This window comes from Flectobacillus major DSM 103, from assembly GCF_000427405.1.
GTDB lineage: Bacteria > Bacteroidota > Bacteroidia > Cytophagales > Spirosomataceae > Flectobacillus > Flectobacillus major.
Genome location: NZ_ATXY01000003.1, coordinates 57672 through 115342 on the forward strand (window position 1 = coordinate 57672; position 57671 = coordinate 115342).

The following is a 57671-nucleotide window of genomic DNA, read 5'->3' on the forward strand; positions in this document are numbered from 1 at the left end:
CGAAACAGATAAAATAACAGTAATTAATAGTGTATTTAAAACCTCATTCCAAAGTCCGTAGCGATTGCCTAATGTACCTAAGTCATAAACTTTTTGTTGAAAAAATTGATAATAAACCTTTCCAATTTGCCCAAACAATGATTCTTTATTCACTGCCTTAATGACAGAAATCCCTGTGATTGCATCCACAAAATGGCTTTCCGTACTAGCATATTGACTCATTACGTCTTTTTGATGTTTGATGATTCCATCATTGTATTTCCATATCAAAAAGCCAAATAATGGCAAACTCAACAAAGACAGCAAACCAACCGTTATGGAATAATTGAAAATGTAAACTGCTGAAACTAATAGAACCAATACATCTATCACAACATTGCCTGTGAGATAACTAATAACGTGTTGGATTCGGCGGGTATCGTTGAGTCTTGCGACGATTTCACCCGTTTTGCGAGTATCAAAAAATGACTTGGGAAGACGTAAGAGTTTATCATAAAAATCATCCATCAAACGATTATTAAAATCTCTACTTTGACGAAGTAAAAAGAAACCTCTCAAATAACTCAACCCTGCCCTTGCCAATAATAAAATACACAATAAGCCCATCCCTAACCATAAACGTTGGATTTGGTGTTTGGGTAGAATTTCATCTAATAATTTCTGACTAAAGATAGCAGTAGTCATACCCAAAGCTGCTAAAACAATCCCTAAGACTACGGCAATTGAAAGCATAGGAGCATCTTCTCGTAATAAATCTTTGAACCATACAATTTTTTTATGATTATTTTGGGGGACTTTCTCAAAGGATTCTGTAGGATTCAAAATCAAAACTGCCCTTGTTTTCCAACGATATAATAATTCTTCTTCGCTCCATGTTTCAATGCCTCTGGCTGGGTCGCCAATAATAAAATCCCCATTGGCTAATGCCTCAAAGCAAACCACATAATGTTCTAATTTTTCATCAATTACAACGTGCAGAATACAAGGAAAAGTCGCTTCTTTTTTGAAAACCCCAAGGTCATCTACTTCAAATGCCTCTGCTTGAAAATTCAGACTATTGGCTGATTGTTGTAGACCTAAAAGGCTTGTCCCTTGAATACTCGTACCACTTGATTCACGCAAGCGTTCAAGGCTACTTTCGCCTCCGTGATAGTGAATAATGGATAAAAGACAAGCTACGCCACAATCGGATTCGTCTTGTTGAAGCACAAATCTTTTGATTATATAAGATGAGTTTGTAGAAAAATTATTTTTCATAAATTTAGGCAAAAAGAAGGGTAAAATCCACACCAATAAGAAAGATGAGAACCTGAATTAACTTTTATATAATTTATCGCTTTTGTTTAGTTTTGACATATTTCAAGAGTGCTTCCACTTTTGTTTCACCTTTAAATTCCTTTTGTAATGTATATTCATGGTCATAAATAAAAATATGAGGTATTGAAATTGAGCCAAATACTTGGGTTACTTTTTCAGCTTCGAGATATGCTAAATATGAGTGGGGATGTGTTTCTAAGGCATATTTTTTACCAAATGTTTTGATTGAGGAACTATCCGCAAAAGAAATCCACCATAAATTTACACCCACAAATTCTTTTTGTTTTTCCGTAATAGTTTTTGCTTCATATTGGCAATGCTGACATTCTGGGTGGAAGAAAAGTACAATCGTTGAAAACTCATTTATGCTTGGTTTTTCTCCTATCCATTGAAAAGTTGAAGGCGAAGGTTGGCGTTTTATTTGCTCTACAAATTCATTTTTAGCCTTAATTTTTTGATAAGATTGATAGCCAAAATAAGTCATTATTGACAAAATGGATAATATCAGACCAAATAATAATAGTTTTTTCATAAGGTAGAAATTCATTCTATGGTATATGTATTTAAAAAAAACGTACTTAAATATTCCCCCTCGGGGCGATCAAACGTTTCTGTTAGGGGGCTATATTTATGCTCAGAAATGTTATGAATACTACCCAAAGCAAAAGCCCAGTACCATAACTAGAAGCCACCACTTCCATACTTTTATTGAGAGAAATATTAAGGAGTTTTTTGAGCCAGTAAGCCAACAATACCCAGTAAATCAATTCAAAAACGTTGAATAATTGAAGTGGATATATTTGCCAAGTAGACAGACTTTTGACATCAAATAATTGTAAAGCTGAAAGAGGAAAAAAATATTGTAAATCGTTTAAAGTATAGTGCGTTTGGATAAATAAAAACCAAAATAGTTTAATAACAGGAACAACCAAAAAAGGAATTTCTGCCAGCATGACTGCTTTAAATAGTATTGAAAAACCTACTTTACGGTCAAAGAAAAAGAAGCCTGTTTGTAAAATAAGGGTAACAAGTGTAAATTTAATTAAATAAATAAAAGCCAGACATAAGTATGATATCCATGCCCATTTATGAGACTGTTCAATAATATTTTCAATTTTTTCAATAGTTAACTGTTCAGATAAAGAGTTATAATAGAGTGTATTAGAAAGTAAAAAAAAATTTATCGCAAATGTTAACATCCATGAATAAATAATTAAACCAATGTATATATATCTATTTTTAAGAGTACGTAAATAAATCATTGAATATCGGGGAGTTATATTTTTTTTGAGTACTGCAAATAAATTTTTCATATACACATATAATTCATTTTTTTATATTTCCATTTAATAGTTGTATTAAGGTATAAAATGAAGGTATTACTGAAATCAATATAAATACAATAACAAATTCTTTTGGAAATTTCAAGAAGCCCATGATTGTTAGTATGAGTATAATAGAGAATATCAATGCTATGATGTTTAAAATTTTGAGTAACATGGTATGACAGTATTTATGTGAATTGTTTTAAATTGATTTTGAAAACATTGAAAAAGAAAAAAGAATGAACAAAAGTATTTGAGTGTTTTTTTAATATATATCAACGTAAGACACATTGCTTTTTTTTAAGCTCCGAAATAACATGTTTAGTTTAATTCTGAGTTTCATAAGTTTATGCTGAGATTATACAGAAAGTCGAAATATTTTTCGCTTAAATATTTTATTCTAAATATATTTACTTAGAATCCTATATTATCAAATTTTATACTTCAGCGTAAAAATTAAATGATTTTGGGAAAATTATTTAATTTAATCTCCTATACAACCTCAGCATAGTAAAATTATCCGCAAACATAGACTGCGGCACCGCAAGCTGCGACAGCCCGCAAGCCAGGGATTATAACCGCTGGAGTCCAGCCAACTGCAATTGTAGCACCAACGGCTGCACCGCATCCAAGACCAGCAAAAAAGCACCCCCATCCCCCACCATTGATTCTTTCAAGATTTTCTATTTTTTTCATGATTTTCAATTGTTATATTATTTACAAAAATACGCACCAGCTAAACCGACAGTTCCAACAACTCCTCCCAAAGCCCAACCTATTGGATTCCAAGAATTTGCCAGAATAATACCTGCAGAACCCACAACCATTCCCATTACTAAACTGCACCTATCACTTCCTCCATGTAAATGCTCAATGTTCAATGTCTCTAATTTTTTCATAATTACTATTTTTTAAGAATAGCCTTGCAATATCACAAGGTATCGTAAACTTACAGGATGCTACTGAACTAAAAGTTCAGTGGAGAAAAAATCTTCTAAAAAACTTTCATTACTATATTTCTCATATAATACTTCACTGAATATTTGTGTTTTCTGTTGATAAATGGGGTTGTTTAATAACTCATTAATCGTGTTCTCAATGGCTTTCTTACTATCCTTTAGCTTTGCCTTTATACCCAAACCATGATAAACTACTCGTGCAGTATTGCCATTCTGATCCCATTTATTATTAAGTGGTACAAGCAACATTGGTACGCCAGCGTAGGCACTTTCCAAAACAGAATTTAAACCTCCATGCGTTATAAAAACATTCACTTCTTTTAATAAGCCTCTTTGTGGTACGGTTTCTAAAATTTTTATATGTTTTGAGGCTGTTTTGAGGTTGTTTTTTAATTCTTTCCCAACGGATAATATCAAATAACAATTGTTATCTTTTTCAAAAATAGAGCATAATTTCTCGAAAAAATGTGCTGATTTACCCTTCGTATGTACATTATGTAAAGTACCTAATGATGCGTAAATAATCTTTTTATTTTGGCTTTTAGCGTTGTTTACAAAATTTTGTAAATTATCAGGAAGTATTTGTTTTTGGGTGTCGGTCATTAAGCCTAAATAGTGCTGATTAGTATTTTTTGGTTTGCCCAAAAATTCTATTTCCTGAGGTGCTAAAACCCATTCTTCAATACTTTGAAACCCTACATGAAATACTTTATCATCAATGATAGCATATTTTTTTAAAATATGATTCTGCTTGAATTTTCGTTTGATAAGTAATGAATTACTCAACCCTAAAAAACGAATCAAATCAAAGCTTTGTGATAAGGCACGTTTTATCTTCATTTTTTGCCATGCTATCTTTACTTTATTGGCATTATCAGGCAAAATAAAAGTATTCAAAGGTGGTGTAAAACCGTCATTATAAGGCGAAAGCATAGTTTGGACAAAAACTAATTTAATGACACTTTGTCTAATGAGTGATTCTATTAGAATAAAGTCTGTGCTATAAAAAGAATCAACCAAAATTAGGTCAGGCTGATATTTGTTTAACCATTTCTCATAATCTTTCTTGCGTTCATTATAACTCAAATCTTGAAATCTATCCAATAGACTTTCCAAATAGGGGCTACTGGTATTTTCATATTGCATATCCTCTAAACCAAGCCCAAAAGGTTTACTTTGAGATAATACTAACTCAAAGCCATTTTTGATGATGACCTCTCTAAATTCAGGCGTTGAGGCAAAAACACAGCGATAGCCTAATTTCTGTAAGCATTGGGCTAATTTTATAGTTGGGTTTAAATGCCCCCACGCAGGGAGCATACTGAAAAATGCCGTTTTCATTGATTCGATTTTCCTGCAAAAACGAAACTCTCACTGAATTAAAAGTTCAGTGAAAAAAAATTTCTAAAATAAATTACCGAGGATGTTCTACCACCATTCAAATTAGCGGTTTCTTGTTTGGAGAGTTTACGGAAGCCTATTTCAAAAGATCCCTCTTCGGTATAAACATAACTTCGGGTATATGGGCAGTAGTCAATAGGGAGGTGCAAATCATTGACTAATTCATCACGGAATTTATACCATGCTCGTTCAGTGATACCCAATTTTTGGGCAAGCTCTTTAGGAGTTCCTGTAGCTTTTTGTTTGATAAGTTTATCTAAGTAATTTAGGCGTTGACAAATTTTCCAAAGCATGTTATTAAAGTTGTAGTTAATTATAAAATTGTAATAGGGTATTATTCAAAAAGTACGCATAGATATTTATATAAATATATAAAGTTTTTTATTTAATTTATCACAGACCACATAAGAAATAATTATTTCATGTAATGGGCATTTTAATTTATCAAAAGTCATTTTTATACACATATCTCCCTATCACTTTTAGCCTTTCTCACTATCAAATTTGTTGTGTATAGTCCAATATTTATTAAAGTAAATTGATTTAAGCTTTGTAAATACAACCTTAATACCCTAATTTGTTGTATTCTACAAAATACCCATCGAGGTATACCTCAATCTCTGAATTGTAGTTCAAGTAACTACCTATCTAATTCCTAGTATAAGAAAAACGAACCCTTATTTTATGCAAAGTTTATTTATCGAATACGTATATCTCATTTTGATCATTTTGGCATTGGTGATGCTAGCCAACAAACTACGCATAGCATATCCTATTGTTTTGGTGTTGGGAGGGCTGGTTCTCAGTTTGGTTAATCGGTTTGCCAATATTACGATTGACCCCGAATTAGTTTTTTTTATTTTTCTACCTCCTTTGCTCTACGAAGCTGCGTGGCAGGTTTCATGGAAAGAATTTTGGAAATGGCGACGAGCTATCACAAGCTTTGCTTTTCCTGTAGTTATTATTACATCATGTGTTATAGCACTGGTAGCACAAGCCATTATTCCCGATTTTACGTTGGCTCTTGGTTTTTTGCTTGGAGGTATTATTTCGCCACCCGATGCGGTATCGGCAACCACTATTATGCGTCAGGTAAAAGTACCCAAATCGCTAGTAAGTATTGCCGAAGGCGAAAGCCTACTCAACGATGCCTCATCATTGATAGTTTTTCGCTTTGCACTGGCGGCCATTATTACAGGACAATTTCATATTCAGGAAGCAGCCAATAGCTTTTTTGGGGTAATTGTTATGGGTATATTGATTGGCTTGGTGGTGGGCTTAATTTTTTATGCTATTCATAGATGGATGCCTACCACGCCTAGTATAGAGGTAGTCCTTACTTTTGTGACACCTTATTGCATGTATAATGTGGCCGAACATTTTCACTTTTCGGGTGTATTGGCAGTAGTGAGTGGTGGGCTTTTTTTATCGAGCAAACGCCAAATAATGCTTACTTATATTAGTCGGGTTCAGAGTGTAAATGTTTGGACCAATTTTGTGTTTGTACTCAACGGCTTGGTTTTCTTGCTTATAGGGCTTCAGTTACCTGCGGTAGTGCAGCAGTTTGGCAGTATTAGTTTAGAACAAGCCATTGGATACAGCTTGATTATTTCCTTGGTTCTTATTATTACCCGACTGGTGTGTTCTTTGGGAGCATCACTTTTTACCCGTTTTATGAGTAGATTTATTACTGTAGCCGACCCCAACCCTGGTTGGAAACTCCCATTGATACATGGTTGGGCAGGTATGCGTGGCGTAGTGTCGCTAGCTTCAGCTCTTTCTATTCCGCTATTTGTGCAAGAAGGTCAGGCTTTTCCAAGTCGCAATATTATTCTTTTTATCACCTTTGTTGTTATTCTTGTCACCTTGGTTTTTCAGGGGCTAACGCTTCCTTTGCTTATCAAGAAATTAAAGCTGATCGATAAAGCCGTACCCGAACAAGAGCAGGAGGTAAGTATTCAGCACAAAATGGCCAATAACTCGCTACAATTTTTGGAGAAAAAATATGGAAAAAATTGTCTCCAAAATAGCCATGTCAGAAATTTATACGAAAGATTAACCATCGAGTTAGGTGTTTTGAGCCAAGCTATTGAAACCAAAGATACTTACGACGGCCTAGCACTAAAAAAGAATCAACTTATATACCTTGAACTCTTAGAACAACAGCGAACTTTACTCAACAAAATCAATCACCTCGATGAGTTTGACGAGGATTTAATCAGAAAATACCAAACTTTAATAGATATTGAAGAATTTAAAATCAGAGAAAAATACATTATAGTATCATAAACGCTAAAACCAATATTATGTCAGAATAAAACAATGCCTAGAATCTGTTTTTTTGAACATACATTAATATCCTCAATACGTTTTTTCTTATTAGCTGGTGAATAAATTCGCTAGCTAATAAGAAAAAAGCTCCTAAATGTATTTCCTCAAAAATCAATTTTCAGAACACAATAAATAATCTGTTTTACCAATAGTTGACACCCAAAACACTTTTATTCAATTCTTATTTTTCGGTGTAAAAGTCTACTGCGTCAACACTTTTAATGATAGCAACGCCTAGTTTTATATGTTTTTGATGCTCAGGCGAAGCACCGTATTGAGCCAACTCTTTTTCAGACACAAAACTGGATACATACACATGCTTAATCTCTTTGTTATGTTGATTGATAGGCACAACTCCCCATTCATAGCCTTTTACTTCTTTTCTTTTGAGGGCTAAGTTTTTGAAAGATTGGTCAACTTCTTTGATTTCTTTCAAAGTTGCTCCCTGTTTGAAAGTTATCGTAACTATGTGTTTCAATATTTTTGGAGCATCAGACTGGGCTTTAAGACAAAAGACACTACTAACGAGCATAATTGTAATAGCCCAAAGGGTTATTTTCTTTTTCATAAGATTGGTAAAGGAAAAGGTTATAAACTTCTAAAGTTACTTTTTATCCAATCAAGATAACTGGGTTTTTAAACTTTTGTACTAACTAATCAATAAGTTGTGTAAATAGTCTTTAAAATCTGATAATTATTCAAGCTTGATTCCTTATTCATTACTTTTAAGGATACAATGACCAATCACTCACTCCAACAAAACAGCTATTCACGCTACAAATTATACGCTTCACGCTAGTAAGTATATCCAATAGCCCAAACCCAAAGTTATAAAGGTGTTTAGAAATCAACAAAAAACCTTTAATGCTTATGAAATCTCTTAAAAAAACAGGATTCGCCTTCTTTTGTTTTGTTGCTCTTGGTCTTGTTGCTTGCAGCAACGACGACGAAAACAACACTGTTATGACCAAAGACGTAACAGATGTTGCCATTGCAGATCCGCAATTTAGTACGTTAGTGTCGGCTCTAACTAAGGCCAACTTAGTAAGTGCTTTGAAAGCAAGTGGGCCTTTCACCGTTTTTGCTCCTAGTAATGCTGCTTTTGCCAAGGCTAATATTACGAGTTTGGATGGAATCAGCAATGATGACCTAACCAAAATTCTTACCAACCACGTAGTTTCGGGTAAGGTGATGGCGGCCGATGTAACATCGGGCAGAGTGGCTACTCTCAATACCGATAGTCCCATTTATATTTCTAAAAATACCGATGGGGTATTTATCAATGGTACTGTTAAAGTAGTACAAACCGATGTAACGGCATCTAATGGTGTTGTTCATGTAATTGATAACGTGATTGTACCACCTACCAAAAACCTGGTAACTATTGCCGCAGAAAACAGTAATTTCTCGGAGTTGGTTAGTCTTGTTACAGCAGCCGACCCAGCAGTAGCAACGGCTTTGTCGCAGGCTTCAGCCAATGGCCTTACGGTATTTGCCCCAACCAACGCTGCTTTTACTGAACTTTACAAAACTGTACCAAAAGCAACCTTGCTAAGCCCTGCCAACCGTACTTTATTGACCAACGTTTTGTTATATCATGTTGTACCTGGAAGGGTATTTTCTACAGATTTACCCAATGTAAGTGGCGAGGTAGCTACAGCCAATGCCAGTGCAAAACTTACGTTTAACTTAGTGGGTGGTGCCAAAGTGAATGGTACTTCGAGTGGTGCATCTAATATCACTTCTGCTAATATATTAGCTACCAATGGTGTAATACATGTAATTGACAAAGTATTACTTCCTTAGAATAACATTCATAAAGAGCCTCCATCATGGTTGATGGGGGCTTTGTTATTTTCAAAAACACCAAAGTAAGATTTGTAACGAGTTCTCTCTTTCTTTTTAGTGATTTTGATTGAATAGCAAAGTGAGCTTTTTTATTTATAGCTCTTTGTCTCAAACACAAACCTCTACGTCCCAACGAATACAACTTACAACCTCATACCTCAATTTCCAGTTCGAGCAAAGCATAGTTGAGTGTCTTTCCGTGTGGGTCTATAGCTAAGGAGGTTGTTACGCCACCGCCCAAAGCTTCTTCACAAACAAAAAGTAAGGATGAAATATTGGGTAATTCATAACGAATGATATTGCCTTTGATGATACTTTTTAAATGCTCTTTTACTTTTTGGACTGTTACTTGTGCTACCAAACTTGGAAAATCTTCTTCTTTGAAGGGAATCAAAGACAACATCAAGGTATTGCCTTTATCGCCAGCACGACTGTGGGCGATATGGTATAATTTAGTTTTCATGATTCAAAGATTGAGAAAGAGGGATTAATACTATTGCGACTCATCAGGATAGATTGTATGCCAATGATTTCGTTGACGGATTTTCTGACACCACCACCGCCCGATGGCCCATTGGTATAGAGTGCTTCTACTTCTTCGCCGATGAGTGCCGCTGTTTCTGGTAAATTGGCCATTCCTGCAACTCTCAAACGAATTTCATAAGCGGTAGAATCGTTCTGATTGATGCCAGCATGAGCCGAACTATGACCGATATAATCAATTCTAAGAGCATCTTGGAATACTTCTGCTAAACGTAAACGGATTATTTCGCCTGCCATTTTTGCTCTTTCCATCGCAAATGCTCCTGCGTACAAAATTTCTCCTTCGCCCATAAATCCAGCCTGATAGCCAACACTAACTTTTAATTTTTCGGGTTTTGATGAGCCACTACCGCCACTTACTTGTACACAATTTGGGGCAATTTGCTTGAGTGAAACGGTGGTAAAATCTGCTGAAACATCAGGAGTAAGATAGGCAAAAGGATTGAGTACTTCATAGAGAAGTTGCTCTTTGACGGTGGCAAGGCTGATGATTCCGCCAGTGTTTTCTACTTTACTGATAACTGCTGTTCCGTCTTGAGATACATCTACCAACGGATGCCCCAAAATGGCTAAGTCAGGTACTATTTTATTGACTCCGTCAGCAAAATAACCGCCCGTTACTTGTCCTGCACATTCCATCAAATGTCCAATTACCGTAGCTTTTCCGATGAGGTCGGTTTCATCATACGACCAACCAAATTCATACATCAGCGGAGCAACTACCAGCGAAGGGTCTGCTACTCGTCCTGTAATAATAATATCAGGACCAGAAGCAATGGCTGGCAGAATACTGTCTGCCCCAAGATACGCATTGGCAGAGATGATTTTGCCAAAACTGCTTAATGGTTTGCCTGATTCTAAGGTAATTTCATTGCCTGTAATTAGTGAAAGCACATCGTCGCCAACAACAGCGGCCACCTTGATACTAATATTATTCTTTGCTGCAATTTCAGTGATTTTTTTTGCCGCCGCCAAAGGATTAGCCGCCCCCATATTACTCAGTACTTTTATACCTTTTTCTTTAATAATGGGTAAAAGTATTTCCATTCGCCTTTCTAGCAGTGGGTCATAGCCTTTAGAAGCATCCACCATTTTTCTTTTCTGAGCCAATGCAATTGTTCTTTCAGCCAAGCATTCCAGCACCAAATAATCTATTTCCCCATCCTGTGCCAGTATTTTGGCAGGTTCGAGGCGGTCGCCCGAAAAACCTGCTCCTGCTCCAATTCTTATTTTTTTCAATTCTTTCATAATAAATGAATCGCACCAGTAATGATGGCTGTCAAGGTCATTAAAAAAGTAGTCATAAAAGCCCACTTAAAAGTAAATTTCTGGTGGTCGGATAATTCAACTCCTGAAAGCCCAACCAGTACAAAAGTGGAAGCCGTGAGCGGACTTAAAGGGAAACCCACCGTCATTTGTCCTAAAATGGCTGCTCTTCCTACTTCAATCGGATTGATTCCGTAGTGGATAGCAGCTTCTTTTAACACAGGTAAAACACCGAAATAATAGGCGTCTGGCGTAAAGACAAAACTCAGGGGCATACTTGTTACACCAACCAAAGCAGGAAGGTAAGTGGCGTGTTCGGCAGGAATAAGGGTTACCAATGCCTGAGCCATAGCGTCAATCATTTTAGTGCCTGTCAGGATTCCCGAAAAAACACCTGCGGCAAAAATCATTACCGATACAAAAAACACATTGGCGGCGTGTTCTTGTAATCGGCTTTTTTGCTCAGTTTGAGAAGGGTAATTAATAAGCATTGCCACAGAAAATCCAATGATAAACAAAGCCGATGGCGGCAATAAAGCCATAATCAAACAGCCTATCAAGGAGATGGTCAGCAGGGCATTTACTAAAATGAGTTTGGGTCTTCTTGTCAGTTTTTGGGCTTTCGTCAATTCGTCGGCGTGTTTATAATCAAATGCAATGATTCCCAGCCTTTTACGTTCTTTTTTACCTAACCACCACGATACTCCCAACACCCAAATAATACCTACAATCATAGAAGGAAGTACAGGAACAAGTAAGCCAGAAGCATCCGTTTGCATGACTTGTAAGGCTCTTGCCATCGTACCAGACCACGGCACTAAGTGCATAACGCCTGCACTCAAAGCTACAATACAGGGCAGAATAAGCCGATTGATGCCCAATTTTTTATAAATTGGCAATAAAGCGGAAATAGTAATCATAAAAGTAGCTGTGCCGTCGCCGTCCAAATGGACAATCATGGTGAGCAGTGCCGTTCCCATTGTAATTTTCAGTGGGTCGCCTTTGGCCAAGTGAATGATTCCAGCAATGACGGGGTCAAAAAGACCTGCATCAATCATTAATGCAAAGTACAAAACCGCAAAAATCAACAGAATCCCCGTTGGAGCTACTTGTTTGATACCTGTTACAATCATTTCGCCAATTGCCTGTGGTTCAAAACCGCCAATGATGGCAAAAAATACTGGAATGATAATGAGCGATAACAATACTGATAATTTTCTTGAAATCACCAATACAAGGAACAGGAGTATGGTTAAAAACCCTAATAATGCCAGCATTTTATGTTATGGTTTTTTAGCTTGAAGTACTTTCTGGAAGAATAAAAAGTGATAGGGCAAAGCATTTTCCCAATAAGGCCAATCATGTTTTCCGGGTCTTTCGGTATAATCATGGGGTGTTCCGTTTGCCATTAAGAGTTTGTGCATTTCACGGTTGGGTTCAATCAGGAAATCATCTACGCCACAATCAAAAATCAAATGAAGTTTGGCTGCTTTGATTTGCTCCGTCATTGTAATCAGATTAAATCCTGGATAAAAAGGCCCTGATTCTTCCCGTTCACCAATCATTTTTTTAAAATTCTCTATGCGAATTTTGGCAAAATCCGCAGGAACTTTCCACGTACTTGGGTTGATATTCATTACGCCACTCATGCTTCCAGCAGCACAGTATAAGTCGGGATGTTTGGTAGCAATATACACAGCCCCATGTCCACCCATCGACAAGCCCGTAATTACTCGCCCTTCTCTGGTTTTGATGCTTCGGTAGTCTTTATCTACTTTTTCTCTTACTTCTTTAGAAATAAAAGTTTCGTATTGGCTTTCTTTTAGCAAAGGGCTATCAAAATAATAACTTGAAGGTCCGCCGTCGGGCATTACGATAATGACATCAAATAAATCGGACATTCTCGCCACAAGCGATTTATCGGGCGTGAGTTCTGTCCAGTTTTTATAATTTCCGCTTCCGCCGTGCAGTAAATACACGACGGGGTAATTTTTTTGCGAATGTTGATAGCCTTGTGGCGTAATCACCACTACTTTCAGCGTTTTATTCATCGCCAAGCTTTGTATCGCCAAAGTATCTGTGGTGGCAGCTTGAGCTTTTTGCCCAAATACTAAACCGACCAAGACACATAAAATAAAGGCACAGTTTTTCATGGTAAGATATTTTAATACTTGCCCGAATTGACAGATTTAAGGACTTTAGAAAAATACAGCAGGTGGTAGTAAAGAGAGTTTTCCCAATATGGCCAAGCATGACCGCCTGGTCTTTCTGAATAATCGTGAGGAGTATTGTTGAACACTAATCTGCGATGAAGTTCACGATTTGGTTCAATCAAAAAATCATCTGTTCCGCAGTCAAAAATAAGACTCACGCCATTGGTTTTCATTTTATCGGCCATCGCAACTACCGAATAGGCTTCATAGCCTTTTGGATCGGCATTGTACGAACCAATGATAGCGTCAAAAGCTTTTCTGAGGTTTTCTGTGGCTTCTTTAGGTAATTTCCAACCTTGTAAATCGGGGTTAAGTGCGCCACTCATACTTCCAGCAGCCACAAAAAGCTCAGGATATTTTCCTGATAAATACAAAGCCCCATAACCGCCCATCGAAAGCCCCGTAATTACTCGCCCATTTTTAGAAGCGATTGTTCGATAAGTTTTATCTATTTTGGTAATTACATCTTTTACAATGTAAGATTCAAACTGACTATTTTTATCAACAGGGCTATCAATATAATAACTAAATACTTCACCTTCGGGCATCACAATCACTAAATTATACTGGTCGGCTAGGTTTTGGATAAGGTTTTTGTCTGGAGCTTTGGCAAGCCAATCATTAAAATGTCCGATACCTCCATGCAATAAATAAAGCACTGGAAATGATTTTTGGCTGTTTTCATAAGACTTTGGCAGTGTAACGGCAGCTTTGTAAGTCTTATTCATTTTTGTTGAGGCGATTTCAAGCGTGTCGGTTTTAGCAAATACGCCCAATGAAATCATTTGGAAAAGAATTAAATAGACAAGACAGTTTTTTTTCATTTTTTTAAGGTTAATTATTTATATTTTTATGTTCTGAATTTTGCCAATACTTTCTTAGCAAAGTATTGTCCTTGTTATTCTCTTGAATTTGAGTGGTTAAATTGCAAGCAATTTGTACCGTCAACCAATTCATCTATGAATAAGTGGCTTTACTTCAAATGTATGAAAGGCAAGAAACTTATCATTAGTTTTGGCTGAATGAATACATTCCAGAAATCTAATCTTCATTTCTGGAAATATTTAATTATCTATTATTCAATAAATTACACAAAATACTGAGTATTGTAAATACTCATCCGACGAAATGGAATTAAAATCTGGTAAAGAAGAAATAGCTTATTTATTAGGGAAAGTCATTGAAAAATTTGAAACAGAAAGTGGTCAGAAAGTAGTGCGTAATTCAAACCGAAAAAATTATGAAGAAGTAGCCAAAGCTTTAAGTGAAATAAGTAACCAACTTCCCTTTACTTCAGCGGAGCTTCGCCACGAGGATTATGCTCCTGAAAAAACTCATCGACCATCAGAGTATCCTTTTCGCAAGTATGACATTACAGGTAATCAAATCAAAGATGCTTTTTATAATCAGATTGTTACCAATCCGAGACCGTTTTTGGTAGATTCGGCGTACATTTATCTCTTTGGTATGGGGCGTAAAGGTTTTGCTGAAAACCCTACCGACCCCGAATTGATTGACGACGAAGAAAATACTGCTACAACATCAGGCATTCAAAAAGCGGATAAAACCAGCGTTTGGGGGTGTATAAGTGATTTACCTCTTTTTGTAAAAGGCTTATTGCTATTTTTAATAGTGGGGTTTTCTACGAGTAGTTATTTTTGGCTAACAGAAAAGAAAAAACTTGAAACCCTGAAAGAAGATTTGAGTATTGTGCCGTACGTACCCTCAAAAGCAGAGATTGATAGTTTGGAAGGTATTTGGCTTTGTTATACGGGTTCTCCGCAAGCCCGTAGTTTTGACCCCGACCGATACCACATGGTAGTATCCAATATCATGAATGTCAGCTATAAAGATGGCTATTTTACATTTATTCGTTACGGCTCAAATTTTAATCACAAAGGTTTTATGCAATTTGAGTCACCTTGGTTGGTATCTGTTCACTCTCGGGTAAAGAATGCTCCTGAAAATCCATCACCCAAACATTCTTTATTAAAGTTTGAAAAAGGCAAAAGCTTTGCAAGCGTAATATCGGCTTCTTGGAATTTTGATATAGGCGAGCGAAATAAAATTATCGGTATTCGAGAAATATATATCAAATTAGGCAAAAAAGTGACCGTGAAAGAAGTAATCAATGAACCCGAAAATGCACTTTGTCGCTGTAAAATCATTAAATTAATTGAGCCAGATGGGCATATTCGTTCATTCCAATTGAAAAATGAAAACCTTGAAATGCTTCCATACGAGGGAATAAAAGGACTTTTAGACGAAAATAGTATTTTGTTAAAAGATCCAGAGAAGGGTGTTGTTTTATCAGAAGACTCGCTCAAGAGTAATAACCAATCAAAGAAATAATACTTCAAGGGTAATTTGCCATTCGCTATTTCATTTTACATTGATGGGAGCTTTAGTATTTTCAAAACACTAAGGCATCATTTTTAGTTATTTATTTATCTCTTTCCTTTTTTAGTGATTAACTGATTGAATAGCAAAGTATATTTTTCATAAACCTTATCTAATTACTGAGCTTTTTTGTTTGTAGCCCTTTGCTATAGTCAAAAAGCATTTGTTGGATAATAAAAAACCTACTATTCTGAAAATACACCCTTGATTATTAATAAGTTAATCAAAAAACACACTAATTGTTTCTTGATATATGCAAAGCCTTTATGCTCATTCATATCGCTTTTTATGGATAACCATTCTGGGGGTGTATTCGTTTGTAAATACATTACTCACCGAAACCCTGACATATTACCCCATTCCACTTAGTAGCCCTACCTTACTGGTATTGTTCCTTGTACTGATTGCTGGCATTTGGGAAGGTAGTCGCATATTATATCATTATTTGTCACTTCGGTTTTATAACAAATTATGGCACAAGCTTGCAGTGGGGTTTGTGGGGAGTATTCTACTTACGGCTACTTTAACAATAGCCATAAGCTTTTCTTATGCCTATGTTTCTGACACATGGCAAAGCCCGACATTTATTTTGTTACTCAAACTATTTTTAATGTTTGCCTTTCGGATAAACCTATTTCTGAACATCCTCAATATCATTTATCTCTATGTTCACGAACTCGAAAAAATTGCCTTAGAAGCCGAACAGCTTCGCCAAATTGGTGTACAAGCCCAATTACAGGCTATTCGTAACCAAATTAACCCGCATTTTTTATTCAATAATTTAAGTGTTTTAAGTTCGCTAATTAGCTATGATACAACGAGTTCGTTACAGTTTGTCAAACAATTTTCAAACGTTTATCGGTATGTTCTTAAAAACCACGACAAAGAATTGATTAGTATTTCGGAAGAACTCGGTTTTACGCAATCCTATTTATTTTTATTACAAAAACGTTTTCCAGAAGGAATACAAGTAGAACTTCATGTCGATGAAGGATATTTGAATTGGCAAATAGTACCTATGGCCTTACAAATGCTTCTCGAAAATACAATTAAGCACAACATTGTGTCTGTCGAAAAACCCCTAACAATTCGGCTGTATACCGATAACCCGTATTTAATACTTTCAAACAACTTACAGCCCAAAGCTGTTTATACTTCAGAATCAACTCATACAGGCTTATCCAATATTGTTCAGCGATACGCCTATTTGAGTTCTATTGATGTACAAATCATCAAAACCGACAATGAGTTTATTGTAAAAATACCCATGTTAAAACTACCCTCCGAAACATCACTATGAAAGTTCTAATAATTGAAGATGAATACCATTCTGCTCAAAGAGCCAAAAGCTTGCTCTTTGAATATGACCAAAACATTACCGTATTAGATACGGTTGATTCGGTTGAAAAAGCTACCCTTTGGCTCAGTAAAAACCAAGAGCCAGATTTATTGTTGGTCGACATCCATCTATCTGATGGGTCGAGCTTTGAAATATTCAAGAAAAATGTGGTAAAAAACCCCGTTATTTTTACTACAGCCTACGACCAATACGCTATTCAAGCCTTTAAAATCAATAGTATTGATTATTTATTAAAACCCTTAGATTTTGACGAACTAAGCCAGGCTTTGAATAAATATCACCAATTACACTATGACCGCAAGGCACTCGATACAACTGATATTCAGCGGATTATTCAGAGTATAGAGGCAAGTAACAAAAAGTATAAATCCAGATTTTTGGTCAGATACGGCGATTCACTTCAGTACAAAACAATAGATGAAATCGCCTACTTTTTTGCTGATGATAAAATCGTATATCTGGTATGTCATGATGGCAAAAAGTACATTATTGATTATACCCTAGAACAACTCGAACAACATGTACAACCTGAGTTTTTCTTTCGCCTCAACCGCAAAATTATTACCAAAATAGACGCTATCGCCAAAGTAAAAACATCTCCCAACGGGCGACTGTTCATCCAATTAAAGCCCGCCTTTGAATCAGAAACGTATGTTTCAAAAGAACGTAGTGTGGAGTTCAAAACATGGCTTGATCAATAAAAAATAATCATGAAATATATTCAAATCGCCCTCTACCTTTCATTGATGTTGATGCTTGGTATACGCCAGTCGTTGGCACAACACCAAATAAACTTACAAAACGGAAGCAAAATACTTGGTAAAATAACCCATTACGATACCAAGTCGATTTCACTCCAAACCGTCGATCATTCTGTTTGGGTATTTCCAAGTACCGAAATACTATCAATTGATACACTAGCCTTGCCCAATCTACGGTATAAATCAAAAGGCTTTGTCAATTATACTGAGCTTGGCCCACTTGCCATGAGCAACCGAGCCTCGAATGGCGTTACAACATCGGCCTTTTCTTTCCAAACTACCAACGGGTACCGATTTAGTCCTTTATGGTATTTGGGGCTAGGAGTAGGGGCCGATTTGTATGCTGTACAAACATTTGTCCCTATTTTACTTAGCTTACGAGGTGATTTGTACACAAAGACCTCTAAAATTCCCTATTATTTTGTAGAAGGCGGCTATAGTATCAACGCCACTTCTAACGATGTACCAACTATCAAATACCAAGGAGGGGCTACTTTTGCCGCAGGTTTGGGCATAAAACTTTTATTTCAAGAAAATACCAGTTTCTTGCTGGGAATAGGATACCGTTACCAACAATCTTCGATAACAGATAAAGGGCTAAAATCTTACGAAAATTTTGATAGACTTAGCATTAGGGTTGGATTTAGTTTTTGAATCAGCTAGCTATTTTCTATAATCTTAAAAATCTTGATACAACCCTTACAATCAATATTTTATGGCTATCTGGAATAGCTACCAAGGCAACCAATATCATGCTTTGGGCAATTATAGCTCTACAAATACTGGAATGCCAAAGCTCGCTATTATTCTTACGATTATAATGAATCCCATTTTGTTGTTCCTGCTGGCTATGATTGAGTGTAGAGTTTGTGGGGCTATCGCCTATCAAATTAGGACTAAAAATACACCTTTTGCCTATCCAATTATGACACATAATATCTGACAGAAAACTTTCTTTAAGAAAAAATAAATACTAGTTTAGAAGCCTCAACATTAACCTGACAAACTGCCTTTTTTACTAATTATTGCAATACTCTATAGGCCATGAACAATCGCCTATAGAGTTATTTATCTTAACCAATAACAGAACTATGAAGCTAAGAGTTACTTTTTTTGTATTGACGATAGCAATACTTTTTGCTTTTACTCCAGAAAAAAAACAATGGGTTGCTCTCGGCGACTCTATCACTTACCTAAACGACCACCCCGACCAGACAGGTAATCGTATTACGACAGGCTATATGACGCTGGTAACGCAACAACGCCCCGACCTGAGTTTTGTTAATCAAGGACATAATGGCTGGACAGCCTGCCAAATTGCTGAAAAAATAACCACTTTAGGAATCGTAAAAGCTGACATCTACACCGTTTTTTTGGGTACAAACGACTGGTGGCAAGGAAAACCCATCGGAACAATTGAAGATTATGACAATAATACTGGTTACAAAACTTTCTATGGTTCATTTCGTATTATTTTAGATTATCTCAAAACACTCAACCCCGAGGCTCAGGTAGTATTGATTACTCCTATGCAACGAGTGGATTTTGTATATTTTAGCAATTTCAAAAATAATGCTTATGGCTCGTACAAAGCCAAAAATGGGCAAATGCTAGAGCAATTTGCAGAAGCTATAAAGGAAATTGCTAAAAAAGAAAAACGCCAAATCCTTGATTTATACCACGAAAAAAAATTGAGCCACAAAACACTCGTACATTTTAAACGTGTCAAAGATTTCCAAACAGGCGAATACAAAGACTACCCTTATCCAGCCTTTATTGATATTCCTTTCAGTACCGAACAAGACCAAAACCCTTATCCTGTTGAAGCTATGGCGATGACCTACGACGGCCTACATCCATCCGACAAAGGGTATCAATTGATTGCCAAAAAGCTATTGAAAATACTGAGATGAGTAGTAACAATACAATAATTACTATACACTAAAGTGTGCTGTACAATTAGCACACTTTAGTGTATAGTAATTATAGCATAAATCCCAATTTTCAAAACATGAAGAAAAGTTGTATCCTCGCCCATTTAATCTTTATTATTACCCTAAGTCATTGGGGAATTTCCCAAAATATTACTCCATTAAAGGACTGGTTGGTAAAACCAATTTCAGAAAAATCTTCTATTAAAATAACTGACAATCAGGTAGTTTTATACAATGGACTTCTGAGAAGAAGTTTTTTTATTGGTGAAAATATAGGCTGTTACGACTACTTCAATCATGCTAGTCAGCAACAACTTATTCGTTCTATCAAGCCAGAAGGTAGCGTTAAAATAAATGGTAAAAGCTATCATATTGGCGGATTGAATGGACAAACTGAAAATGCGTATCTTAAACCCGAGTGGCTTAAAAACTTAAAAAAAGGAAATAACGATTTCGTTTATCAATCTGCCGAAATAAAACCTATCGAACCTTTTATCAATTGGAAGGCTTCAACTTGGACAGCCAACCGCCAGCAACCAACAGGCAAGCGACTTATTTTGAATTTTATTGCCCAAGATAACAATTTGGCGGGTATCAAAATCCAAGTAAATTATGAACTCTACGACGGTATTCCACTGATAATCAAATGGGTTGAAGTAATCAATAATAGTGCATCAACAATTATCGTAGATGGTTTAGTAAATGAAATATTGGGGCTTGTGGAAGAAGAAAGTGCTGTTGTGGGTAAGGTTTCTGAAATGAAAGTACAACATGGTATTTATCTGGAAACCAACTACGCTTTCAATAATGCCATGCGTTACGATATTAGCGACCAAACCACTCATTGGTTGGCAGATAGCACTTATACTTCTCAGGTAAATTATAATTACGATACGCCTTGTTTGGTAGAAATATATCCCGAAAAAGTTGCTAATATCAAAATAACGAAAGGCAGTTCTTTGAAATCTGTACGCACGCATGAACTCCTGATGGATTCGTATGATAGGCAAAGAAGGGGCTTGATGATTCGGAAAATGTATCGAACAATTGCTCCGTGGACTACCCAAAATCCTATATTTATGCACTTGGTCAGTAAAAATGACGAACAAGTATTAAAATGTATTGAACAATGTGCCGCAACGGGCTATGAAGCTTTGATTCTGAGTTTTGGTAGTCACCTCAACATGGAAGATATGAGCGAAGAAAACCTCAATAGATGGAAAAAAATAGCAGAAAAGGCTCATAGCAAAGGCATACAAATAGGAGGATACTCATTGTTTAGCAGTAGACGAATTGATGATGAAAACGACGTAGTTGACCCCGTAACAGGCAAAACGGGACACGCTTTTTTCGGAAATGCTCCATGTTTTGGGAGTAAATGGGGCTTGGCATATCGAGACAAAATCAAGCGTTTTTTTGAAGAAACTCATTTTGATATTTGGGAAAACGATGGCCCATATCCCGGCGATGTTTGTGCTTCTACAACACATCCTGGGCATGAAGGTTTGGCAGATTCGCAATGGAAACAAATGAATATCCAAAAGGAATTGTATCATTGGCTCAACGAACGTGGGGTTTATATCAATGCTCCTGATTGGTACTTTTTGGATGGCACACACAAAATTGCATTGGGTTATCGTGAAGTAAATTTCTCTTTGAGCCGTTCGCAACAAAGAATCCTAAATCGTCAGAATATCCATGATGGGACACAAGAAAAAACGGCTTCGATGAGCTGGGGATTTGTACCACTTACCCAATATCAAGGCGGTGGTGCTGATGCTATCCTAGAACCACTTAGCGAGCATTTGCCTGATTACGAGCAATTAATGATGATTTATTATGGTGCAGGTGTTCAAGCTTGTTATCGTGGGCCACAATTGTATGATACCGATATTACAAAAGCGGTAGTTCAAAAAAGTATTAGTTGGTACAAAAAATATCGGGATATTCTGAATGCCGATATGATTCAGTTGAGGCGTGCCGATGGCCGAGATTGGGATGGGCTTTTACATGTAGCTCCACATTTAGCTCAAAAGGGCTTGGCTATGTTATACAACCCCACTGCCGAAACCATCGAAAGAACCATTACTCTGCCTTTATACTACACAGGACTCAGCAAACAAGCTCGTGTTCGAGAAAAAGAGGGTGTTGCCAAAACATATACACTCAATCGTGATTACAGCATACAAGTAAAGGTCAAAATTCCAGCCGAGGGCTATACTTGGTTGGTGATAGAGTAAAAACGATGAGTTATACCTAAAAAGGAGACAAAACCCAATTGAGCAAGTTTATCACACCTGTCTTTCTTGGGTTTGCCTCCTTTCATGAATATTGCAATAACTTATTTTATCTTCTCAAACTGCTCGATGGCGACATACAATACACCTGCCTCGCCTCGAAATGTACCCGAACCACGTGGTTTATTATCTACCGAATACCATTCATAAAATCCTTTGTTATCAATTACTCGTTTCAACATGGGTTGTACTTGTTCATAAGCTTCTTGTACAAAACCATATTTGATTAGCTGCTGAATCATTCGTCCGCCAAACCATGTCCAATCACCGCCGTTTTGATAGCTATATTCAGGATTCATAATTTTGTTGATGAAAAATCCCGCAGGATAGGGTGGATACAATGTAAGTCCAATAGAAGGAGCTCCAGCTTGTTTTACCCTGCTAATCATTTCATTCAATGAAGTTTTAATTTCGGCTTTACTAAGTAAACCTGCTTCTATAGCAATGGCTGTTCCTCCGAAATAGTAAATATTGTTTTCATTAAAATCAGCAGGAAAGGGCGAGCCATTCAAATAAATATGCGGAATGAATTTTTGTGCTTTGCTGTCCCAAAGGTACTTTCTGCAATTTTGAGCAATACCATCTTTAATTTTTTTCCACTGAGCAGCCTTAGCAGGATTCAACTTAATCATGTTGTTGAGTGCAATTACAAACATGGCATTGTCATAAATATCAATGGCATAATGGGTATTATTGTCCAAATCTACGCCCCATCCAGCTTCGGGCTGTACGTCGCCCCAATCGGCGGTAGTTGCTCCAATAATGAGTCCGTATTTTTTATTAAATCTTTTTTTCAAAAGAAAATCCATCGACCATTCCAATCGCTGTAAAACGGTTTTGTTGCCAATTTTTTCTTGTAAAATAGACTTATCTCCTGTGAGTTGAATGTACTTATAAACGGCTTGAACCAGCGAGGTTTCTTGGTCGGTTTCAACTGAGTTTTTATGACCAGCATAGCGAGGTTCTAATTTTGAATATGAAAAATCTGTTTCACCTTTAGCAATTTTTTCAGCAGGCGTAAAACCGTCGATAATATTACCATCGTCGCCTTGCATTCTAAAGAAAACTAAAAGGTTTTCTTTCAATACCTCTTTGTCATAAACCGCTGCTGCGAGTTCGATAAAGGTATTGTAATCACGAATCCATACTTCACGATAACCGTCGCCAGCGTTAAATCCTGTTTTCATAACTGCCAAAGCCTTGGCCTTTACTTCAGGGAAATATTCATTTTTCTTGATTTGAGTCAGTAAAGCAGATGAGGTGTGTTGTGCAAAAACAGACAACACACAGAGCTGTAAGAATACTATAAAAAGGAGCTTTTTCATAAAATATATGATAAAAATTTGAAAATTGGATGAGTTTAAAAAACAGAATATTCAAGCACCCCACCTTTGGTAATTTCTTCAAACAACAAGGAAGGGTGTTTTAAAAGCTTTCCATTGTACTTTACTTGTTTGATATAAATTTTATCAGGCTGATGGTTTTTTGTTACGATACTAAAGGTTTTGCCTTGATAATACTGTTGATTGAGTCGAATAGTAATTTTTTCAAAAAGTGGTGTAGAAAGCTGCATTGTAGGTTTTTCGGCTGCTCCACCTTGTACATCAAACAAGCCCATAGCACCCAATACGTACCACGCACCCAACTGCCCTTGGTCTTCGTCCTGACCATATCCGTAGCCATGAACGCCCTCGTTGCCATAAAATTCGTTACAAATGGCTCGTACCCATTTCTGAGTAAGTTCGGGTTTATGAGTATAATTAAATAACCAAGGAATATGCAAACAAGGCTGATTACCATGATTATAAAGTCCTTGCAAACCTGCAAAAGCATCGATGGTTTGTCCGCCTCCGAAAATTGATTTTTGAGAAATACTAAAAATACTATCTAATCTACTAGCAAATAGATACTTACCTACTTTAGATACCAACGCATCTGGTTGATGAGGCACATAAAAAGTATATTGCCAAGCGTTTCCTTCCTGAAACCCACGCCAAGGCTGACTAGGATTGAAATTATCAATAAACTTTCCATTTTTCAGTTTAGGACGTACCAACTTGGCTTTTGGATCAAATATATTTTCCCATCCTCTCGACAAATCCATGAGCTGTTGGTAATCTTGCTTTTTACCCAATGCCTTTGCCCATTGTGCCACGGCATAAGCACTAAAAGAATACTCAAGCGTATGAGAACCCGAAAAACTAGGTTCACGATTGAGGGAATCAACGTCGATATGGTCAACATAGCCATATTTTACAAATCGCTCAACATCGTCTTTTCCTGCCCCCAAAGGTCTATTTTGATACGACAGCTCATTTTTGAGACTTGCGGCATATCCTTTTTCTATGTCAAAATCTCGAATACCATACATATAAGCTCCCGCAATGATTAACCCCACAAAGTTTGTACCTACTCCCGACACGTATTTACTCGAAGCAATACCATCACCAAGCCAACCTGCATCTGCATAAACCAAAAGTTGACTTTTGATATAATCAGCATAATATTCAGGGTACGCTAATGCCCACAATTGGGTCAAGTTCCAGAAAGCTCCCCAAATGGCATCGGTATTGTAATGCTGATGCTGTGGTTTACCTTGAGCATCTAGGGCTATTTGTCCAATACTACCATCATTTTTAGGATATGCCCCATTGACATCGCTTGCTAAACCCCTTCCTAAAAGAGCGTGATAAAGACCTGTATAGAATTTTTGTCGGTCTTTTGCCAAACCTCCTTCAATGTTGATTCTACCTAAGTAATCATTCCAAACTAAGGAAGCTTGTTGATGAGCTTGGTCAAAATCAAGGTTTTGGGCTTCTTCATGGAGGTTCAGGCGAGCATTTTCGATAGAAGTATAGGATAGGCCTGCTTTAATCGTGACAGCTTCTTGGTCATTGGTCGAAAATCGCAAGTATAAGCCTGCCCCAAGACCCTCTATTGAAGTTTTATTTGGAAAAATCTCATTTCCTCTAAATACCCCGACGGTTGTGGGCTTTTTGCTCAATACTGCCGAAAAGTACATTCTGGCATCGGCACCACGCTGATATTTTTGGATATATTCGGGTAAAGTAACTACGTACCCTTCTATACGCCCATCTTCTGTCATATACACTTTGGCTTCTTTTATACGCCCACTTTCGCCTTGTCGGTTGCCTATGTCGAATAAAATATTGGCGGCATCAGTCGCAGGAAATGTATATCGATGAAAAGCAACTCGTTTGGTAGCGGTTACCTCAGCTTTTACCTTATAATCTTTTAATAAAACACTGTAATAACCCGGTTTTGCAATTTCAGTGCTACGCTCAAAAGTTGACCGATAGCCTGCCAAACTATTCGTAGCTATGGCTGGCGTAGTAATCAGTTTGCCTGTAGTGGGCATAAAAACAATGCCACCTAACTGAAACTCATGGAAATTGGGAAATCCTTCGATAGAATTATCTCGATAATCGTAGCCCGTAGCTTCCCAGCCGTCTTTGTTACCCAAATGCCCATTGGTTGAAGGGCCTGGTTTGGCCATTCCGAAAGGTAAAGCCCCAGGAGCAAAGTGAAACCAGCGACAATGTGCTGTACCAATACGAGGTTCTACTTCGTCGATAGGGGAAGTTTGTGCCAATGACGAATGAAGATATAAAAGAGCTGTTAGTAAAATGCCTATTTTTTTCATGATTACTACTAAAATTTAGTCGTTTGCCAGTATTTTTCTATTTCTTCTAAAGTCTTGCCTTTGGTTTCTGGAATACGTTTGATACTTAGCCATAAAGCTGGCAAACACATTCCTGCAAAAATCCAAAAAGTAACTGATGGACCTAATGCTTCACTTTTTAACATGATTGGCGTGAGCTGTCCCACAAAAAAATTCCCTATCCATAAAGACAATGTGGCTAATGAAACCGCCTCTGCACGAATATTTGTGGGAAAAATTTCGCTAATAATGATAAAACATACAGGGCCAAACGAAAATGCAAAACTGCCAATAAAGACCAGAATAGCTCCCAAAATCCAGTAGCCTTGTGTATAATTCAAAGAGAAAAGTATGCCGATAAGCAATAAGGCTAAAAATGACAATAAAACACCCCAAACCAGCAAGGGTTTTCGGCCCCATTTATCAACCTTGAATATGGCAATGAAAGTGAAAAGTACATTGACAATACCAATAGTTACTTGTCCACCAAATGCGTCGCCAAGGGTAAAACCTGCCTTGTCAAGAATAGAAGGCCCGTAGTATATCACGGCGTTGATACCCGAAACTTGACTCAAAAATGGTAACGTCAAACCAATTAGTAAAGGTCGTTGATAACTTGGCGAAAAAAGCTCTTTTAAAATACCTTTGTGTTTTGTGGCCGATTGTTGTATTTGATTTACTTCGTTTTGAGCATTGTCAAAATCTATCTTTTGTAAAATATGTTTTGCCGCTTCTATTTTATTTTGTTGAATCAACCACCGAGGCGACTCTGGTACAAGTACCAAGCCTGTACAAAATAATAGACTTGGCAATAAACCAATGCCAATCATAGCACGCCAACAGTTGTCAACTAATACAAATTGTAACCAACCCGTAAAATGGCTCGTTTGGGCGATTTTCAGTAAATAAGCATTAGAAAAATAAGCAGCTAAGATACCAATGGTAATCGCCAGTTGGTACAGTGCCACCATTGTACCTCGAAAGTGAGCAGGAGCTGTTTCAGAAATATATAAAGGACAAATCATAGAGGCTACGCCAATACCGATGCCACCAATCAAACGATAGCTAATGAGTTCGTAAGTATTCATGGCAAACATAGACCCAACAGCAGAAAGGAAGAAAAGCCCTGCCGAAATCACCATTACCATCTTGCGTCCAATTTTATCGCTTAATTTCCCCGAAATAATCACACCAATGATACAGCCAAAAATAGCCGAACTTACAAACCAGCCTTCCATAACGGCATCGAAATCAAATTGTTTGACTACAAAAGGAAGTGCTCCTGATATAACAGCCGTGTCGAAACCAAATAAAAAGCCTCCGATGGCTGCAATAAAGCATATCAAAAAAACATAGTAACGATGATGATGGGGAGTCGAATAAATTTCCATAGTTTTAAAGATTTTAGAGGTTGTTATTTGATAAAAGCCTGAATTACTTTTACTTCGGTACTTCCCAAATTGGTGATTTTATAATACTTTACAGCAGCAGGAACAACAATGGTTTCGGCATAATGATACTTCGCCGAATAACCAGTATCAGTCTCTAACAGAATTGCTTCGCCTTCTACTAACATCATAATATGACATTGTTGATTGGTTGGAAGACTAATTTGACGGGTAAATTCTAACCTATTGATGGCATAAAAATGTTGCTCGTGTGTAGATAAACGCACGATTTGCCCATCCTTCAATTGTGAAAGAATGGTTTCTTTAGCGATTAATTCATGCTCAACACGCTCGCCTTTTCTGGAAAAATCTAAATTATTAAAAGCATGCTCAATATTGATAGGGCGAGGCAGACCCGCTAAATCAAGGCGTAACCAATCGTACATTTTAAAGGTAAAAATGTAGGGTGTAGCACTGATTTCCAATACCATATTGTTTGCTCCAGCACTATGGACTGTTCCGTTAGGTATCAAAAACAAATCATGTTTTTTAGCGTCAAAAGCCCTTACATACTTTTCGATAGCTACTGGGATATTATTTTTGACACTAGCTTCAAGGACATTTTTAAATTCATTTGCTTGAATATCTTCCTGAAAACCTAAAAATACTTTTGCGTTGGGTTTGGCATCCAAAATATAATAGGTTTCATCTTGGGTTATCGTTTCCCCAAAATGTTCTTGGATATAGGCCAAGGACGGGTGACATTGAATAGATAAATTGCCTCCTTGGAATGTATCCAGAAAATCAAAACGTATGGGAAATTCTGTTCCAAAGCGAGCCGCATCTTTTCCTAAAACACCTTCAGACTGCTGTTCCATTAGCCAATCAAATGATACTTCTAATAGCTTTTGGTCGCTTTCAAATACGAGACCGTTTTCGGGTACAATCAATTCAAAAGACCATGCGTAATTGACTTCCTGCGTATTGATTTGTTCAAAATGGTTTTTCATCCATTGGCCGCCCCAAGCACCCGCTTCAAACCAAGGTCTTACTCTGATAACTTGTTGAGTCAGTTGTTTCAAGCCTTTTTGTAATTCTTGAAAAAACATCCAAGTGATATCATATCGCCATTGTCCATCTGCCACAATTTCAATTCTTTCTGTAATACTTTGTCTGTGTGAATTACAAACTACCCAGTCTACAAAGTAAAAGCGTTTGTACATCTGCACAGGGTTTTCGGGTTTTAGATTCCCCAAATTGGTAATATGCCCTGCTCGCATTCGATACTGTATTTCGTTTTTGGGAAGGTCGAAATATACTATTTTGCCCTTCCCAAACAGAGCAGAGCCTGTGCCAATTACAATGGTTAAATCTGTTTTCTGTTCCTCAAAAATCTGTGAGTTAGATTGTTTTATTTCAAAAAAGTCGGACATAGACAAGTTGGTTTTTTTACCCCAAACTGCGTCTTTTTCACCTACAAACGGACTTACTATTTGTGTGATTATTTCCTCGCTTTTAATAAAATCAGCCATTTTAAACCATTCAACATGAATACCTGCTTCCTGAAAATAAGAAGTTAAAATCTGTTGAATATAGAGCCAGTCATTACCAATGTATCCATCTATACAGATACATTCTTGAGTCATCATCCATTGAGCAAGCGATTGGTATCCTTGAAAAATTTTACCCTCGTCCAGCCTATGAAATGGATACATATTGTAAGTATCTTCGGGTATTTGGAGTTGGCTTACCCTTTGAGGTAAAAGGGCTTGCGAACTTTTTCTCCAAGGTTTTGGCGGAGAGTCCATCAAAGAGGCGGCACCCCTAATTGCTGATAATTCCATAAATTCTGATATTTTAAGAGGTATTTTATGTATTGCTAGTGCTTGTTGGAGTGGAGTAATGAAGAGCGAAGCAGATTTACAGATATTTCCACCAAGTATGACACACTCTGCCCCAAACTTGACTACCCAAGGCATTAGAACTTCTTTTAGGTTTTGTCCATATTCCTCAAAAACTTGTTTGGCAACCTTATCTTGGTTTAAGGCAAGCTCTGCGATGGGCAAAACCGCCGAAAATTCATTTCCAGTAAGTTGAGTATAACGCTTTATTAGCCATTGAGCCGACAGGTAATCTTCTGCAATGCCATCGGCAAAAGGGACATTATACAAATAGCCATTTTGAGGGATATTTTCACTGTGCTTTACTACGGCTTGGTTTTCAATAAAAGTACTTCCCAGACCAGTTCCCAGAGTAATTGCCAAAACTGTTTCATAAAGCGTCGTTTCAGGTGATAGGCTTTCGCCAATACCAAAACAAGTAGCATCATTTTCAAAAAGAATAGGACAGTTAGGCGACAAGGCTAATTTTTCACGAAGGATATTCGCAATATTCAGTCCGTAGAGGGCTTCATACTTGTTTACGTTTTTCATCCAACAAATACCCGTTTCGTAATCAAATGGCCCAGGTATTGCCAACGTTATTCCTTTTAGGTTTTCTTGAGGAATATTAGCTATTGTTGTTTTTAGGGTATTTGTCCAAGTAGCTATAATTGTCTCTTCATCAGCATTTTGAGGTATCGGATACCTTTTTAAACTGGCATCAAATAAAACTTTTGACGAGGCATCAATCAAGGCCGCAGTAATGTGCGATCCTCCAATATCTGCTGACAGAATGTATTGATTGTTCAAATGTTCGTACATATTAAAACATAAATTTTTTTAAGAAGACTTTTTAATATCAATCGAATACGTGAATTTGTCAGAACGATAATAGCCCACATTAAACTCAATAGGGCGATTGCCTGGGTCATAAACGTATCTTTCACGGTATAAAACAGGTTCATTTTTTGAAATATGTAACATGGGTGCTATTTCAGAAGCCAAAATCGCTTTGATATTTTCGCTAGAACGAACCACTTTTACACCATATTTAGCTTCGAGCATACTGTACAAGGGTATCTCAAAATCTTCTTCCTTTGTCAAACCAATGCGTGGGTGAAAATAGCTTTCAAAATAAACAATAGGGTCGTTGTCTGTTCCTTTCAACTTAGATAATTTAAGTACTTCACGACCTTCATTGATATTAAAAAATAAGGCAATTTTAGGACTGGCAGGCACAAATTCAGCTTTGACAAACAGGTTGTTTACCACAATTCCTCGCTCTTTCATTTCTTGGGTAAAACTATACCAATGGTCGAGCGACGTTTCTAGTACTTTTTGTGGGGCTGCAGTCGTGCCAACACCTTTTTTACGTTTCAGTAAACCTTCATGCTCCAACTTATTAGCAGCTTGCCTGATGGTACTTCGAGATACCCCCAACTGATTGGCCAATTCTATTTCTTTGGGCAACAATGCACCTTTGGCATATTCGGGTAGGGTAAGTAAATTTCTAATCAAATCCTCTACCTGTACATGCAAGGGCAATCTACTATTATGGTCTATCTGAAAGTTCATATTTTTATATGTTCGTACAAACGTACAAAATAAAGATAAATAATCTATGGAGATTTTTATAAATTTAATAAACTTGTCATAAGTAGAAGTCAATCTTTACCAACGTATTGCTTAGAAGATTTTTAACTTAGCGAGTTGAGAAACATGGTCAAAAAATTGGTAATATTGCTTTATGGAAGGATTTTTTATTTTAGAGGTTGGCCGCCGCATAAAGCAAAAAAGACTAGATAAAAGAATGACATTACAAGAGCTGGCCGACAAATCTGGTGTCAGCAAGGGTTTGGTTTCGCAAATTGAAAATGGACGAACGATTCCTTCTCTTTCAGTAATGTTTGGTATCATCCAATCGCTGGAAATCGAAGTGAGCGAGTTCTTTAAAGGACTCAGCCTTCTTGAGCCTACTATCATGGTAAACCGCAAGGCAGACTATAGCACCTTCGAAAAAGAAAATGTCAAAGGGTTTAATTATAAGCGTATTATGATGCGTAATATTCCGTCGAGTACCATTGATTTTGTACTGCTCGACCTTGGTAATGGTTCGTACTGTGAAGAGCTTACCACCGACGCTTGTGAGTTTATTTATGTAATAAAAGGCCAAACAGAATCTAGAATTAACGGACAATCGCTTTTGTTGGAAGAGGATGATTCTCTATTTTTCGATGGCAGATTGCCCCATGTTCCCATAAATACTTCTGAGAGTAGCTGCCAGCTTTTTGTGATATATTTCTTTTTGAAAAAAATGCTTTAAAATCTCACCCCCTACCAATAGCTATAGCTACTTTTTCGGCAAAAAACTTTTCTCCTTTAGCACTAACAACCTCACCAATACTTCGATTGAAATAGTTGTGTAAAACAAGTTTGACTTATGGTAAAAACAACTAACTGGAAAACCAATATTTATTTCCAAAATTCAATACTTGTCATTCACCGTACCTCTTGAATAATATGTTTAGGAGAATTTTATTTGAAGGCATCCATAACGGGTTTGCCAATCCATACTTGCGGTTGCTTTAACTTAAAGAGTTTGGCAATAGTTGCAGCAGTATCGAATGTCATTATGCTTTCAGTCACTTCATGATTAGTTTTGATACCTGGGCCAGCAATAATCCATGGTATTTGCATTTCCTGCATCGAAATAGACCCATGATCTTTGTTAATTCCGCCGTGGTCAGCCGTGAAAATTATCACCGCTTTGTCTGCAATGCCCGCATCTTTGATACCCTGGATAATTGTTCCTACATAAGTATCTGTATTCTCTACCGATTGGTAATATTCGGGCGTATCGTGGCCGACAGAATGCCCTACATGGTCAACTTCGTTAAAATGGATAAACAAAAAATTAGGTTTTTTCTCTTTGATATAACTTACTGCTGCCAATGCTGTAGCACTATCGCCTTCGCAATTTTGGTCTTTATCCACGGCCTGTTTAGGAAACAAAAAGCCAATGCCGTCCCATTCATATACTACGCCAATTTGACTTGATGGTTTGGCTTTTCGCAACAAACTGTACACATTCGGAAACATTCCGTATTCATCCAATACACGAGCGGGCAAATCTGGTTTTTTACTACCCCAAGTAGTGTAGCCGTGTAATTCTGGCCCAGCTCCCATTACCATTGAAGCCCAGTTGGGAGCACTCGACGAGGGTAAAACCGAACGTGCTTGCATAGTCCAAGAGCCTTTGCTCATCAATTTTCTTAAATGAGGAACACGGGTATTCTTGAATGCGTAAGCTCCTAGGCCATCTACTCCAATCAATATGACATGTTCTACTTTACTTTGCGTAAAAGCCGTGTGAGCAAATACCAACAATACTAATACTCGAACAAAATTTAGGTTTAATTGCTTTAACATACTGATCTACAGTTTATATAAAATGTGCTAATATGGATTACTTTTATGCTGTTTTAGTGATATATAGTACAAATACATTAAACATTTGTTTAGTATTAATAAATACATCATTAAACTTTATAGATATTAACTAAACATCGCTATTTGCTTAAAGTTTAAATATTTAGCAATAATCTATGAGCAGATTAGCCTAAAGAGAAAATTAGCAGAAGTGATAATGAAGCAAAAGCCAGAACAAAAAATATTAAAAAGCTTCACAAAATATGCCTTTCCTCTGTGAAGCGAGTGTTATTTGTAAAGTAATCGTACGAATTAATACCGCTCATACCAGTCAAATTTATCTTGAATAATTTGAGCTTTTTCCTTGCTCAAATACGTTAAAAACGAGGTAGAAACAGGAGAATGTTTTTTTCCTTTCAACCATATCAAACGCCAAGTAGTAGTAATAGGCAGCCCTTTGATTGGTATGATTTGTAATTCATTGTTGTGGAGTTCATTTCTAATGCCTATCAATGGCATAATAGAATAACCTAAATCGGCTAATAGGGCTTGTTTGACTGCTTCGTTGGAGGTTAATTCCATTTTCTTCAAAACAGAAATATTATTGCGTTCAATAAAGCTTTCCATGGTTTGTCTTGTTCCAGAGCCTTTTTCCCTAAAAATCAACGGTAATTCTTTAAATAAGTCTGTGGTATTGATTTCATGGGGTATTGTGGCTTTGGCATTCCCAACCAAGTATAATTTATTTTGGAGTAAATCTAGCTGCTCGATGTTGAGGGTCGTTGGCAAAACAGATACAAGAGCAAAATCAACCTCGTTGTTTTCCAAACTCTCTACTACTTTGTTTTTGTTGGTTACATCCATTAATAGCTCAATTCCAGTATGCTGTTTCATAAAATCAGTTAGGAAATAGGGCATTACATATTTTCCAGTTGATACAACCGAAATCTTGAGCCGACCCGTTAATTGCCCTTTGTAGGCTAAAGTTTTGTAGTTGATGGCATATACTTGATTGATAATGTTTTCGGCGGCCTCGGCTATTTCTCTTCCAAAATCTGTAATATAAATTTTCCTTCCTACAACTTCTGTCAAAGGAATATCAAATTGGTCTTGAAAGTTTTTGAGCTGAATAGAAACAGCGGGTTGCGTAAGATGCAACTCTTCCGATGCCTTCGTTACGCTCTCGGTCTGTACGATTTTCAAGAAAATCTGTAATTGATTAAGTGTGTAATTCATAAAAAAAATTAATATTTCTCATTACGAATATAAATAAAAAAAAGTAAACCTGAGTCTACATATTTGTTAGATGTGTCAAAACGCATATTTCAGTAAGCGTTTTGAACTATACAAAACCATAAAAAGATTCATCAATGAAACTTGTCGCATTAAAAAATAGTATTTATGTAAGTTTAACGCTTATATTTTTTATTATGTCTTTCAAAGCCTCCGATATGATCGACAGCGAATTGTTGGCAGCTTGTTCTATCATAGTAGGAGCAGTTTCGTCTCAGTATTTGTCTAGCCAAAACCCAGAAAACCCAGAGTAAGGTACTAAACAACCTTGAATATCTGCCCGATTATATCAATGTCTATTCACTCGTAAAGTAGAGCAATTGCGTCATTGGGGGTACTCCAAATTTCTTATCTCACTGCTTAATACGAGTTTTTTATAAATCTGCTCCAATTATTCTTTTCTCATCACTTTCTAGTAAAAGTTCGGTTTTACTATCAATCATAAAACGCTGATTTACAGTATTTTATGAAATAATGCGAGTTTTTTATAAATCATAAATAGCCCTATTTTAAAGCGTAAAAATAAGCTAATGCGAGTTTTTTATGAAAGTTAAAATACTGACAATCAGACATTTATGTAATTTTACTATCAAAATAATCCTTCAAAAATTATGAAATATGATTCAAGCCAAAAAGTTAATACGAGTTTTTTATAAATCATAAATACTTGAAAATCAACAATTTATATTTTAATGCGAGTTTTTTATGAATCCGGAATTTTATCATTTATCATCTGCCCAAAAAGCTAATGCGAGTTTTTTATGAAAGTTAAAGCATTGACTATTAGATACTTATATAAAAAATGCTTTTTTTTAGCGTTGAAAAATGCCATTTTTGAGTGCCCTTTGAGTCATAATTAGCCAAAAACAGGCTCAAAACTATTATTTTTAGTAATTTTTTCAAAAATTTTGTTTTTTTTCTTGATTTATAGATTTATCAAATAATATTTGATTGATTTAGAGGCCTCCAAACTGCCTGAAAATCAAATAGTTACAAAAATTAATGCGAGTTTTTTATGAAATAATGCGAGTTTTTTATGAAAACACCCTTAATTAATGCGAGTTTTTTATGAAATAATGCGAGTTTTTTATAAATTTACCCTACTAATGGCTATCCTCATACAATACATTAACTAATATGAAAATTCCATCGAATAAAAGCCTTGTTCTTCCCTTCAAACATAGTAGAATAGATAATTACCTTTCCAATAAATTTATCGTGTCATCTATTCCATACAAACGTGTAGAACAAAAACTTTTTGAGCTATTTGTTAATCAAATAGATTATGAAGCATTGGCCAACGTTGATGATAATACGTCAATTATTGTTTCTATTCCACGCAGTGAAATAGTCAAGTATGTAACCATTCAACAATCATTGGCTGTAACTAAATCAATGATGGAAAAATCTATTACTTTTTTAGATTTTAATCGTCCAGAAATAGAATACGAACACCTTTCTATTTTTTCACGTATTTCATACCAAGACGGCGTTTTGGAGTTTGAAACCAATCATGCCATTGGCAAATACCTCAAAGACTTTCAAAAGCAATATGCTCGTTATAATTTAGAAAAAATTCAATCGTTCAAATACGTGTATTCAAGCACCATGTATCGTATTTTGAAAATGCACATGGGGCAAAAAAGATTTACGTTTTCTTACACCGTAAACGAGCTTAAAAAGCTATTGCAAGTAGACGAAAACAAATATGTTAACTTTTATGATTTCAATGTTAATGTACTTGTAAAAGCCCACCGAGAAATCACCCAAATGAGTGTCGATAATATTCAGTTTGAGTACAACACAGGAGTTAGACAAAGAGGAATAGAAACGATTTATTTTAAGATAGATACCCCTTTTGCGAATAGCGAAGCCGATAAATCAGACTTTTTAGAAGCCATTACAATGAATCCAGACCTTGTATTGGACAATGTTAGGGCAGTTATGGATATGAAGTACAACTTTAGAAGCAACCATCAAGCATTAATATTGGAAAACAAAAGTCTTTTAGACAAATTTGTCACCCTTCATATTGAGTTTGAACACGGACTACATCCAAAAGTAAAAAATAGAACAGCTTATATCTTAACATCGTTGGGGCTTGTTTACAAAAACAAATAATCGACAAGCCCCAACGGATACCAGCTATACACCTTATTATCAAACAAATATAGATTTTTCTAAATAACAGAAAATTATTTTTTTTGTCGTCGTTCAATAGCATCTCTTACCCTTGCAGCACTTTCATAATCCTCTTTTTTGATAATTTTATTGAGCAGTTCCTCCAACTCCTCAAGCGTATATTCGGCATAAGACCCCCGTTTATCACGGGTTTTTTCATCAAAATCATACGCAGAATTTTCAATAACATCGTCAGTAGCAAAAACAGGACACCCAAATCGTACCGCCAAAGCAATGGCATCGGACGGACGAGCGTCAATTTCTAATAAACCCGTTGCTGTTTTGATGATAATATAGGCATAAAAAACCTCCTTTTCTAAGCGATAAATAAGTGTTTCGACAAGTACAGCATTGAGTTTTAGGATTGTTTGATGAAACAAATCATGGGTTTGTGGGCGAGTAGGTTGCAATTTTTCCATAGCCATAGCAATAGCCTGAGCCTCGCTCGACCCAATAATCAAAGGAATACGTCGTTTGCTTAGGGTATCCTCCAATATCAAGGCATAATGGCCTGGTTTTGAAATACTTTCAGAAAGAGCCACTATCCATAATTCCCGTTTATCCATTACTTTCATTCGTTTCAGTTGTATGATTAATATTACTTTGAAGAAAAGTACACAACCTCCCGATGTCATCAAAAGGAGAAATGACCCATCCTTCATGCGACAAACGGTATAAGTCTCGGCCTTCTACTTCTATTTGGAAGCCATTGGGCAAATCAAAATACTTATCATTTCGTGATAAAATTGCGATTCCCGTTTCCTTTAAAGCGTATTCTACAAAATCAGATTCGTTGTATTCCATTATTTTAGTTGCTGATGTATAACAATTACGCCTAGACCAATACAAAACAAAGAAGATAGGAGGGTCATATATACCCGTATTTTTTGATTCCGAATAATTTTTTCGGAAAATGGTACACTAAAAATTCCTGCTGCTAGCATCATACCGCCAATTGAGCCTATGCCAAAAATAAACAGATACAAAAGGCTACTTACAATTCCTTTGATAGTAGTAAGCACCGATAACACCAATGCCCCACTACCAGCCAGCCCATGAACCAAGCCCACACCATAAGCCAGCTTATGCTCGTGTACATCCGATGCGTGTGTATGTACCGTTGCTTTGGCAGTATATAGTTTGAATAAACGAAATACTCCCAAAATAATCAGCATAATACCAACAGCCGCTTCAAGGTAATGAAAACTATTTTCATGGAAGGTAAATTTACCCAAAATAAACACACAACCTACTAATAAAATGGTAGATGTATGCCCCAACCCCCAATATACCCCATCTTTCATAGCCAAATGAAGGCTATTGCGTCGGGTTACGATATTACTCACGGCTACCAGATGATCGGCCTCAAAAGCATGAGAAAAACCAACAATACTGGCCAAAAGCAATGGTGCTATTTCCATATTTTAGGGTTATTGATTTAGTTGAAAAATAATAATACGGTGGTTGCCCGTATCGGCCACCAAAAGGGTACGGTTGGTAATACAGAGCGAAAAAGGCCAGTACAATTGTTTATCTGTTCCATAACGAGTATTGGCGTTTTCGCTACCAATTGTAAATTTTTCTTGGCCAATAAGATTATCAGCCCAAGGCGAATTTACGGTTGGTATTTGTTCAAACCACAACAAACGACTATTGCCTGTATCGGCTACCAATAAGCCATTTTGATAAAAAAAACTATCATATACCCAACTGAGGCTATTGTGCTTAGGAAATAAGCTAAACTGATTTTGACCATTGGATTCAAAATCAGGCTGACCAATAATCACATCGGCAGGATTTGAAAAAGCTTTTTGCCAATTGTGCCAAAGCAACGTTCGGTAATATTGGGTATCCACTACCGCCATTTGCCCATTGGGAGCTACTCGTACCGAATACGGCCAAATAGGCTCATGATTCTCATAATCTCTTTCCTCAAAAGTAGGCTTCCCGATAACACCGTTGGCTTTCTGGAAAGATTGTTGTGGTATTGTCTCAAAATACAATATTCGCCTATTACCTGTATCGGCAACCCACAGCCGAGTACCATCCGAGAATACGCCATAAGGCCAATTGAGGCTTTGAGCTGTCGGGCTTGTACCAATACCCTGTACATTGGGCTGGTTATGGTCAAAATCGGGCTGACCTACTACTACATCTGCGGCTTGCCCATTGACCCTTGGGAATGTATGCCAAATCAAAACGCGGTGATTCCAAGCATCGGCAACGATAAGCTTTTGTCCATCCGACCACACCCCCGAAGGATATTGCAAGGTATTGGCACTTACCCCATGCCCAGCATTTCGGCCTGTATCGGTGGTTTCTAGCTGCCCCAATACCACATCGGGAGGCATAAAAGTACTTTGGGGAATACTATGCCAAATAAAAACCCTATTTTGGCCTGTATCAGCAACTATCAGTTTTCCATTAATCGACCAAACACCTCTTGGTGCAAGTAAAGGGTTGCCTTCATCTCCTTTAAAAATAAAGGTATTGCTAACTAAAGGAGCTTTGTCGCTAAGCGATAAACTATACGTTTGGATTTCTGAAGTCATTTAGCAGTATTTTTTCTAGTAAAAAAGACCAAACAAGCATTTTACACGATTTCTTATTTAGCTTGGTAGGTAGTACCAATACCCAAAGCATAATTAACAGATTCTTGGTAGCTGCTCGCCTACTAGCATATTTACGACTCGTTTACCACCAATTTTGCTAGTTAAAATAACCTGTTTGGGGTGTTCGGCCACAATTTCGCCAATAATAGCGGCATGTTGGCCATGTGCTAAGGTTTGTAATTTTGCCAAAAAAGCATCTGCGATGTCGGCCGAAACAATGGCCATGAATACACCTTCATTGGCTACATAAAGAGGGTCGAGCCCAAGCAATTCGCAAGCTCCTGCCACTTCCTCCAATACAGGAATCTGTTTTTGAGCAATAGTAATACCCCAGCCACTATCACGGGCTATTTCGTTTAAAACAGTAGCAACACCACCTCTTGTTGGGTCTCTAAAAAGATGTATATCAGTACCAAAACTATCCAGTAAAGCCCCTACGGTATGGTTTAGATTGGTGGTATCGCTCACAATATTGGTTTCAAAATCTAATCCTTCCCTAACCGACATAATTGCAATACCGTGTGTAGCAATGTACCCAGAAATAATGATTTTGTCGCCTATTTGCAAGTTGTGTGTCGAGATTTGAGCATTGGGATGTACTTCTCCAATGCCAGAAGTATTGATAAAAATCTTATCTCCTTTTCCTTTTTCTACAACTTTAGTATCGCCTGTAACAACCTGAATATTAGATTTTTGTGCAGCATTCTTGATCGAGACTAATATCTCCCAAAACTCAGTCATGGGTAGCCCCTCTTCAATAATAAAACTCAATGATAAGTATTTTGGAATAGCTCCACACATGGCAAGGTCGTTGACTGTTCCATTTACGGCGAGTTCACCGATATTTCCCCCTGGGAAAAAAACAGGCGAAATCACATAACTATCAGTAGAAAAAGCCATTTTGCCTGAAAAATCAATAATAGCCCCGTCGTGATGTGTGTCGAGTAGTGGATTTTTCAACAAATTAAAAACCCCCGATTCCAAAAGTTTATGTGTTAAAATACCACCACTACCATGTCCAAGGGTAATAACGTCAAAGTCGAGCTTTGGCATTGGACACACTAAGTTTAAGATTGAGTTATCAGTCATTCTTTCGATTATAAGTAATTGAACAAAATAGCGAGTCTATAAGATTTTTAGATACTTACTCAAATGTATAAATCTATTTACTAGGCTTTCCAAATGGGTATTTCAAACCACTTCGGAGTAATGATAATAGGCCGCACAAGCACCTTCTGACGATACCATCGGAGCACCCAAAGGTTTTTCGGGTGTACATTTTTTGCCAAACTGACTACACTCAAAAGGCTTCTTGATGCCTTTTAGCACCAATCCAGCGATACAATCTGCACATTCAGGTACTTTTACGATATTGACTGCAAATTTTTTATTGGCATCAAACTCGGCTAGCTTGTCTCGTACCTCCCAGCCACTCATAGGAATAGTGCCTAGACCACGCCATTCACGGTCGGCTATTTCAAATACCTCTTGAATAATTTTTAAGGCTTCAGGATTTCCTTCGGGCTTTACTATTCTACTATATTGGTTTTCAAGATTAGCTTTTCCTGATTCTAACTGTTTGACGGTCATCAGAATACCCTGCAATAAATCGACAGGCTCAAAACCTGTCACTACCATCGGAATATCATGTTTTTCTACCAAATCATAATATTGACCAATGCCCATAATAGCACAAACGTGTCCTGCCGCTAAAAATGCTTGAATACGTGCCGTTTCATCGTTCATGACGGCATCAATTGCAGGTGGCACCAATACGTGAGAAGCCAAAATAGCATAATTTTTTAAGCCTAAACGCCTAGCATGAACCACCGAAAGGGCATTAGCTGGAGCGGTCGTTTCAAAGCCTACAGCAAAAAAAACTACTTCCTTGTCGGGGTTTTGTTGAGCTAGTTTTACGGCTTCTAGTGGCGAATACAAAATCCTGACATCTGCACCATTGGCTTTTGCTTCTAGCAAGCTGCGTTTTGAACCTGGCACACGAATCATATCGCCAAAAGAACACAGGATTACGTTTTTTTCTTCGGCCAAATACACCGCTTTGTCTATCAAATTGATAGGCGTAACACATACAGGACAACCTGGGCCATGTACCATTTGTACTTCTTGGGGAAGCAGATTGAGTAAACCATTCTTTACCAAACTATGCGTTTGTCCACCACAAACTTCCATGATGGTCCAAGGACGGGTAACGGTTTTCTTGATTTCGTCTAAATACTGCTCAACGAGTTCTGGGTTTCTATATTCTGATAAAAATTTCATGGCTGATTGGGGGTTGGAGCGTCAATTTGGCAAGAATCTATCAGTTCGTCCAATTCACCTATTTCGCTAAGATAGCTAAAGGTTTTTTGTGCTTCTTCTTCATCGACTATCGTTAGGGCTACGCCCACATGAACCAGTACATAGTCGCCAACGACAGCATCGGGTACCATTTCAAGGCTTGCCTCTTTGATGATTCCACCAAAAAGTACTTTTGCCATACGAACCAATCCATCGTATTGATATTCAATAGATTGTATTTTCCCTGGAATTGCAAGACACATATTTTTATGTTTTAAAATGATAAAAAATAATCCAAAAATCTAGGCTTTCGCTTTTAATAATTACTGAATTATCTGTTTTTTGAATATTCAGTACACTTATGAAAATTGATTTGTCCAAATGAAATACTTTCATCGTTGGGAGACAGCTTTTGATGAAAAAACAACTGAAAATTAGCTTGTAAATAATGCCTCAACAAGTCTACCAAAACTGCATTTTGGAATACACCACCACTAAAAGCAATTTTTTTGATTTGGTATTGCTCTGCCACAATTCGCACCGATTCTACTAAGGAAAAATGAAACTTGGCAGCAATAAATCCATCGCTTTTCTGCTTGGCAATATCTTGTAAAATACCTTCTATTAATTGCTTGGTAGGGATATTACTAAATGGTTTTGTCCAATAACTTTCCCCAAAATCATAGCCATTTTCGTCCAAATATCTCCCAGCTAATTCTTCTAATAACATAGCTGCTTGGCCTTCAAAAGACTGCTTTTCGCATAAGCCCAAAAGAGACGCAACACCATCAAAAATACGACCTACACTACTGGTTTTTATTATATTTCGCTCTAGTATTTTATGATAAACAAGCCATTCTTGTACCGTAAATTTTGGCTGTATGATTGGCTCAACGTTGGCCATTGGATATGTCAAACACAAGGCAGAAATACGAGGCTCACGAGGCATTTTATCACCTAGAATAGCATCAAAATAGTCAAAATGCCGTCGTTCTTGTTGAATAAAAAACTCACCTCCCCACATATTACCATCTGTTCCGTAACCCGTACCGTCCCAAATAACCCCCATAACGGTATTATCATTGAGGTTATGTTCGGCCAAAATAGCTGCAAAATGAGCCTGATGATGTTGGACTTTGGTTACAGGAATGTGCCATTGCTGTGCTAATCGTTGTGCCAATGACGTAGAAAAATATCCTTCATGAGCATCACAAAAAAGCCGACTTTGGGTTAGAGTATGCTCAAATAATGTTGCAAAATGATGTAATACTCGTTCAAAGTTTTGCTGAGTTTCATAACTTTCTAAATCGCCTAAATACTGGCTAACATATAAGTTATCGGTGTTTTGAATAGAAAAAGTACTTTTTAATGACGCTCCAAAACCCAAGGACACACTGGTATCTGAGTTTATTGCTGCCTTATTTTTTACTACTAATAAATTGCCACGGCTTCGTCTGATCAGAATTTTTTGTTGATATTTTTCAGAAAACCGTATTACTGTGTCATCTTGTGGAACAATGATTCGGCGGTTATTGGTCAAAATATAATCTACTATTGGTGATAATTCGGATAATGCTTTTTCATCTTCAAAAATGATTGGACTACCACTAACATTACCACTTGTTGCTACCAAAGGCTTTCCAAAATCATAAGCAATCAGGCTCAATATGGGCGTATAGGGCAACATCGCACCTATATAATCAAGATTGGGATTGACTCCTTTGGCTATTTGCGTACCTATATTTGGGCGTTGCTTGAGTAATACAATAGGAGCTTCGGTACTTTGAAGAGCCTCTTTTTCTTTTTCATGGATAAACACCTCTTTTTCAAGCAATTTTATATCAGGAAACAAGACAGCAAAAGGCTTTGTTGGTCGGTTTTTGCGTGTTCTGAGCTTATTAACAGCACTTTCGTTGGTGGCATCGCACATCAATAAGTAACCTCCAATTCCTTTAACTGCCAAAATATTGCCTGCTTCTAATGCCCATTTTACCCGACTCAATATCCAGTGACTGTCGTACAGCTCGGCTATTGCTTGAGCTTGTCCATCAATTGTTTTGTACCAACCCAACTTAGGGCCACATACATTACAAGAGTTGGTTTGGGCATAAAAGCGTCGGTCGTTGGGATTATGGTATTCTGTCAAACAAGCCTCGCACATCGCAAAATCGGCCATTGTGGTCTGCGGTCGGTCGTAAGGTAATTTTGTTATAATAGAATACCGTGGGCCACAATTAGTACAACTGATAAATGGATAGCGATAACGCTTATTGTGAGTATCATCGAGTTCTAGTCGACAGTGATGGCACATAGCAAAGTCAGGAGCAAGCAATAATGAAGCCTTACCTTCCGATGTACTTTCTGTAATTGAAAAATCTTCAAAAAACTGTTTATCAATATGTTTTAATATTGAATAGTCGATTTGTGCCAACGATGGAGCTTGGAAAAGTACTTGTTGGTAAAAATTTTGGGCAGTTGTTGCATCGGTATTAAAGATAATCTCAACTCCCTCCAAACCATTACGCACCTGTCCTTTTAGCCCCCAATTGTTTGCTAACTGATACACAAACGGCCTAAAACCAACCCCTTGAACTAGCCCTTTTAGGCTAATAGAATAAGTATACTGTACTTGATTTTTTGCTTTATTGTTGATACTTACGCTATTCATGCTTCTACCAAACTTCCTTTTTTCTCTGCTACTTTCTCGGTCAACCATCTACACCATTCGTCCATTCCATCACCTTTCAAGCTCGAAATTGTCATTACATCAAGGTCTGGATTTACTTCTCTGGCATCTTTAGTAACGGCATCTACCGAAAAAGGTACATAAGGCAATAGGTCGGCTTTTGAAACAATCAGCAGCTCGCTTGTCAGAAACATGCGAGGGTATTTTTTGGGCTTATCGTCGCCTTCGGTACTAGCCAAAACCGTTACCCGATAATCTTCGCCCAAGTCGAATGCTGCTGGACAAACAAGGTTACCTACGTTTTCAATAAAGAGTATATCTACCCCCGTTAAGTCGATATGATCGAGGGCTTGATAAATCATTTGGGCTTCGATATGGCACATTCCGCCTGTTACAATTTGTAGGGCATTGATACCTACTTCACGCATGCGGATAGCATCACGTTCGGTTTCGGGGTCGCCTACCAGTACAGCCATATTGAGTTTTCCCTGTAGTCGCTTGCCTGTTTCTTGCATCAAAGTTGTTTTTCCGCTACCTGGCGACGAACATACATTGATTACTAGCATATTAGGCAATCGCTCACGAATAGCCTTTGCCACAAAATCATTGACTTTGAGCAAATTCATCGTTGTGTTATCGCACTGAATAGAGCCTACGGCTGCTTGATTAGATTTGGGCTTACTCATTTTATAAAGATTAAGATTTTGCAACAATTGAATAGTACAGTTTTTTGAAAAAAAAACCTAATCAGGGTTCGTCCAACTCGACACTACTAATTAATAATTCTTCGCCCTGTACAACATTGCGGCTAGGTTGTCCACAAGGACAAATAAAGCGATACTGTGCTACTTCAGAAGTTGTATTACAAGCCTCACAATGAATCAGAATCGGTAAAATTGTAACATGCAACGACGTTTTTTGATAGCGAGGTTCATCTTCCAAAACCGCCTGAAACGCATTTTGCATAAGAATAGGCTGTACATTTGAGAGCAACCCCACGGTTAAATTGATTCCTCGAACCCTTGGAATATCATTGGGAAATTCTTCTTCCAAAGTGCGGAAAATATTTCTGACTAATGAAATTTCGTGCATTTGTTTTATGCTAATTACTTTCTAAAATCAAATATATTCTATTTAAGGTTATAAAAAATAAAAAATCGTATTTTTAGAAAAATTTTTCTAAAAATACGATTTCTCTTCAAAAGAAGGCTTTTTTTACAATATAAATGCTAGTTCATTTAATTTTTCGATATGAATTTGAGCTTCTGCCAAAAGCTTTTCGTCGTTGACCAACTCTTGGATTTCTTCGGCCTTTAGTTTCATTTCGTCTAGCAATGCTTTTTGTTTTTCGGCATCTTCTTCATGAACATGCCAGCATGCTTCTAGGTAATTAAGCAGGGTTAGGGTTCGTTCATAAGGATATTCGTAAGCTGTACGTACCGCCAAAGCTTCGTTATAAAAATCTAAGGCTTTTCGGTAATTATCGGTCAGTTTGGCTTCAGGGTATTTGGTGAGGGCATTGGCATAATGATTGCAAATTGTGGCATATTCGTAAGGATGAGTTGCTAGGGTAAAATAAGCAAGAGCCTGCTTGAAAGAGCTAATCGAAACGGCAGCCCAAATACTTTTCTTTTTAGCCTCATCAGGAATCTCGCTGTAGATAATACCTAAATGATGTTGAATTTCGGCAAAAACATCTGGTGTTGCATCTTGAGTAAAGGTTTTGAGGGCTTCTTGATAAGCCTCCATAGCTCCTTTATAAAACTGAATATTGCCATTTTGAGCCCAAGTAAACAACAAAACACCTTTGCGATAATGGGCATTGGCCTCCAACTCAGGGGTATCCTCGTCTCTAAATATCCGAATAGCACGATTGATATACCCCAATGATTCGCTAAAACTATCTGTAAAATTGGCCACCTGAGCGGCATCAATCAGCAATAACCCTGTTTGCAAAGCCCGCCCCTGACTTTCATAATACTGAAGCACTTCCCAGATAGTCTGTTTGGTTTTTTCCAACAAAGCGTAGTCGTAAGGAACTGTCAAATTTTGTAGCCAAATACTGTATAATACGGCTTTTAATTCTGTTTGAACATTGGTATCCAACACCTCGCTAAGGATACTCACTAGTAAGGCTTCGGCCTCGGACAACAAGCCAAAATCTAGTAAAAAAGCAGCAAAATGTTTGGCTGTAAAAGCTTTATAATGAGTATCTGGAGCATTTTCAAGGGCTTTTTCGTAGGCTGCTTTGGTGAGGTGATCGCCAACCAAGGTATCGGTATTGCCATAATGTAACACTACCGCCCGATTATGCCAACGGCGGTAGTACTCGAACGTACCAAAATCGTTGATAGGTTCGGCCAGAATTTGTACTAATACCCCCGATTGTAGTCGATTAATGAGGTCAATATCGTTGGTAAGTTGTTGGTTTTCAAAGCTATTTCCATACACTTTTTCCCAGTTACCTAACTTCAAAAAAATAAGAGATAGTAAATTGGTTGTATTGAGTGGTATTGACGTTTTCAATAAAATAGGAGGTAAGCTTTCAGACCAATCCAAATTGACCTGAATAGTATTTGCGATGATAGTAAAATCACATTGGTTATTTTCAATAAGCTGAATATCAACCAATTCATCTAAACGATTTTCGGAAGAGATAATGGTATTAATGATATTGAGCTGGTCAAATTGAGTGGATATAGAAAGCATCTGTGTGTGTGTTGAATAGATTACCAACTTTATAAATTTATCGAAATAATTCCAGTGTTTTTTAGGTCAAAAACCAAATCACGGTCGGTATCATCAAGGTCGTTGTCGAGCAAAATAGCCCTTACCAAAAGAGCCTTATCGCCCTGTGTATTTTTATCTTTGAGAGTTTGCCAGTGTGTTTTGTGCATTTTTTCAAAAAATATTTTAGACCTTCCCGCAATCAATAGCGTGTGGCGTTCGGGATAATACACCCAATTTACTTGGGTATCGTTTTCTAAAACTGTTTTTACAAGAGCTACTGGAATAATAATATGGCCATTGTGTAATTTCATAATTCTGCTAAAATATAATCTACAACTTTATCGCCAGCGGCTTTTACAGTATCCGAAAGCTCCATTTCGATCCGAGTATTATCTACTGCAATCAAATAAACACTAATATCATCGGGATAATCATCTCTCAGAATTTTCTTGGCATAGCTCAATGCTTGATCCCATTTAATACTGTGCAGAAACACCATGGGGTCGTCGATAATGGCGGCATCAATTTCTTGAGCAGGTACTTTATAAAGTGTTCCAACACTTTCGCCCGTATTGATAACGGCATCTACAATAATAATGCGTTGATGTCCCTGAAGCTTGAAAAGTACCTCAAATGCCCCCGTTCCCATATCGAGCAAGGTGATGGTATCTGATTCTATTCCTTTTTTTTGTAATTGTTCAATCACGTAGCATCCTACGGCATCGTCAGAACGAACAGGATTGCCAAAACCCATGATAGCTGTTTTTACCATTTCTTATTTTCAATTTTCGTAGCACAGGTAAATTATCGAATGAAAATAGGTTATTGAAAAGTGAATACCCAATTCCCTTCTCAATAACCTACTATTGAATACTAAATGAAGCCGTTTAATTTTTTCGATTCGGTTTTACCCCAAAAAAACATTTAGGCAACACCAATAAAGTAGTGAACAAATGATTAGAAAATACTCCATATCGGCTATTGGATTTTTGAAATATAATCTCTAAACTTCTGTACACTATTACAACTATAATTTGAATTTAGCGAGCTCTTTTCCGCTTTTTTGGTCGTGAGCATGTACCGTACAGACCAAACATGAGTCGAAAGAACGAGCTACCATACCTACTTCTACAGGGTCGTGGGGGTCTTCTATTTCGGTGCCTTCTAAAGCCGCTTCGATTGGCCCAGCATTTCCTTTATCGTCGTTTGGCCCTACATTCCAAGTAGTAGGAGCCATTACTTGATAGTTTTTGATTACACCATTTTCAATTTCAATCCAGTGAGCCAACGCCCCCCTTGCTGCTTCGGTTGCACCAAAGCCTTTTCCGTCTTTTTCTTCTGGTTTAATATAAAAATCGCCATTGAGGTCAATTTCATGTAGCCATTGGTCGATTTGAGTAAACAAACGAGCCGCTTCGTGTACACGAGCAAGGGTACGGGTAAATACACTTGGCCCCATTTTGGCATAAATATCCCCAAATAATGGGTCGTAAACTTGGTGAGGTAACAGATTATCAGGATTGGCATTCATCAAAACCCTAGAAAGTGGCCCTGCTTCGGCAGCATAATCATTATACCGCGGAGCTTTCGACCACGAGTATTTTCCGCCAAAATCTGAGCTTGCCAACGGCTGCGACTGTAGCGGAGTAGGCAGCGGTTCGTCCCAAGGGTGAGCCGCTACGGTGTCTTTATACCAAGCATGTTTAACGTGTTCCTGAATTTTGAGATGGTCAAATTCAGAATAGTTTTTGCCATCGAAAAAGCCCGATCGGCTAATTAATGCTGCATTTCTACCCTCAATAGTCGGTTTTTGATAATGGTCTTTGTGTAAATATGTACCCGTAGCAATAAACTTTCCAACACCTTGCCCAAACTTATGAAGTCCAAATTCTAGGCCAGCACGAATAAACAAACCTAAATCAGAGTTACGTTGTGATTCGTTTTCGTCAACCCAAGCCAGCAAATCGTCATAGGTTTTGATTTCCATATAACGTTCGATAGAACAACCTAACCAAATGGTTTCGAGCCAGTCTTTTCTAAACTGATTCATAATAGCAAAAGCCCTCGTAACATCTTTGAGCGTAGGCGACGACATTACCCCACCCGGTACCATATACGAAGAGTGTGGCCATTGTCCACCAAAAATAGCATAAACCTCGACAGGACGGCCAGAGGCTACAACACCTTTTTGGAAAGATGTACCAACATAAGCAGCAAAACGACGAACAACCTCATCGTAAAGAGGTTTGTTGGCAAATTTTTTATTAGCCATGTCGGTAGCAAAAATTGCATAAAACCAACGTGGTATCGACTGAATTGTTTCGGTTGCTTGGCCAATGGCTCTTAGCAAAAGGGCATTAGGAGGTAAGGTAGTTCCCCAAGCAGTATCCAAAGCAGACGAAGCACAATATAAGTGCGAACCACCGCAAATACCACAAATTCTAGGTGTTACAATAAGACCCGACTGGGGGTCTTTGCCTTCCATAATTTTTTCAAAACCTCTAAACATAGCCGCTTGGGTATGAGCCCTTGTTACTACGCCGTCTTCCATATATACTTTTACATCGAGGTCGCCTTCAACACGGCCTACGGGTGATATATTGAGTTCTTTTTTAATTGCCATTGTATTTGATAATTTGTAATCATGAATAAATTACGAATTGTTAAGTATTTGGGAATTGGCTACTTGAATTAAATAGCCTATTATAGACCTTCTAATCAGGCATATAACTTGAGCATATAGTAGCTCTTAGAGGTACTACTTAGAACCTTCCGAATGTGATTTCTCAACGCCAACAGCTACCTCAAGAGCGTGCATGGTTTTTTCAAAGCCTGCTCTCATATAATAGCCCAATTTTGAATTACCAGCAGGTACTTCTTTGGGCAAAATACCGAGGTATTTCATGGTTTTGAAAACACTACCTTTTACTAAATCATTATGCGGGAAACCTGGCTCGGTACATCCTAAACATGGGTGATTGGCACGGGTTTTAGAAGAATGCCTGTTCCAAAGAATTTTGTTACAGCTAGAACGCGTCATTGGGCCACGACAACCCACTTCGTAAAACAAACAGCCATTGCCACGTTTTCCAAAACCGCCGTCTATTTTATTGGCAAAATTTACTACGTTGGTACAACCTGTTTGAACAAAATCGGTGAAAAAAGTTTTGGGACGGTGGTATTCGTCAATTAAAACGTCGCCGATACGGCCTGTCGCAATCGCCACCAAAATTTGGGTTATCCAGTCGGGGTGAGCAGGGCATCCCGGAATATTAATAACTGGTAAACCTCCTTTTGAAACATAATTAGCACCCAAGAAGCCCCCTTTATCTTTTTTCAAAAACTGCATCCCTGTTGACTCAGAAGGGTTAGGAGCAACCGCAGGAATACCTCCCCAAGTAGCACAATCGCCAATAGCCACTACATACCCACACACTTCGGCAAGCTCTTTTACCCAGTCTTGCATAGGGCGGTCGCAGAAGTAGTTCATTGTACCAGTTCCATTGGGGCCTTGAATAATACTTCCCTCATAAACCAAGATATCGCATTGTACCTTTCCTGCAACGATTTCGTTGAGCAAATGTGTAACTTGTTCTCCTATTTCCAGACCAATAGAAGGATGCCAGAGAATGTTCACGCCAAAGTCGGTGACCAAGTCTATGACGGTAGGTTCTTCAGCATTCAAGAATGACATAGTGTTACCACTACATGCTCCTCCTTGAAGCCACAATACGTTTGCCATATCAGTTTTTAGTTTACGAAGTTGAAATTGTATAATTCTTGTAAATTATATTGACTTCACAATTTTAGAAAATAATTTCTAGGTTTAGAAATTATTTTCTAATTATTTTGCCAATTTAGAATTGTTTTAAATTAGCAAAAGACGTGAGGGGTGAAGAGTGAAAAATGAAAAAGTGAAGAGTGAAGGGGAGAGCTAGAATAGGAAATTAAAAAGGAGAATGGAAAAGAATTTTAACATATAGTTATTGCATTAGTTATAGTTATTGCATTAGTGGGCGAAGTCATTCGCTCGCTAATGCAATAATACTGATGAAAAAAGCAAGCAAATACAATAATCACTAACTCATTCATAACCCACTTGCAACTAACTCTCTCTAATACGAAAAGCTAGGCAAAATAACTTGGTTAAATTCGGTCAAACCAGATTCGGTGAAATAGGGGCGTAACTGATTCCAGACTGCATATTTATACTGCATTTCGGTGGGCGTAATACCTCTCATACGACATTTCTGGATATAGAAAATAAGGTTTGTCCATACATTTTCAGCTACTTGCTGGTACAATCCAGAAAAAGTTTCGGGGATAAAATCTTGGTTAAGTACCAGATAATCAATACGACTTTTGATTTGAATCAACATTTTGGTAATGTATTCTTGCCAAATTTGCTGATGTTCGGTTGGAGTATTATTGGTTTTGAAAAAATCGGCAATATAAAATTGATACTTATCAAAAAACTCATAGTATAAACTCAACTGGGCATCAAAACCCGTCATAGCCGTAGAAACAGCATATTGCCGAAGAACATTAGAAAAATCTTCGAAAATATGTTCATACACAGATTCTACAATGGCATCTTTATTTTTGAAATGATACGCCAAATTACCAACACTAATACCAGTATCTTCTGCTATTTGTTGTAAACGCACAGCGTCTATACCATTTTGGTTGAAGAGTTGAATGGAAGAGTTGAGAATTTTTTGCTTAGTATTGTACATAAAATATCAATTTTGACATAAATTTAATAGCTCAATATTTACTTCTAATGTTCCTCTTTGGTCTTTTGCGGCCAATCTACGCATAAAATGAGCTTTTTGAGCTGCCCTTTTTGGACAAGGATGCGAAACAATAAATCTTCTGATAAACTTGAGTGGATTATGTATAGAAGCAAAAACTAAATCTACAGCCCACTCGCCTTTACTTTTGTGAATATCATCAATAACGGCTGTATCCGAAAGCCATAAATCATCAAAATAGAGCCTAAAATCGCTTGAATTCCCTTTTTTTTCACTAAAAAAAGTATCATTTAATCCTTTCATAAGTTGTGCATAAGTGTTGCTATCAATTCTAAAGGGCGATTTCATAAGGTCATTTTTTTGAGTCAGTACTATTCTATTTTTCTAAATTAGAAAAAATTTTCCAATTCTGAAAGTTGTTAAGGGTTTTAATTTCGGAGTATCATGCCATTTAATTTAGCTCCAAGTGTCAAATAACAAGCTATCGAGTTGTTGGTATTCGTTTTGGCCAGTAAGCGAAAAATAAGGAGCTAATAACCCCCAAATATTGTCTTTGAGTTGCTGAACATTGATTTCGGCCAATTCTGTTCCTTTCATACGTTCAAAATTCATCCAGTTTTCTAAAATCAACAAATACCTATTGGCCAATAAAAACGTAGAATCGGGTGCTTGAGGCTCTAATAATGCACCACGAGCCACATTAAATTTGACAAGTAGTTCTAACTGAATGGTTTGCCACTGAACCTGCTCGCGGTACTGTCGCTTAATAGCTGGATACGCCCTAACTACTTCAAGGGTATCGGTGTAAAAAAAGCTGTATTCTTTTTGAAGCAAAAAACTATTTTCTACATGCCTATTGATATTAACAAACAAAGGAATCATTCGTAAATCGGCCAAAAGGCGCTGTTGCTCATACACCAATTGTTGGTAGAGTTTTTCAATAATTTCGTCTTTGGTTTTAAAATGATACGCCAAATTACCAACACTCATTCCTACTTCATCGGCAATATGCTGCAAACGTACACTCACAAACCCAAATCGATTGAAAAGGTAAAGGGCTGAAGCAAGTATTTTCTCTTTGGTATTAAGTGACATGACAATGAATCGTTGTATGCGTCAAGATTGTATTGGGATAGGACTTACCGATTAACGACTGTTATCTTACGGTTCGATATCTACACAAGCTGGTTTTTTGTAGGTATTTTGGTCAAGACCAAAGATTTGACTTGTGCAAAGATAAGGTATATTGTGTCAAAATAAAAACAACGACACAATCAAGAAGGTATATTCCTGACTTTCAACAATATCCCTACTCTTGTACCCTATTTTACCACTCTTTGCGGTACAGTACCCACCATGTATCAAAGGATAATCATCAGGTTGTAAAGATGCTATATTAACCTATAGAATTGTTGCGAAAGCCATTTATTTTGTACAATTACTTATTAAATTCGCAAAAACCCTTTAACTATGAAAAAATTAATTGCTTGCCTGGTGTTGATTGGGCTAAGTTTTCATTGGTCGTATGCCCAAAAGCAATATGACAATAATTGGAGTTCAATCGACAGCCGTCCTGTACCAGCTTGGTTTGAAGATGCCAAATTTGGTATTTTTATTCACTGGGGTGTTTATTCTGTACCTGCGTATAGCCCTACAGTTAGAGACAATGTTGGTATTTATGATAGATACGCCGAACATTATTGGAGACGCTGGAAAGAACCCAATAGTACTCAGCATTATTTTACAGACTTTCATAACAAAAATTTTGGTCCTAATTTCCAGTATCAAGATTTTGCCAATCATTTCAAAGCAGAATTATTTCAACCCGACGAATGGGCTAACTTATTCAAAGAATCAGGAGCAAAATATGTGGTTTTAACCTCAAAACACCACGAAGGCTTTACGCTATGGCCTTCCAAACATTCGTGGAACTGGAATGCCGTAGACCTTGGGCCTCATCGCGATTTGTTAGGCGATTTGACCCAAGCAGTACGTGAAAAAAATATTAAAATGGGTTATTACTATTCGCTGTTAGAGTGGTATCATCCTTTGTACAAACAAGCTACTATTGGCCAGTATATCGACGAACACATGTTTCCGCAAATGAAAGATTTGGTAAATACCTACAAGCCAGATATTTTCTGGACAGATGGCGAATGGGATTACCCCTCTGAAACCTTGCGAAGCACACAATTTTTGTCGTGGCTCTATAACGAATCGCCCGTAAAAGAAACCGTTGTAGTAAACGACCGCTGGGGCAAAGAAACCAGAAGCAAACACGGAGGCTTTTATACAACCGAATACGACCTTATTCATGAGGGCGACTCACAAGGCGTAAAATTTGAACGCCCGTGGGAAGAATGCCGAGGTATAGCAGGCTCTTTTGGTTATAACCGCAACGAAATACTAAGCGATTATTCGAGTTCGGAAGAGCTAGTACACATACTTATCAATAAAGTAGCTCGTGGGGGCAATTTGCTATTAAATATAGGCCCTACTGCCGACGGCCGTATTCCTGTCATTATGCAACAACGCCTTACTGACATAGGCAAATGGCTGAAAGTCAACTCAGCAAGTATTTATGATACCCGCAAGTGGGATCAAGCTCCAGCCGTTACCAAAGATACCAAAGTATATTTTACCCAAAAAGGTAAAGACCTCTATGTAATTTGTACCGCTTTTCCAGACAAAGATTTTAGTGTCGAAAAAATAGCGAAGCCTAGCAATATCAGTTTATTAGGGTTAAAGAACAGTACAATCAAAACAATTTATAAAAATGGCAAATTGACAATTTCGCCGCCAGCCATAAGCCCAGCCAATAGCCCATGCGACTACGCTTGGGTATTTAAGCTAACAAATGCTTTATAAAAATTACCCCCTCAATAAAAGTTTTATTGCCCAAAATACTTCCACACTCAAAACCCTACTTATATCATTTATTGAAGAATACCATCTTAGTAAATGTGTAAGTGGGGTTTATTTTACTTTTATAGTATTCCTACTTTTACAGGTTTTAAACCAAACGCTTAGTTTTGATTCTATATTAAAAGGCCGCAACCCCTATCTGCAAATTCTACAAAACCTAGACTATGCCTTATCATTACTATTATCGAAATTCTTTGTACTTTCCTTTTCTATTACTAAAATTAGCTGATTCTGTTCAATCGTTAGGCATAATATCTCAATATGGGCTGCCAAAGATATGGGGTATTTCTTCGTTTAAGTTTTCAAAGTATATTTACGCCTTAAAAACAATACTCCTTGAAACCCCTTTTTCTCATATTACTTTTGATTGGTTGTTGCCCAAGTTTATGGGGGCAATCATATAGTTTTCGGCATTATCAGGTTGAGGATAACCTGTCGTACAACTCCGTTACTTGCAGTTTACAAGACAAAAATGGTTTTCTTTGGTTTGGTACAAAAGACGGACTCAATCGCTTTGATGGTTATACGTTTAAGGTATTTCGCAAAACCGAAGATACCGCAAACTGTTTAGGCAATAACACTATTTTCTCACTGAGCCAAGGTTTAGACAATACTATTTGGGTGGGTACTCAGCAGGGCTTGTATCAGTACAATATTCTTACCGAGCGATTTAGCTTAGTAAATGGTACAAAGAATAATTTTATCAGAACAATTGTACCCGATACCCAAGGAAACATCTGGTTTGTCAAAGATTATTCTTTGGCTTGCTACAACCAGAAAAACCGTAAGATGCTGGTATTGCCCAAAGCTCCTGAAGATATTCATGCTACTTCGGTGGTTATCAATAATCACACTGTTTGGCTTTCAACTACCGATGGCTTCCTCTGGGAATATAATACGCTCAGCAATTTGTACCAAAAACATGATATTTTTAAAAATTCTCAACCTGCTATTTCTCATTGGATAGACAAAATTTTTGATACTGGACAAAACGCCCTATTGGTGGGTACATCAAGTCAGGGAGTGAAGCTTTTTAATACCACAACCAAAACCTATCAGGATATTTTGACCCTGAATCAGCACAAAACGGCTCTTTATGTCCGTGATTTTATGCACCGTTCTGGCGATGAATATTGGATAGCTACCGAGTCGGGGGTATATATTTACTATCTTCAATCAAAAAGATATATTCAACTTACCCACGAATACAACAATCCTTATGCCCTTTCCGACAACGCTGTGTATTCGCTATGCAAAGACCGCGAAGGAGGAATATGGATTGGGACTTATTTTGGCGGTATCAATTATTTGCCTACTCAGCATACTACTTTCGATAAATACTTTAATCAGGGAACACAAAATAGTATTACGGGCAATGCCGTAAGAGAAATTTGTCAAGACCATTTTGGTAATTTGTGGATAGGGACAGAAGATAATGGGCTGAATAAACTCCATTTACAAACCAAAAAACTAACGCATTTTAAACCCGATGGCTCTGGTCATGGTATTTCGCATTCCAATATTCATGGTTTGTTGGTGGTTGGTGACCAACTTTGGGTAGGCACTTTTGAGCAGGGGCTAGCTATTATGGATATTAAAACAGGTAAAGTTATCAAGCATTTTGTGGCAGGAAATGGCCCCAATGCACTTAAAAGTAACTTTATTGAAGGCCTTTTTAAAACCCATGACAACGCTATTTTGGTGGCTACCTCCAATGGCCTTTTTCGCTTCAATCCCAAAGAAGAAAACTTTAGCCCTTTGCCTTATGTGCAGGGGCATTTTATCGCTCTTATCGAAGACTCGGACGGCACTCTCTGGGCGGCTACAAGCCGCAATGGGCTATTTCATATAGACCTAAAAACCCACAAAACCGAGCATTATACCAATCAAGACACCGACCTTAGTAGCCTGAGTAGCAATTCGGTTAATGGAATGTTTGTCGATAGCCAACATACACTTTGGGTTACTACCGAAAATGGCCTCAATAAATTTGACCGTAAACTTCGTCATTTTACCCGATATAGTACCAAAAATGGTTTTCCTAGCAATGTTTTTTACAAAATATTGGAAGACAACAAACAAAATTTATGGATTAGCACATCCAAAGGCTTAGTAAGCTTGAATTTACAGTCGCACAAGATTTTTACTTTTACCAAGGCTAACGGTATTTTGAGCGACCAATTTAATTATAATTCGGCTTACAAAGACCAAGAAGGACGCATGTATTTTGGTAGTGTAAAAGGACTCATTAGCTTTATGCCCGATACTTTTACCCAAAATACGACTGCACCAGCTATTTATCTAACTGGATTTCAGGTAGATAATAAGGAGTTACCTATTCAGCAAGAAGATTCGCCTCTCGAAAAAACCATTACTTTTACCAAGGAAATTACCCTTGCCTATAACCAATCTACCTTTAGTATCGACTTTGCGGCCTTGGGCTATACCGCTCCCGAAATGACCGAGTATATGTATATTTTGGAAGGACTCGATAAACAGTGGACATACCTCAAAACCAACCGAAAGGTATATTTTACCAAACTTTCGGCAGGGCATTATACCTTCAAAGTACGAGCATCGAATAGTAGTGGCTTGTGGAGTCATCAAATGGCAGTACTTACTATTGAAATACAACCTCCATTTTGGGCAAGTATTCCTGCGTATATTTTGTATAGTATTGTAGCCATTGTGCTTTTGATACTGTCTGTCCGTCAATACCATAACAAAATTGCTCAGGATAATCAGCGGAAAATAGCCTTGTTGGAAGTGGAGAAGGAAAAGGAAATTTATCAGGCCAAAATGGAGTTTTTTACCCATGTAACACACGAAATCAGAACTCCCCTGACTTTAATTAAAGCTCCATTAGAAGATTTGCTCAAAAAAGTACAAGAAAATTCGGGTATCAAGGCCAATCTATTAACAATGGAAAGAAATACCAATCGCTTATTGGATCTTACTAATCAGTTATTAGATTTTCGTAAAACCGAGGCTAAAGGCTTTAGCCTCAGTTTGGTTAAAGTAAATATTTCCCAATTTTTGCAAGACCGTTTCGACGAATTTTATCCTATGGCGGCTTTCAAGCAAATGCAGTTTGAAATAGAACTTCCAGCGGCTGTTCAATGGGCTTTTGTTGATAAAGAAGCTTTTTACAAAATTATCACTAATCTATTAGACAACGCTATTAAATATGCCGAAAGCAAGGCAATTGTTCGCCTAAAAAGTAGCGATGAATCGCCAGAACACTTTGTTATTGAAGTACTTAGTAATGGCAATTTGATACCAAAAGACTTTAGGCAGCGTATTTTTGAACCTTTTTTCAGAATGCACCATGTCAGCAACGAACAAGGAACAGGCATTGGCCTTTCGCTGGCACGTTCACTTGCCGAGCTACACGGAGGTACATTGCAGGTAGGTATTCAGCAAAACATGAATGTATTTTGGGTTTCGTTGCCAATACACCATGCCAACGAGTTGGGAATAGAGAAAGAAAAACACCATAGCTCAGGTACAAAAGCTCATACAAGTGAGCCTATCGACGAACGTTCTACCATATTGGTAGTGGAAGATAACCACGAAATAGCCCATTTTATTACCGAAAAATTACAGGCAGAATACCATATTGTTCAAGCCAATAATGGTAAAAAAGCCTTGGAAGTTTTACAAAATCAAAGTGTTCACCTTATTTTGAGTGATGTGATGATGCCTATTATGGATGGTTTTGAGTTTTGTAAAATCGTAAAAAGCAACCTCAACTACTCGCATATTCCGCTGATATTGCTAACAGCCAAAAATACCCTTCAATCTAAAATCGTGGGTTTAGAGCTAGGGGCCGATGCCTATATCGAAAAACCTTTTTCG

General features: G+C 37.4%; 51 protein-coding genes (2 of these 51 cut by a window edge). 13 read left to right on the forward strand and 38 right to left on the reverse strand.

Going from position 1 to position 57671, the window contains the following annotated elements; translation table 11 throughout:
* From FLEMA_RS67045 to FLEMA_RS67050, 6 genes are all read right to left on the reverse strand, one after another.
* A protein-coding gene (locus tag FLEMA_RS67045; RefSeq protein WP_044170322.1) for a peptidase domain-containing ABC transporter crosses the window boundary here: on the reverse strand, positions 1-1257 show its 5' portion. 906 nt of this gene lie to the left of the window's left edge; the window shows 1257 of its 2163 coding nt (coding positions 1-1257); the start codon lies at positions 1255-1257; its stop codon lies beyond the left edge, outside the window.
* 73 nt (positions 1258-1330) lie between these two features.
* Entirely contained in the window at positions 1331-1849 is a 519-nt protein-coding gene (locus FLEMA_RS0100410; protein ID WP_159102642.1) for a TlpA family protein disulfide reductase, read from the reverse strand.
* Between the two features lie 82 nt (positions 1850-1931).
* Entirely contained in the window at positions 1932-2630 is a 699-nt protein-coding gene (locus FLEMA_RS0100415) for a hypothetical protein (protein ID WP_052353888.1), read from the reverse strand.
* 725 nt (positions 2631-3355) lie between these two features.
* A complete protein-coding gene (locus FLEMA_RS0100425) occupies positions 3356-3541 on the reverse strand; it encodes a hypothetical protein (RefSeq protein ID WP_026993748.1) in 186 nt (61 codons plus the stop codon).
* 60 nt (positions 3542-3601) lie between these two features.
* A complete protein-coding gene (locus tag FLEMA_RS0100430; RefSeq protein WP_026993749.1) occupies positions 3602-4942 on the reverse strand; it encodes a glycosyltransferase in 1341 nt (446 codons plus the stop codon).
* A gap of 38 nt (positions 4943-4980) precedes the next feature.
* Entirely contained in the window at positions 4981-5295 is a 315-nt protein-coding gene (locus tag FLEMA_RS67050) for a hypothetical protein (protein WP_052353889.1), read from the reverse strand.
* A gap of 391 nt (positions 5296-5686) precedes the next feature.
* Between FLEMA_RS67050 and FLEMA_RS0100440 the strand changes: the two genes are divergently transcribed.
* Positions 5687-7291, forward strand: a complete 1605-nt coding sequence (locus FLEMA_RS0100440; protein WP_026993750.1) for a Na+/H+ antiporter — start codon at positions 5687-5689, stop codon at positions 7289-7291.
* A gap of 223 nt (positions 7292-7514) precedes the next feature.
* On the opposite strand, the gene FLEMA_RS0100445 is transcribed toward FLEMA_RS0100440, so the two are convergent.
* On the reverse strand, positions 7515-7901 hold the full coding sequence (locus tag FLEMA_RS0100445; protein WP_026993751.1) for a Dabb family protein: 387 nt from the start codon (positions 7899-7901) through the stop codon (positions 7515-7517).
* Between the two features lie 302 nt (positions 7902-8203).
* On the opposite strand from FLEMA_RS0100445, the gene FLEMA_RS0100450 reads away from it, so the two are divergent.
* Positions 8204-9139, forward strand: coding sequence for a fasciclin domain-containing protein (locus FLEMA_RS0100450; protein WP_026993752.1), 936 nt, complete (start codon positions 8204-8206; stop codon positions 9137-9139).
* Between the two features lie 193 nt (positions 9140-9332).
* Here the strand turns inward: FLEMA_RS0100450 and FLEMA_RS0100455 are convergent, their stop codons facing one another.
* The 5 genes from FLEMA_RS0100455 to FLEMA_RS0100475 are packed head-to-tail and all read right to left on the reverse strand — an operon-like array spanning position 9333 to position 14027.
* A complete protein-coding gene (locus tag FLEMA_RS0100455) occupies positions 9333-9644 on the reverse strand; it encodes an AtuA-related protein (RefSeq protein ID WP_026993753.1) in 312 nt (103 codons plus the stop codon).
* Positions 9641-10972, reverse strand: a complete 1332-nt coding sequence (locus FLEMA_RS0100460; RefSeq protein ID WP_026993754.1) for an acyclic terpene utilization AtuA family protein — start codon at positions 10970-10972, stop codon at positions 9641-9643. Before FLEMA_RS0100460 ends, FLEMA_RS0100455 begins: the two co-directional genes overlap by 4 nt.
* On the reverse strand, positions 10969-12267 hold the full coding sequence (locus FLEMA_RS0100465; protein ID WP_026993755.1) for a CitMHS family transporter: 1299 nt from the start codon (positions 12265-12267) through the stop codon (positions 10969-10971). Before FLEMA_RS0100465 ends, FLEMA_RS0100460 begins: the two co-directional genes overlap by 4 nt.
* 6 nt (positions 12268-12273) lie before the next feature.
* Entirely contained in the window at positions 12274-13143 is an 870-nt protein-coding gene (locus tag FLEMA_RS0100470) for an alpha/beta hydrolase (RefSeq protein WP_026993756.1), read from the reverse strand.
* 11 nt (positions 13144-13154) lie between these two features.
* Positions 13155-14027, reverse strand: coding sequence for an alpha/beta hydrolase (locus FLEMA_RS0100475; protein WP_026993757.1), 873 nt, complete (start codon positions 14025-14027; stop codon positions 13155-13157).
* A gap of 304 nt (positions 14028-14331) precedes the next feature.
* Between FLEMA_RS0100475 and FLEMA_RS0100480 the strand changes: the two genes are divergently transcribed.
* The 4 genes from FLEMA_RS0100480 (at position 14332) to FLEMA_RS0100495 (ending at position 18378) form a co-directional block, all read left to right on the forward strand.
* The gene (locus FLEMA_RS0100480; RefSeq protein ID WP_026993758.1) at positions 14332-15555 is read left to right on the forward strand and encodes a hypothetical protein; all 1224 of its coding nucleotides are present in this window, start codon (positions 14332-14334) and stop codon (positions 15553-15555) included.
* A 301-nt stretch (positions 15556-15856) separates the two neighbouring features.
* Positions 15857-16903 (forward strand): sensor histidine kinase, encoded by a 1047-nt coding sequence (locus tag FLEMA_RS0100485; protein ID WP_026993759.1) that lies wholly within the window; start codon positions 15857-15859, stop codon positions 16901-16903.
* Entirely contained in the window at positions 16900-17664 is a 765-nt protein-coding gene (locus FLEMA_RS0100490; RefSeq protein WP_026993760.1) for a LytR/AlgR family response regulator transcription factor, read from the forward strand. The genes FLEMA_RS0100485 and FLEMA_RS0100490 overlap by 4 nt, the downstream gene beginning before the upstream one ends.
* Before the next feature lie 9 nt (positions 17665-17673).
* Positions 17674-18378, forward strand: a complete 705-nt coding sequence (locus FLEMA_RS0100495; RefSeq protein ID WP_229359301.1) for a hypothetical protein — start codon at positions 17674-17676, stop codon at positions 18376-18378.
* A 16-nt stretch (positions 18379-18394) separates the two neighbouring features.
* Here the strand turns inward: FLEMA_RS0100495 and FLEMA_RS76705 are convergent, their stop codons facing one another.
* Positions 18395-18658, reverse strand: a complete 264-nt coding sequence (locus FLEMA_RS76705; protein WP_144080020.1) for a hypothetical protein — start codon at positions 18656-18658, stop codon at positions 18395-18397.
* Between the two features lie 157 nt (positions 18659-18815).
* Between FLEMA_RS76705 and FLEMA_RS0100505 the strand changes: the two genes are divergently transcribed.
* Both FLEMA_RS0100505 and FLEMA_RS0100510 read left to right on the forward strand, forming a co-directional pair.
* Positions 18816-19637 (forward strand): SGNH/GDSL hydrolase family protein, encoded by an 822-nt coding sequence (locus FLEMA_RS0100505; protein ID WP_026993763.1) that lies wholly within the window; start codon positions 18816-18818, stop codon positions 19635-19637.
* Between the two features lie 98 nt (positions 19638-19735).
* On the forward strand, positions 19736-21898 hold the full coding sequence (locus FLEMA_RS0100510) for a beta/alpha barrel domain-containing protein (protein WP_052353890.1): 2163 nt from the start codon (positions 19736-19738) through the stop codon (positions 21896-21898).
* Positions 21899-21999: 101 nt separating this feature from the next.
* Here FLEMA_RS0100510 and FLEMA_RS0100515 read toward each other — a convergent pair whose 3' ends face one another.
* The 5 genes from FLEMA_RS0100515 to FLEMA_RS0100535 are packed head-to-tail and all read right to left on the reverse strand — an operon-like array spanning position 22000 to position 30480.
* On the reverse strand, positions 22000-23280 hold the full coding sequence (locus FLEMA_RS0100515) for a GH36-type glycosyl hydrolase domain-containing protein (RefSeq protein ID WP_026993765.1): 1281 nt from the start codon (positions 23278-23280) through the stop codon (positions 22000-22002).
* Between the two features lie 35 nt (positions 23281-23315).
* Positions 23316-25619, reverse strand: a complete 2304-nt coding sequence (locus tag FLEMA_RS0100520) for a GH92 family glycosyl hydrolase (RefSeq protein WP_026993766.1) — start codon at positions 25617-25619, stop codon at positions 23316-23318.
* An 8-nt stretch (positions 25620-25627) separates the two neighbouring features.
* Positions 25628-27028, reverse strand: coding sequence for a sugar porter family MFS transporter (locus tag FLEMA_RS0100525; RefSeq protein ID WP_044170325.1), 1401 nt, complete (start codon positions 27026-27028; stop codon positions 25628-25630).
* Between the two features lie 23 nt (positions 27029-27051).
* Positions 27052-29727, reverse strand: a complete 2676-nt coding sequence (locus tag FLEMA_RS0100530) for an ROK family protein (protein WP_081681221.1) — start codon at positions 29725-29727, stop codon at positions 27052-27054.
* 18 nt (positions 29728-29745) lie between these two features.
* Positions 29746-30480 (reverse strand): GntR family transcriptional regulator, encoded by a 735-nt coding sequence (locus FLEMA_RS0100535; protein ID WP_026993769.1) that lies wholly within the window; start codon positions 30478-30480, stop codon positions 29746-29748.
* 172 nt (positions 30481-30652) lie between these two features.
* On the opposite strand from FLEMA_RS0100535, the gene FLEMA_RS0100540 reads away from it, so the two are divergent.
* On the forward strand, positions 30653-31228 hold the full coding sequence (locus FLEMA_RS0100540; RefSeq protein WP_026993770.1) for a helix-turn-helix domain-containing protein: 576 nt from the start codon (positions 30653-30655) through the stop codon (positions 31226-31228).
* Between the two features lie 212 nt (positions 31229-31440).
* Here FLEMA_RS0100540 and FLEMA_RS0100545 read toward each other — a convergent pair whose 3' ends face one another.
* Complete coding sequence (locus FLEMA_RS0100545) at positions 31441-32334, reverse strand: alkaline phosphatase family protein (protein ID WP_026993771.1); 894 nt, start codon at positions 32332-32334, stop codon at positions 31441-31443.
* 312 nt (positions 32335-32646) lie between these two features.
* On the reverse strand, positions 32647-33570 hold the full coding sequence (locus FLEMA_RS0100550; RefSeq protein ID WP_026993772.1) for a LysR family transcriptional regulator: 924 nt from the start codon (positions 33568-33570) through the stop codon (positions 32647-32649).
* Positions 33571-33704: 134 nt separating this feature from the next.
* Here FLEMA_RS0100550 and FLEMA_RS76875 point away from each other — a divergent pair, with 134 nt between their 5' ends.
* Both FLEMA_RS76875 and FLEMA_RS0100560 read left to right on the forward strand, forming a co-directional pair.
* Positions 33705-33881 carry a hypothetical protein gene (locus FLEMA_RS76875; RefSeq protein ID WP_159102644.1) on the forward strand — a complete coding sequence of 59 codons (177 nt, stop codon included), beginning with the start codon at positions 33705-33707 and terminating at the stop codon, positions 33879-33881.
* A gap of 883 nt (positions 33882-34764) precedes the next feature.
* A complete protein-coding gene (locus FLEMA_RS0100560; protein WP_026993773.1) occupies positions 34765-35748 on the forward strand; it encodes a replication initiation protein in 984 nt (327 codons plus the stop codon).
* A 74-nt stretch (positions 35749-35822) separates the two neighbouring features.
* Here the strand turns inward: FLEMA_RS0100560 and FLEMA_RS0100565 are convergent, their stop codons facing one another.
* The 18 genes from FLEMA_RS0100565 to FLEMA_RS75830 all read right to left on the reverse strand — a co-directional run bounded on the left by FLEMA_RS0100565 (position 35823) and on the right by FLEMA_RS75830 (position 51983).
* A complete protein-coding gene (locus FLEMA_RS0100565; RefSeq protein ID WP_026993774.1) occupies positions 35823-36374 on the reverse strand; it encodes a bifunctional nuclease family protein in 552 nt (183 codons plus the stop codon).
* A complete protein-coding gene (locus tag FLEMA_RS0100570; RefSeq protein WP_026993775.1) occupies positions 36367-36612 on the reverse strand; it encodes a hypothetical protein in 246 nt (81 codons plus the stop codon). Before FLEMA_RS0100570 ends, FLEMA_RS0100565 begins: the two co-directional genes overlap by 8 nt.
* Positions 36612-37229 (reverse strand): urease accessory protein, encoded by a 618-nt coding sequence (locus tag FLEMA_RS0100575; RefSeq protein ID WP_026993776.1) that lies wholly within the window; start codon positions 37227-37229, stop codon positions 36612-36614. Before FLEMA_RS0100575 ends, FLEMA_RS0100570 begins: the two co-directional genes overlap by 1 nt.
* 9 nt (positions 37230-37238) lie before the next feature.
* Positions 37239-38360, reverse strand: a complete 1122-nt coding sequence (locus FLEMA_RS0100580) for an NHL repeat-containing protein (protein ID WP_026993777.1) — start codon at positions 38358-38360, stop codon at positions 37239-37241.
* A gap of 93 nt (positions 38361-38453) precedes the next feature.
* Positions 38454-39473 carry a hydrogenase expression/formation protein HypE gene (gene hypE, locus FLEMA_RS0100585; protein WP_026993778.1) on the reverse strand — a complete coding sequence of 340 codons (1020 nt, stop codon included), beginning with the start codon at positions 39471-39473 and terminating at the stop codon, positions 38454-38456.
* A gap of 138 nt (positions 39474-39611) precedes the next feature.
* A complete protein-coding gene (gene hypD, locus FLEMA_RS0100590; RefSeq protein WP_026993779.1) occupies positions 39612-40700 on the reverse strand; it encodes a hydrogenase formation protein HypD in 1089 nt (362 codons plus the stop codon).
* Complete coding sequence (locus FLEMA_RS0100595) at positions 40697-40981, reverse strand: HypC/HybG/HupF family hydrogenase formation chaperone (protein WP_026993780.1); 285 nt, start codon at positions 40979-40981, stop codon at positions 40697-40699. The genes hypD and FLEMA_RS0100595 overlap by 4 nt, the downstream gene beginning before the upstream one ends.
* 68 nt (positions 40982-41049) lie before the next feature.
* Positions 41050-43386: a carbamoyltransferase HypF gene (gene hypF, locus FLEMA_RS0100600; protein WP_026993781.1), complete on the reverse strand. Its 2337-nt coding sequence runs from the start codon at positions 43384-43386 to the stop codon at positions 41050-41052.
* The gene (gene hypB / locus FLEMA_RS0100605) at positions 43383-44090 is read right to left on the reverse strand and encodes a hydrogenase nickel incorporation protein HypB (protein ID WP_052353891.1); all 708 of its coding nucleotides are present in this window, start codon (positions 44088-44090) and stop codon (positions 43383-43385) included. Before hypB ends, hypF begins: the two co-directional genes overlap by 4 nt.
* A gap of 61 nt (positions 44091-44151) precedes the next feature.
* Positions 44152-44496, reverse strand: a complete 345-nt coding sequence (locus FLEMA_RS0100610) for a hydrogenase maturation nickel metallochaperone HypA/HybF (protein WP_026993783.1) — start codon at positions 44494-44496, stop codon at positions 44152-44154.
* A 123-nt stretch (positions 44497-44619) separates the two neighbouring features.
* Positions 44620-46113, reverse strand: a complete 1494-nt coding sequence (locus tag FLEMA_RS0100615; protein ID WP_026993784.1) for a tetratricopeptide repeat protein — start codon at positions 46111-46113, stop codon at positions 44620-44622.
* Between the two features lie 29 nt (positions 46114-46142).
* Entirely contained in the window at positions 46143-46445 is a 303-nt protein-coding gene (locus tag FLEMA_RS0100620; RefSeq protein WP_044170328.1) for a hypothetical protein, read from the reverse strand.
* On the reverse strand, positions 46442-46906 hold the full coding sequence (locus FLEMA_RS0100625) for a hydrogenase maturation protease (RefSeq protein ID WP_026993786.1): 465 nt from the start codon (positions 46904-46906) through the stop codon (positions 46442-46444). Before FLEMA_RS0100625 ends, FLEMA_RS0100620 begins: the two co-directional genes overlap by 4 nt.
* A gap of 255 nt (positions 46907-47161) precedes the next feature.
* On the reverse strand, positions 47162-48757 hold the full coding sequence (locus FLEMA_RS0100630; RefSeq protein ID WP_026993787.1) for a nickel-dependent hydrogenase large subunit: 1596 nt from the start codon (positions 48755-48757) through the stop codon (positions 47162-47164).
* A 135-nt stretch (positions 48758-48892) separates the two neighbouring features.
* Positions 48893-49876, reverse strand: a complete 984-nt coding sequence (locus FLEMA_RS0100635) for an NADH-quinone oxidoreductase subunit B family protein (RefSeq protein ID WP_026993788.1) — start codon at positions 49874-49876, stop codon at positions 48893-48895.
* A 373-nt stretch (positions 49877-50249) separates the two neighbouring features.
* A complete protein-coding gene (locus FLEMA_RS0100640; protein ID WP_026993789.1) occupies positions 50250-50870 on the reverse strand; it encodes a TetR/AcrR family transcriptional regulator in 621 nt (206 codons plus the stop codon).
* A 6-nt stretch (positions 50871-50876) separates the two neighbouring features.
* Positions 50877-51236, reverse strand: a complete 360-nt coding sequence (locus tag FLEMA_RS0100645; RefSeq protein WP_026993790.1) for a hypothetical protein — start codon at positions 51234-51236, stop codon at positions 50877-50879.
* 108 nt (positions 51237-51344) lie between these two features.
* Positions 51345-51983: a TetR/AcrR family transcriptional regulator gene (locus tag FLEMA_RS75830; protein ID WP_026993791.1), complete on the reverse strand. Its 639-nt coding sequence runs from the start codon at positions 51981-51983 to the stop codon at positions 51345-51347.
* Positions 51984-52358: 375 nt separating this feature from the next.
* On the opposite strand from FLEMA_RS75830, the gene FLEMA_RS0100655 reads away from it, so the two are divergent.
* Together FLEMA_RS0100655 and FLEMA_RS0100665 are read left to right on the forward strand one after the other, a co-directional pair.
* Complete coding sequence (locus FLEMA_RS0100655) at positions 52359-53756, forward strand: alpha-L-fucosidase (protein WP_026993792.1); 1398 nt, start codon at positions 52359-52361, stop codon at positions 53754-53756.
* 393 nt (positions 53757-54149) lie between these two features.
* Positions 54150-57671, forward strand: partial view of a hybrid sensor histidine kinase/response regulator gene (locus FLEMA_RS0100665; protein WP_026993794.1) — the 5' portion only. The gene runs 453 nt beyond the window's last position; only the first 3522 of its 3975 coding nucleotides appear in the window; its start codon is at positions 54150-54152; its stop codon lies beyond the right edge, outside the window.

Bases quoted from the DNA above. Each gene is read 5' to 3' on its own strand.
- FLEMA_RS0100495 (WP_229359301.1), top strand. From the start codon at position 17,674: ATGAAATATATTCAAATCGCCCTCTACCTTTCATTGATGTTGATGCTT.
- FLEMA_RS0100630 (WP_026993787.1), bottom strand. From the start codon at position 48,757: ATGGCAATTAAAAAAGAACTCAATATATCACCCGTAGGCCGTGTTGAA.
- FLEMA_RS76875 (WP_159102644.1), top strand. From the start codon at position 33,705: ATGAAACTTGTCGCATTAAAAAATAGTATTTATGTAAGTTTAACGCTT.
- hypE (WP_026993778.1), bottom strand. From the start codon at position 39,473: ATGCCAAAGCTCGACTTTGACGTTATTACCCTTGGACATGGTAGTGGT.
- FLEMA_RS0100515 (WP_026993765.1), bottom strand. From the start codon at position 23,280: ATGAAAAAGCTCCTTTTTATAGTATTCTTACAGCTCTGTGTGTTGTCT.
- FLEMA_RS0100575 (WP_026993776.1), bottom strand. From the start codon at position 37,229: ATGGAAATAGCACCATTGCTTTTGGCCAGTATTGTTGGTTTTTCTCAT.
- FLEMA_RS0100475 (WP_026993757.1), bottom strand. From the start codon at position 14,027: ATGAAAAAAAACTGTCTTGTCTATTTAATTCTTTTCCAAATGATTTCA.
- FLEMA_RS0100415 (WP_052353888.1), bottom strand. From the start codon at position 2,630: ATGAAAAATTTATTTGCAGTACTCAAAAAAAATATAACTCCCCGATAT.
- FLEMA_RS75830 (WP_026993791.1), bottom strand. From the start codon at position 51,983: ATGTCACTTAATACCAAAGAGAAAATACTTGCTTCAGCCCTTTACCTT.
- FLEMA_RS0100510 (WP_052353890.1), top strand. From the start codon at position 19,736: ATGAAGAAAAGTTGTATCCTCGCCCATTTAATCTTTATTATTACCCTA.
- FLEMA_RS0100540 (WP_026993770.1), top strand. From the start codon at position 30,653: ATGGAAGGATTTTTTATTTTAGAGGTTGGCCGCCGCATAAAGCAAAAA.
- FLEMA_RS0100410 (WP_159102642.1), bottom strand. From the start codon at position 1,849: ATGAAAAAACTATTATTATTTGGTCTGATATTATCCATTTTGTCAATA.
- FLEMA_RS0100580 (WP_026993777.1), bottom strand. From the start codon at position 38,360: ATGACTTCAGAAATCCAAACGTATAGTTTATCGCTTAGCGACAAAGCT.
- FLEMA_RS0100640 (WP_026993789.1), bottom strand. From the start codon at position 50,870: ATGTACAATACTAAGCAAAAAATTCTCAACTCTTCCATTCAACTCTTC.
- FLEMA_RS67050 (WP_052353889.1), bottom strand. From the start codon at position 5,295: ATGCTTTGGAAAATTTGTCAACGCCTAAATTACTTAGATAAACTTATC.
- FLEMA_RS0100645 (WP_026993790.1), bottom strand. From the start codon at position 51,236: ATGAAATCGCCCTTTAGAATTGATAGCAACACTTATGCACAACTTATG.
- FLEMA_RS0100610 (WP_026993783.1), bottom strand. From the start codon at position 44,496: ATGCACGAAATTTCATTAGTCAGAAATATTTTCCGCACTTTGGAAGAA.
- FLEMA_RS0100480 (WP_026993758.1), top strand. From the start codon at position 14,332: ATGGAATTAAAATCTGGTAAAGAAGAAATAGCTTATTTATTAGGGAAA.
- FLEMA_RS0100445 (WP_026993751.1), bottom strand. From the start codon at position 7,901: ATGAAAAAGAAAATAACCCTTTGGGCTATTACAATTATGCTCGTTAGT.
- FLEMA_RS0100530 (WP_081681221.1), bottom strand. From the start codon at position 29,727: ATGTACGAACATTTGAACAATCAATACATTCTGTCAGCAGATATTGGA.
- FLEMA_RS0100455 (WP_026993753.1), bottom strand. From the start codon at position 9,644: ATGAAAACTAAATTATACCATATCGCCCACAGTCGTGCTGGCGATAAA.
- FLEMA_RS76705 (WP_144080020.1), bottom strand. From the start codon at position 18,658: ATGTGTCATAATTGGATAGGCAAAAGGTGTATTTTTAGTCCTAATTTG.
- FLEMA_RS0100615 (WP_026993784.1), bottom strand. From the start codon at position 46,113: ATGCTTTCTATATCCACTCAATTTGACCAGCTCAATATCATTAATACC.
- FLEMA_RS0100520 (WP_026993766.1), bottom strand. From the start codon at position 25,619: ATGAAAAAAATAGGCATTTTACTAACAGCTCTTTTATATCTTCATTCG.
- FLEMA_RS0100440 (WP_026993750.1), top strand. From the start codon at position 5,687: ATGCAAAGTTTATTTATCGAATACGTATATCTCATTTTGATCATTTTG.
- FLEMA_RS0100460 (WP_026993754.1), bottom strand. From the start codon at position 10,972: ATGAAAGAATTGAAAAAAATAAGAATTGGAGCAGGAGCAGGTTTTTCG.
- FLEMA_RS0100505 (WP_026993763.1), top strand. From the start codon at position 18,816: ATGAAGCTAAGAGTTACTTTTTTTGTATTGACGATAGCAATACTTTTT.
- FLEMA_RS0100535 (WP_026993769.1), bottom strand. From the start codon at position 30,480: ATGAACTTTCAGATAGACCATAATAGTAGATTGCCCTTGCATGTACAG.
- FLEMA_RS0100490 (WP_026993760.1), top strand. From the start codon at position 16,900: ATGAAAGTTCTAATAATTGAAGATGAATACCATTCTGCTCAAAGAGCC.
- hypF (WP_026993781.1), bottom strand. From the start codon at position 43,386: ATGAATAGCGTAAGTATCAACAATAAAGCAAAAAATCAAGTACAGTAT.
- FLEMA_RS0100430 (WP_026993749.1), bottom strand. From the start codon at position 4,942: ATGAAAACGGCATTTTTCAGTATGCTCCCTGCGTGGGGGCATTTAAAC.
- FLEMA_RS0100545 (WP_026993771.1), bottom strand. From the start codon at position 32,334: ATGTTAAAGCAATTAAACCTAAATTTTGTTCGAGTATTAGTATTGTTG.
- FLEMA_RS0100620 (WP_044170328.1), bottom strand. From the start codon at position 46,445: ATGAAATTACACAATGGCCATATTATTATTCCAGTAGCTCTTGTAAAA.
- FLEMA_RS0100470 (WP_026993756.1), bottom strand. From the start codon at position 13,143: ATGAAAAACTGTGCCTTTATTTTATGTGTCTTGGTCGGTTTAGTATTT.
- FLEMA_RS0100570 (WP_026993775.1), bottom strand. From the start codon at position 36,612: ATGGAATACAACGAATCTGATTTTGTAGAATACGCTTTAAAGGAAACG.
- FLEMA_RS0100565 (WP_026993774.1), bottom strand. From the start codon at position 36,374: ATGGATAAACGGGAATTATGGATAGTGGCTCTTTCTGAAAGTATTTCA.
- hypB (WP_052353891.1), bottom strand. From the start codon at position 44,090: ATGAGTAAGCCCAAATCTAATCAAGCAGCCGTAGGCTCTATTCAGTGC.
- FLEMA_RS0100425 (WP_026993748.1), bottom strand. From the start codon at position 3,541: ATGAAAAAATTAGAGACATTGAACATTGAGCATTTACATGGAGGAAGT.
- FLEMA_RS0100655 (WP_026993792.1), top strand. From the start codon at position 52,359: ATGAAAAAATTAATTGCTTGCCTGGTGTTGATTGGGCTAAGTTTTCAT.
- FLEMA_RS0100450 (WP_026993752.1), top strand. From the start codon at position 8,204: ATGAAATCTCTTAAAAAAACAGGATTCGCCTTCTTTTGTTTTGTTGCT.
- FLEMA_RS0100595 (WP_026993780.1), bottom strand. From the start codon at position 40,981: ATGTGTCTTGCAATTCCAGGGAAAATACAATCTATTGAATATCAATAC.
- FLEMA_RS0100550 (WP_026993772.1), bottom strand. From the start codon at position 33,570: ATGAATTACACACTTAATCAATTACAGATTTTCTTGAAAATCGTACAG.
- FLEMA_RS0100625 (WP_026993786.1), bottom strand. From the start codon at position 46,906: ATGGTAAAAACAGCTATCATGGGTTTTGGCAATCCTGTTCGTTCTGAC.
- FLEMA_RS0100635 (WP_026993788.1), bottom strand. From the start codon at position 49,876: ATGGCAAACGTATTGTGGCTTCAAGGAGGAGCATGTAGTGGTAACACT.
- FLEMA_RS0100525 (WP_044170325.1), bottom strand. From the start codon at position 27,028: ATGGAAATTTATTCGACTCCCCATCATCATCGTTACTATGTTTTTTTG.
- FLEMA_RS0100560 (WP_026993773.1), top strand. From the start codon at position 34,765: ATGAAAATTCCATCGAATAAAAGCCTTGTTCTTCCCTTCAAACATAGT.
- FLEMA_RS0100485 (WP_026993759.1), top strand. From the start codon at position 15,857: ATGCAAAGCCTTTATGCTCATTCATATCGCTTTTTATGGATAACCATT.
- hypD (WP_026993779.1), bottom strand. From the start codon at position 40,700: ATGAAATTTTTATCAGAATATAGAAACCCAGAACTCGTTGAGCAGTAT.
- FLEMA_RS0100465 (WP_026993755.1), bottom strand. From the start codon at position 12,267: ATGCTGGCATTATTAGGGTTTTTAACCATACTCCTGTTCCTTGTATTG.